This window comes from Janthinobacterium sp. GW821-FHT03C10, from assembly GCF_059420865.1.
In genome coordinates, this window is the sequence record NZ_JBWKUN010000002.1 from 528,414 (window position 1) to 586,084 (window position 57,671).

The 57,671-nt window shown below is 62.7% G+C and carries 53 protein-coding genes (2 of these 53 cut by a window edge); 7 read left to right on the forward strand and 46 right to left on the reverse strand.

Going from position 1 to position 57,671, the window contains the following annotated elements:
• Positions 1-474, forward strand: partial view of a glutathione S-transferase family protein gene (locus AC07VH_RS10265; RefSeq protein WP_494787396.1) — the 3' portion only. 186 nt of this gene lie to the left of the window's left edge; only the last 474 of its 660 coding nucleotides appear in the window; its start codon lies off the left edge, out of view; it ends in the stop codon at positions 472-474.
• Between the two features lie 6 nt (positions 475-480).
• On the opposite strand, the gene AC07VH_RS10270 is transcribed toward AC07VH_RS10265, so the two are convergent.
• The 19 genes from AC07VH_RS10270 to ndk all read right to left on the reverse strand — a co-directional run bounded on the left by AC07VH_RS10270 (position 481) and on the right by ndk (position 19,162).
• Positions 481-786 carry an NIPSNAP family protein gene (locus tag AC07VH_RS10270; RefSeq protein WP_034752016.1) on the reverse strand — a complete coding sequence of 102 codons (306 nt, stop codon included), beginning with the start codon at positions 784-786 and terminating at the stop codon, positions 481-483.
• Positions 783-1,709, reverse strand: coding sequence for a WD40 repeat domain-containing protein (locus AC07VH_RS10275; protein ID WP_494787397.1), 927 nt, complete (start codon positions 1,707-1,709; stop codon positions 783-785). The genes AC07VH_RS10270 and AC07VH_RS10275 overlap by 4 nt, the downstream gene beginning before the upstream one ends.
• Positions 1,706-2,215 carry a GNAT family N-acetyltransferase gene (locus AC07VH_RS10280; protein WP_475415460.1) on the reverse strand — a complete coding sequence of 170 codons (510 nt, stop codon included), beginning with the start codon at positions 2,213-2,215 and terminating at the stop codon, positions 1,706-1,708. The genes AC07VH_RS10275 and AC07VH_RS10280 overlap by 4 nt, the downstream gene beginning before the upstream one ends.
• 65 nt (positions 2,216-2,280) lie before the next feature.
• On the reverse strand, positions 2,281-2,826 hold the full coding sequence (locus tag AC07VH_RS10285; RefSeq protein WP_034752020.1) for a phosphoribosyltransferase: 546 nt from the start codon (positions 2,824-2,826) through the stop codon (positions 2,281-2,283).
• Between the two features lie 66 nt (positions 2,827-2,892).
• Positions 2,893-4,206, reverse strand: coding sequence for an adenylosuccinate synthase (locus AC07VH_RS10290; RefSeq protein WP_034752021.1), 1,314 nt, complete (start codon positions 4,204-4,206; stop codon positions 2,893-2,895).
• 3 nt (positions 4,207-4,209) lie between these two features.
• Entirely contained in the window at positions 4,210-5,382 is a 1,173-nt protein-coding gene (locus AC07VH_RS10295) for an ATP phosphoribosyltransferase regulatory subunit (protein ID WP_475415461.1), read from the reverse strand.
• Between the two features lie 271 nt (positions 5,383-5,653).
• Entirely contained in the window at positions 5,654-6,541 is an 888-nt protein-coding gene (gene hflC, locus AC07VH_RS10300; RefSeq protein ID WP_475415462.1) for a protease modulator HflC, read from the reverse strand.
• Entirely contained in the window at positions 6,541-7,836 is a 1,296-nt protein-coding gene (gene hflK, locus AC07VH_RS10305; protein ID WP_475415463.1) for an FtsH protease activity modulator HflK, read from the reverse strand. The genes hflC and hflK overlap by 1 nt, the downstream gene beginning before the upstream one ends.
• A gap of 2 nt (positions 7,837-7,838) precedes the next feature.
• A complete protein-coding gene (gene hflX, locus AC07VH_RS10310; protein ID WP_475415464.1) occupies positions 7,839-9,059 on the reverse strand; it encodes a GTPase HflX in 1,221 nt (406 codons plus the stop codon).
• Positions 9,060-9,173: 114 nt separating this feature from the next.
• Positions 9,174-9,410, reverse strand: coding sequence for an RNA chaperone Hfq (gene hfq / locus AC07VH_RS10315; RefSeq protein ID WP_008450615.1), 237 nt, complete (start codon positions 9,408-9,410; stop codon positions 9,174-9,176).
• Between the two features lie 223 nt (positions 9,411-9,633).
• Entirely contained in the window at positions 9,634-10,980 is a 1,347-nt protein-coding gene (gene der / locus AC07VH_RS10320; protein WP_070221915.1) for a ribosome biogenesis GTPase Der, read from the reverse strand.
• A gap of 4 nt (positions 10,981-10,984) precedes the next feature.
• A complete protein-coding gene (bamB, locus tag AC07VH_RS10325; RefSeq protein ID WP_494787398.1) occupies positions 10,985-12,130 on the reverse strand; it encodes an outer membrane protein assembly factor BamB in 1,146 nt (381 codons plus the stop codon).
• 85 nt (positions 12,131-12,215) lie between these two features.
• The gene (locus AC07VH_RS10330; RefSeq protein WP_326459252.1) at positions 12,216-12,884 is read right to left on the reverse strand and encodes a tetratricopeptide repeat protein; all 669 of its coding nucleotides are present in this window, start codon (positions 12,882-12,884) and stop codon (positions 12,216-12,218) included.
• A gap of 54 nt (positions 12,885-12,938) precedes the next feature.
• Positions 12,939-14,300, reverse strand: coding sequence for a histidine--tRNA ligase (gene hisS / locus AC07VH_RS10335; protein WP_489630260.1), 1,362 nt, complete (start codon positions 14,298-14,300; stop codon positions 12,939-12,941).
• 57 nt (positions 14,301-14,357) lie between these two features.
• Positions 14,358-15,620, reverse strand: a complete 1,263-nt coding sequence (gene ispG, locus AC07VH_RS10340; RefSeq protein WP_070221911.1) for a flavodoxin-dependent (E)-4-hydroxy-3-methylbut-2-enyl-diphosphate synthase — start codon at positions 15,618-15,620, stop codon at positions 14,358-14,360.
• A gap of 39 nt (positions 15,621-15,659) precedes the next feature.
• Complete coding sequence (locus AC07VH_RS10345) at positions 15,660-16,577, reverse strand: helix-turn-helix domain-containing protein (protein WP_494787399.1); 918 nt, start codon at positions 16,575-16,577, stop codon at positions 15,660-15,662.
• 67 nt (positions 16,578-16,644) lie between these two features.
• On the reverse strand, positions 16,645-17,433 hold the full coding sequence (gene pilW, locus AC07VH_RS10350; RefSeq protein WP_494787400.1) for a type IV pilus biogenesis/stability protein PilW: 789 nt from the start codon (positions 17,431-17,433) through the stop codon (positions 16,645-16,647).
• Positions 17,434-17,444: 11 nt separating this feature from the next.
• Entirely contained in the window at positions 17,445-18,620 is a 1,176-nt protein-coding gene (rlmN, locus tag AC07VH_RS10355; RefSeq protein WP_034752035.1) for a dual-specificity RNA methyltransferase RlmN, read from the reverse strand.
• 125 nt (positions 18,621-18,745) lie between these two features.
• Positions 18,746-19,162 carry a nucleoside-diphosphate kinase gene (ndk, locus tag AC07VH_RS10360; protein ID WP_070223377.1) on the reverse strand — a complete coding sequence of 139 codons (417 nt, stop codon included), beginning with the start codon at positions 19,160-19,162 and terminating at the stop codon, positions 18,746-18,748.
• Between the two features lie 221 nt (positions 19,163-19,383).
• Here ndk and AC07VH_RS10365 point away from each other — a divergent pair, with 221 nt between their 5' ends.
• On the forward strand, positions 19,384-20,070 hold the full coding sequence (locus AC07VH_RS10365; protein ID WP_034752039.1) for a Bax inhibitor-1/YccA family protein: 687 nt from the start codon (positions 19,384-19,386) through the stop codon (positions 20,068-20,070).
• A gap of 61 nt (positions 20,071-20,131) precedes the next feature.
• Here AC07VH_RS10365 and AC07VH_RS10370 read toward each other — a convergent pair whose 3' ends face one another.
• From AC07VH_RS10370 to AC07VH_RS10465, 20 genes are all read right to left on the reverse strand, one after another.
• Positions 20,132-20,977, reverse strand: a complete 846-nt coding sequence (locus AC07VH_RS10370) for a LysR family transcriptional regulator (RefSeq protein WP_475415470.1) — start codon at positions 20,975-20,977, stop codon at positions 20,132-20,134.
• A gap of 28 nt (positions 20,978-21,005) precedes the next feature.
• Positions 21,006-22,181, reverse strand: coding sequence for a cyclopropane fatty acyl phospholipid synthase (gene cfa / locus AC07VH_RS10375; RefSeq protein WP_494787401.1), 1,176 nt, complete (start codon positions 22,179-22,181; stop codon positions 21,006-21,008).
• 268 nt (positions 22,182-22,449) lie between these two features.
• Complete coding sequence (locus tag AC07VH_RS10380; protein ID WP_494787402.1) at positions 22,450-23,490, reverse strand: cupin-like domain-containing protein; 1,041 nt, start codon at positions 23,488-23,490, stop codon at positions 22,450-22,452.
• An 80-nt stretch (positions 23,491-23,570) separates the two neighbouring features.
• Positions 23,571-25,547: a glycosyl hydrolase family 18 protein gene (locus tag AC07VH_RS10385; RefSeq protein ID WP_494787403.1), complete on the reverse strand. Its 1,977-nt coding sequence runs from the start codon at positions 25,545-25,547 to the stop codon at positions 23,571-23,573.
• 397 nt (positions 25,548-25,944) lie between these two features.
• On the reverse strand, positions 25,945-27,288 hold the full coding sequence (rlmD, locus tag AC07VH_RS10390; protein ID WP_494787404.1) for a 23S rRNA (uracil(1939)-C(5))-methyltransferase RlmD: 1,344 nt from the start codon (positions 27,286-27,288) through the stop codon (positions 25,945-25,947).
• Positions 27,289-27,529: 241 nt separating this feature from the next.
• A complete protein-coding gene (rpoS, locus tag AC07VH_RS10395; protein ID WP_475415474.1) occupies positions 27,530-28,561 on the reverse strand; it encodes an RNA polymerase sigma factor RpoS in 1,032 nt (343 codons plus the stop codon).
• Between the two features lie 8 nt (positions 28,562-28,569).
• Positions 28,570-29,487, reverse strand: a complete 918-nt coding sequence (locus AC07VH_RS10400; RefSeq protein WP_475415475.1) for a peptidoglycan DD-metalloendopeptidase family protein — start codon at positions 29,485-29,487, stop codon at positions 28,570-28,572.
• Positions 29,488-29,545: 58 nt separating this feature from the next.
• On the reverse strand, positions 29,546-30,436 hold the full coding sequence (locus AC07VH_RS10405) for a protein-L-isoaspartate(D-aspartate) O-methyltransferase (RefSeq protein WP_494787405.1): 891 nt from the start codon (positions 30,434-30,436) through the stop codon (positions 29,546-29,548).
• Positions 30,437-30,445: 9 nt separating this feature from the next.
• Positions 30,446-31,183: a 5'/3'-nucleotidase SurE gene (surE, locus tag AC07VH_RS10410; RefSeq protein ID WP_070290596.1), complete on the reverse strand. Its 738-nt coding sequence runs from the start codon at positions 31,181-31,183 to the stop codon at positions 30,446-30,448.
• A 94-nt stretch (positions 31,184-31,277) separates the two neighbouring features.
• Positions 31,278-33,743, reverse strand: coding sequence for a tetratricopeptide repeat protein (locus tag AC07VH_RS10415; RefSeq protein ID WP_489630250.1), 2,466 nt, complete (start codon positions 33,741-33,743; stop codon positions 31,278-31,280).
• Positions 33,744-33,762: 19 nt separating this feature from the next.
• A complete protein-coding gene (locus tag AC07VH_RS10420) occupies positions 33,763-34,368 on the reverse strand; it encodes a toll/interleukin-1 receptor domain-containing protein (RefSeq protein WP_489630795.1) in 606 nt (201 codons plus the stop codon).
• A gap of 271 nt (positions 34,369-34,639) precedes the next feature.
• Positions 34,640-36,694: a DNA repair helicase YoaA gene (gene yoaA / locus AC07VH_RS10425; protein WP_494804024.1), complete on the reverse strand. Its 2,055-nt coding sequence runs from the start codon at positions 36,692-36,694 to the stop codon at positions 34,640-34,642.
• 43 nt (positions 36,695-36,737) lie between these two features.
• Complete coding sequence (locus AC07VH_RS10430; RefSeq protein WP_034752051.1) at positions 36,738-36,938, reverse strand: YdcH family protein; 201 nt, start codon at positions 36,936-36,938, stop codon at positions 36,738-36,740.
• A 137-nt stretch (positions 36,939-37,075) separates the two neighbouring features.
• Positions 37,076-37,795 (reverse strand): hypothetical protein, encoded by a 720-nt coding sequence (locus tag AC07VH_RS10435; RefSeq protein ID WP_475415480.1) that lies wholly within the window; start codon positions 37,793-37,795, stop codon positions 37,076-37,078.
• A 16-nt stretch (positions 37,796-37,811) separates the two neighbouring features.
• Positions 37,812-38,909 (reverse strand): cell division protein ZapE, encoded by a 1,098-nt coding sequence (zapE, locus tag AC07VH_RS10440; protein ID WP_494787407.1) that lies wholly within the window; start codon positions 38,907-38,909, stop codon positions 37,812-37,814.
• A gap of 70 nt (positions 38,910-38,979) precedes the next feature.
• Positions 38,980-40,410, reverse strand: a complete 1,431-nt coding sequence (lpdA, locus tag AC07VH_RS10445) for a dihydrolipoyl dehydrogenase (RefSeq protein WP_099400301.1) — start codon at positions 40,408-40,410, stop codon at positions 38,980-38,982.
• Positions 40,400-40,783: a PspC domain-containing protein gene (locus AC07VH_RS10450; protein ID WP_326458843.1), complete on the reverse strand. Its 384-nt coding sequence runs from the start codon at positions 40,781-40,783 to the stop codon at positions 40,400-40,402. Before AC07VH_RS10450 ends, lpdA begins: the two co-directional genes overlap by 11 nt.
• Before the next feature lie 94 nt (positions 40,784-40,877).
• Positions 40,878-42,134, reverse strand: coding sequence for a 2-oxoglutarate dehydrogenase complex dihydrolipoyllysine-residue succinyltransferase (gene odhB, locus AC07VH_RS10455; RefSeq protein ID WP_070310020.1), 1,257 nt, complete (start codon positions 42,132-42,134; stop codon positions 40,878-40,880).
• Between the two features lie 109 nt (positions 42,135-42,243).
• On the reverse strand, positions 42,244-45,096 hold the full coding sequence (locus AC07VH_RS10460) for a 2-oxoglutarate dehydrogenase E1 component (protein WP_494787408.1): 2,853 nt from the start codon (positions 45,094-45,096) through the stop codon (positions 42,244-42,246).
• A 256-nt stretch (positions 45,097-45,352) separates the two neighbouring features.
• Complete coding sequence (locus AC07VH_RS10465) at positions 45,353-46,327, reverse strand: LysR family transcriptional regulator (protein WP_489630247.1); 975 nt, start codon at positions 46,325-46,327, stop codon at positions 45,353-45,355.
• Positions 46,328-46,442: 115 nt separating this feature from the next.
• On the opposite strand from AC07VH_RS10465, the gene AC07VH_RS10470 reads away from it, so the two are divergent.
• Positions 46,443-46,898, forward strand: coding sequence for an MBL fold metallo-hydrolase (locus tag AC07VH_RS10470; protein ID WP_494787409.1), 456 nt, complete (start codon positions 46,443-46,445; stop codon positions 46,896-46,898).
• 72 nt (positions 46,899-46,970) lie between these two features.
• On the opposite strand, the gene gltA is transcribed toward AC07VH_RS10470, so the two are convergent.
• The 7 genes from gltA to AC07VH_RS10505 form a co-directional block, all read right to left on the reverse strand.
• A complete protein-coding gene (gltA, locus tag AC07VH_RS10475; RefSeq protein ID WP_034752071.1) occupies positions 46,971-48,272 on the reverse strand; it encodes a citrate synthase in 1,302 nt (433 codons plus the stop codon).
• A gap of 121 nt (positions 48,273-48,393) precedes the next feature.
• On the reverse strand, positions 48,394-48,675 hold the full coding sequence (locus AC07VH_RS10480; protein WP_034752073.1) for an FAD assembly factor SdhE: 282 nt from the start codon (positions 48,673-48,675) through the stop codon (positions 48,394-48,396).
• 117 nt (positions 48,676-48,792) lie between these two features.
• Positions 48,793-49,503 (reverse strand): succinate dehydrogenase iron-sulfur subunit, encoded by a 711-nt coding sequence (locus AC07VH_RS10485; protein WP_034752075.1) that lies wholly within the window; start codon positions 49,501-49,503, stop codon positions 48,793-48,795.
• 9 nt (positions 49,504-49,512) lie between these two features.
• Positions 49,513-51,294 carry a succinate dehydrogenase flavoprotein subunit gene (gene sdhA / locus AC07VH_RS10490; protein WP_099410104.1) on the reverse strand — a complete coding sequence of 594 codons (1,782 nt, stop codon included), beginning with the start codon at positions 51,292-51,294 and terminating at the stop codon, positions 49,513-49,515.
• A 2-nt stretch (positions 51,295-51,296) separates the two neighbouring features.
• Positions 51,297-51,662: a succinate dehydrogenase, hydrophobic membrane anchor protein gene (gene sdhD / locus AC07VH_RS10495; RefSeq protein WP_034752078.1), complete on the reverse strand. Its 366-nt coding sequence runs from the start codon at positions 51,660-51,662 to the stop codon at positions 51,297-51,299.
• A 2-nt stretch (positions 51,663-51,664) separates the two neighbouring features.
• Positions 51,665-52,087: a succinate dehydrogenase, cytochrome b556 subunit gene (gene sdhC / locus AC07VH_RS10500; RefSeq protein WP_034752080.1), complete on the reverse strand. Its 423-nt coding sequence runs from the start codon at positions 52,085-52,087 to the stop codon at positions 51,665-51,667.
• Positions 52,088-52,393: 306 nt separating this feature from the next.
• Positions 52,394-53,269, reverse strand: coding sequence for a GntR family transcriptional regulator (locus tag AC07VH_RS10505; RefSeq protein WP_494787410.1), 876 nt, complete (start codon positions 53,267-53,269; stop codon positions 52,394-52,396).
• A gap of 305 nt (positions 53,270-53,574) precedes the next feature.
• Between AC07VH_RS10505 and AC07VH_RS10510 the strand changes: the two genes are divergently transcribed.
• The 4 genes from AC07VH_RS10510 to acnA form a co-directional block, all read left to right on the forward strand.
• Positions 53,575-54,564, forward strand: a complete 990-nt coding sequence (locus AC07VH_RS10510; protein ID WP_070219190.1) for a malate dehydrogenase — start codon at positions 53,575-53,577, stop codon at positions 54,562-54,564.
• Between the two features lie 111 nt (positions 54,565-54,675).
• The gene (locus AC07VH_RS10515; protein WP_494787411.1) at positions 54,676-55,674 is read left to right on the forward strand and encodes an HpcH/HpaI aldolase/citrate lyase family protein; all 999 of its coding nucleotides are present in this window, start codon (positions 54,676-54,678) and stop codon (positions 55,672-55,674) included.
• Between the two features lie 13 nt (positions 55,675-55,687).
• Positions 55,688-56,239: a hypothetical protein gene (locus AC07VH_RS10520; protein ID WP_326458835.1), complete on the forward strand. Its 552-nt coding sequence runs from the start codon at positions 55,688-55,690 to the stop codon at positions 56,237-56,239.
• Between the two features lie 85 nt (positions 56,240-56,324).
• On the forward strand, positions 56,325-57,671 hold the 5' end (the start) of the coding sequence (acnA, locus tag AC07VH_RS10525) for an aconitate hydratase AcnA (protein WP_121670133.1). Its footprint extends 1,374 nt past the window's final position; the window shows 1,347 of its 2,721 coding nt (coding positions 1-1,347); it begins with the start codon at positions 56,325-56,327; its stop codon lies beyond the right edge, outside the window.

Below are 57,671 nucleotides of genomic sequence, written 5' to 3' on the forward strand. Positions count from 1 at the left end.
GTCGCCGAGACCAGCATCATCATCGAATACCTGCAACTGGCCCATTCCGGCCCGCAGCGCCTGCTGCCGGACGACGCCATACAGGCGCTGGACGTGCGCTTTCTCGACCGCTATTTCGACCTGCACGTCATGACACCCGTGCAGCATGCCGTCGGCGCCGCCCTGACTGGCGACCCGGCAAAGACCGAGGAAGGCCGCGCGTTTGCCGGCGACAAGCTGGACCTCGCCTACGCCTGGCTGGAAACCCACCTGGCCGGCAAGACGTGGGCGACGGGTGAAGACTTTACCCTGGCCGACTGCGCCGCCGCTCCCTCGCTGTTCTATGCGGATTGGACGCAGCCGATTCCCGCCACGCTGCCCCTGCTGCGCGCCTACCGCGCGCGCCTGCTGGCCCGTCCATCGTTCGCCCGCGCGGTGGAAGAGGCACGCCCGTACCGCCACCTCTTTCCCCTGGGGGCACCGCAACGCGACTGATCCCGTTCAGGCAAACACGGGGCGGAAAAAACTGCGCTCATAGCTGACGATGCAACGCGTCTCCTCGGCGTAGCGGAAGGCGGCCTGGCATTCGGCATCCTGCATCGAATCGCTGCGGTACTGCTCGTACAAGGCCAGGCTGGGGAACGAGAACATGGCCAGGGCCACGTTGCTGGCCCCTTCCGACGGCAAGAAGTAGCCGTGATGCTGGCCGCCGAAGCGCTCGACCAGCGGTATCCACAGCTTGCCGTAGGCTTCGAATTCCCGCAATTTATACGGGTCGATGATGTAGCGCAAATAACAGGTGATCATGCGGTTTCCTTGTGAACGTTCAACTCCATCAGCATGCCGGATTCCCAGGAGCCGATGGCGGCCAATGGCGAGTCAGGTAGAAAATCCAGCGCGCAGGGATACGTAAAAGCGTGTTGTGTCAGCACGCCGAGGCCCGGCCAGCCATACAACAGCAACTTGCCCTTGCCGATGCGTCCCAGCGCGCTGCCGTCGGGCAGCCAGCGCAAGGCGTCGCCCGTGCCGCCGCCCGCCTCCACCGGCACCGAGGCCAGCAGGCGGCCATCGGCCAGCGCATATACCGACAGGAACTCCTCGCCGCCCGCGTGATGCAGCACGGCCAGGGACGCCCCGTCCGGCGACGGCGCGCACGACTTCAGTCCTGGCAGCGACAGCGTCACGCGCCCGCCGCCCGCCCGCAGGGGCCAGTCCCACACGCTGCAGTAGTCGGGCGGCTGCACCTGCCCCTCGTCCACCGATTTGACCCCGTGCTGGAGCAGCAAACGCCGCCCGCCATCGATGGCGCAGAGCCCCCGCAGCATCTCGCCAGGGTACTCCTGGGTGAAGAGCACATCGCCCGTCTGTGCGTCGCGCATCCGCAGGCGGCCATCCCAGCCGCCGTCGGCAAGATACCGGCCGCACGGCGACCACGCGGGATCGCAGCCTTCGCCATCCTTCCTGTTCTGGAAGTTCAGCAGCAGTTGCCCCGATGCCGCCTCCACCACGGCCAGCTGGCCCGTCGTGCTCTTGATGGCCAGGCGGCCGCCGTCGGGCGAGAAGGCCATGCCCGACATGTGCGCGATGAATTTGCCACGCCACAGTTTCTGGCGTGCCGCCACGTCCCACAGGACCAGGTCGCGCCCCAGCACGGCCAGGCGCGTGCCATCGGGCGAAAACTGCACGGCGTAGCTGCAGCCCAGCTTCAGGGGCTTGCGCGTTGCCGTCATGGGCGCGCCAGGCGGTAGACCACGCTGTCGATATCGTAATGGCGTTCGATGCCGACGTACCGCATGCCCATGCGGGTCATGACCTTGATCGAGGCCGCGTTGTCGGGATGGGCCACGGCCGCCACTTCGGGCGCGCCGACGACGTTGAACGCATGCGCGACGATGGCGGCCGCCGCTTCGCTGGCATAGCCCTGGCCCCAGCCCGTGCGCGCCAACCGCCAGCCGATTTCATGCGGCTTGTCTTTGTCGCCATCAAGGTGCTGCAGGCAGGCCATGCCCACCATCTCGCCGTCATCGAGGCGGATCAGCGCCCACCACGAATAGCCCCATTCGATCCAGCGGCCCGTGATGCGCTTGACAGCCGCGCGTGTATTTTCTTCCGTCTCGGGCTGGCCCGCGTTCAGGTAGGTCATCACCTCGGGATCGGTGTTGAGCGTGCGCATGCGCTCGTAGTGGCTCTCGTTGATCGGTTCCAGGCGCAGGCGCGCCGTCGTCAGTATGGTCATGGCATTTCCTTGGACGAAAAAAAAGACGATACACGATCGTCTTTTTTTTGCAAGCGCGCACGCAATTACTTGCCTGCTTCACCCTTCTTGATCCACGCCGCCAGCTGGTGCGGACGCAGGCCGTCGTAGTCTTCGAACGGCTGATGGATCCACGGATTGTGCGGCAATTCGTCGAGGAAGTAGTCGGGACGCACGACGGAGCAGCCTTTGAGCCAGATCACGGCCGATTTGACTTCGGTCACGTCGGGGAAGTTTTCCTTCAGGTGACGCGTGACCTTGTCCAGGGTGACGCCCGAATCGGCCAGGTCGTCGACCAGCAGGATGCGGCCGGCCAGCGGGCCCTTGGTCATGGTCATGTACTTGGCGATATCGAGGTCGCCGCGCACCGTGCCCGCGTCTTCGCGGTAGGAGCTGGTCGACAGGATGGCCAACGGCAAATCAAAGATGCGCGAGAACACGTCGCCAGGACGCACGCCGCCGCGCGCCAGGCACAATACCTGGTCGAATTTCCAGCCCGATTCGTAGACCTTGAGCGCCAGGCGCTCGATCAGGCGGTGGTACTCTTCCCAGTTGACCCAGAGATGTTGATCGTTCGATTGTGGGGTAGTCATGATAGTGGAATCTTATTATTAGCGTGATTAAAAAAATCCGCCTTGCGGCGGATTGTGTCCAGCAGCTTACTCGAATGGGTGGCGCAGCACGATCGTTTCTTCACGATCCGGACCGGTCGAAACCATGTCCACCGGCACGCCGACCAGTTCTTCGATGCGCTTGATGTAGGCGCGCGCCGTTGCAGGCAAGGCCGCCAGCGATTTCGCGCCGACCGTGCTTTCCGTCCAGCCCGGCATCTCTTCGTACACGGGTACGCAACGGGCGGCTTCTTCAGCGCCCGATGGGAAGATGTCCGTGGCCACGCCGTCGATGGTGTAGCCGGTGCACAGTTTCAGCGTTTCGATACCGTCCAGCACATCCAGCTTGGTCAGGCACATGCCCGTCACGCCGTTGATCTGCACGGAGCGGCGCAGCAAGGCGGCATCGAACCAGCCGCAGCGGCGGGCACGGCCCGTCACGGTGCCGAATTCATGGCCGACTTGCGCCAGGTGGTGGCCGACGCCCGCATCCGTTGGCAGTTCCGAAGGGAACGGGCCGGAACCGACGCGCGTCGTGTAGGCCTTGGTGATGCCCATGATGTAGTGCAGCATGCCCGGGCCCACGCCCGAACCGGCGGCGGCATTGCCGGCCACGCAGTTCGACGAGGTGACGAACGGATAGGTGCCGTGGTCGACGTCGAGCAGGGAACCCTGCGCGCCTTCGAACAGCAGGTTGGCGCCGGCCTTGTGCGCCTTGTACAGCGCGCTCGACACGTCGGTGACCATCGGACGCAGACGCGGCACATAGGCCAGCGCGTCGTCGAGGGTCTTCTGATAGTCGACTTTCGGCGCCTTCAGGTAGTTTTCCAGCACGAAGTTGTGGTAATCGAGGTTTTCGGCCAGCTTTTCGGCAAAGCGCTTCTCGTTGAGCAGGTCGGCGATACGGATCGCGCGGCGCGCCACCTTGTCTTCGTAGGCCGGGCCGATGCCCTTGCCGGTGGTGCCGATCTTCGCATCGCCACGCTTGGCTTCGCGGGCCAGGTCGATCGCGGTGTGGTAAGGCAGGATCACGGGCGCAGCGTCCGATACTTTCAGGCGCGAGGCGACTTCGACGCCGACGGCTTCGAGCTTGTCGATTTCGCGCAGCACGTCCGGCACGGAAACGACTACGCCGTTACCGATGTAGCAGGCGACGCCTGGACGCATGATGCCCGACGGGATCAGCTGCAGTGCGGTTTTGACGCCGCCGATGACCAGCGTGTGGCCTGCATTGTGGCCGCCCTGGAAGCGCACCACGCCTTGGGCGTGATCGGTCAACCAATCGACGATCTTGCCTTTACCTTCATCGCCCCATTGGGTGCCGATGACAACAACGTTCTTTGCCATAATTTTCTTTGACATCACTCAACCTAAGTTTTTAAGAATCCAGCTACTACCATTATCGGCAAGTACCAGCACGCGATCGCACTCGAACTCGTCTTGTTCATTACTGTGACCCGGCATACTCTGGATCACGACCTCGCCCGCCTTGCGCAACTCGGCGATTTTTTCCTTCAATTCTGGCGCGCTGCCCCACGGCGCGCGGATCGAATGCTTCCGTTCCGCGGTCGGCAACAGGCGCGCCAGTTCGCGCAAATCGAGCGAGAAGCCGGTCGCGGGACGTGCCCGGCCGAACGCTTCGCCGACGTGGTCATAACGGCCGCCGCGCGCAACCGCGTTCGGCAAGCCAGGTACATACAGCGCAAACATCGCGCCGCTTTCATATTGGTAGCCGCGCAGGTCGGCCAGGTCGATCGCCACTTCGGCGCGGCCCAGGGCCTTAGTTTCCACAGTCGCGGCCAGCGCGGCCAGTTCGGCCAGCGCCTTGAGCACGCCCGGCAGCGGCGGCAGCACTTCGCGCGCACGCGCCAGCACGTCGATGTCGCCGTACAGGTTCGGCAAGGCCAGCAGCGCGTCGCGCGTCACGGCATCGTAGGATGCGGTCAGGGCGCGCAGGCCCGGTGCATCTTTCGCGCGCAGCAAGGTGTACAGCGCAGCTTCGTCGCGCCCGGCGGCGGCGTCTTGCGCAATGATAGCGCGCAACAGGCCCACGTGCGACAAATCCAGGCGGACCGCGTCGAACCCGGCCAGTGCCAGCGAGGCGAGCGCCAGTTCCTGGATCTCGGCATCGGCTTCCAGGCCAGCATGGCCATAGATTTCGGCGCCGATCTGCAGCGGTTCGCGGGTGGCGTGCAGGCCCGACGGACGGGTATGCAGCACGCTGCCGGCGTAGCACAGGCGGGTGACGGTGGCACGGTTGAGCAGGTGCGCGTCGATGCGCGCCACTTGCGTCGTCATGTCGGCGCGCAGGCCGAGCATGCGGCCCGACAGCTGGTCGACCAGTTTGAACGTGCGCAGGTCGGTATCCTTGCCAGCGCCGGTCATCAGCGATTCCAGATACTCGAGCAGCGGCGGCATCACCAGTTCATATCCGTACAGACGGAAATTATCCAGCATGAGGCGGCGCAGCTCTTCGATCTTGCGCGCTTCCGACGGCAGAACATCGGCAATATTTTCGGGCAAAAGCCAATTCGGCATGAGGGAGCGAGATACGGAAGAAAGTTGAAAAAATGCATCATGCGAGGCAGCGGCGGGCGCGCCAGGCAAGAGGCCGAACCTGATATTTTACGCGAAAACACGGGCCTTTAGGGATAAGTTCTCCGAATCGCTGCCGCACAGCCCTAAAAACACCGCATTTTACGCCTTCCCGCAACAACTAGACGGGCACAAAAAAACGGGGCCGGCATCGATGCCGGCCCCGCTGCTGCTGCCACCCGTCCTTGCGGCCGGGCGCAGTGTCGATGCTGTCTTACTTCTTGGACGGAGCGGCCGTGCCGTTACCCTTGAAGTACTTGAAGAATTCCGAACTCGGATCGACCACCATCACGTCGCCCTTGTCCTTGAAGGTGGCGCGGTAGGCTTCCAGGCTGCGGTAAAACTTGTAGAACTCCGGATTCTTGCCAAACGCTTCGGCATACACCTGCGACGCCTTGGCATCGCCCTCGCCGCGGATCTTCTCGGCTTCGCGGTACGCTTCGGCCAGGATCACCGTGCGCTGCTTGTCGGCGTCGGCGCGGATCTTCTCGGAATCGGCCGATCCGGTCGAACGCAGCTCGTTGGCCACGCGCACGCGCTCGGATTTCATGCGGTCGTACACGGAGTTGTTGATCTGCTCGACGTAGTCGACGCGTTTCAGCCGCACGTCGACGATGCCCACGCCGATGGACTTGGCTTCGGCCGAGACCTTCGCCAGGATCGCTTCCATCACCTTGCCGCGCTGGCCCGAGATCACTTCGCGCACGGTGCGCTTGGTGATTTCATCGTTCAGCGCCGCCTTGACGATTTGCGACATGCGGTTGCGGGCACGGCTTTCATCGCCGCCGAAACTGCGGAAATACAGTTTCGGATCGGAGATGCGCCATTTGACGAAAGCGTCGACGAGGATGTTCTTCTTCTCGGCCGTGATGAAGCGCTCCGGTTCCGGCGTGTCGATGGTCAGCACACGCTTGTCCAGGTACATCACGTTCTGGAACGGCGGCGGCAGCTTGAAGTACAAGCCAGGTTCGCTGATGACGTCCTTGACTTCACCAAGGGCGAAGACGATGGCGTATTTACGCTGATCGACGACGAACACGGTCGAGGACAAGAGCATGATCGCGATAAAGCCCGCGATCAGGGCGGCTACGATACGGTTCATTAGCGGCTCTCCCGTTCACGCGAAGAGCGGCTGTCGCGACGCGAATTGACTTCTACTGTCTGCATGGCTTCCTGTGGCATTACGGTGTTGGCTGCGGGTGCGGCCGCCGCAGCGCGCGCTGCCGCGGCCGAAGCGTCCGACGCCGCCTGCTGGGCGATCAACTTGTCGAGCGGCAGATACAGCAGATTGCTGCCCGTCTTGGCGTCGACCATGACCTTGCTGGCACTGCTGAACACCTGCTGCATCGTTTCCAGATACATGCGGTCGCGCGTGACGGCCGGTGCCTTCTGGTACTCGACCAGCACCTGCTTGAAGCGCGACGCATTACCTTCGGCATTCTCGGTCACCATGGAACGATAAGCCTCGGCTTCCTGGATCAGGCGGAATGCGGCACCACGGGCCTTAGGAATGACGTCATTGGCGTAAGCCTGGCCTTCATTCTTCTGGCGCTCGCGGTCCTGGCCGGCCTTGACGGCATCGTCGAAGGCGGCTTGCACCTGCTCCGGCGGCTGCACGGCCTGCATCGTCACGTTGTTGATGAAGACGCCGACCTTGTAGCGGTCGAGAATCTGCTGCATCAGCTGCTGCGTTTCAAAGGCGACCTTCTCGCGTCCTTCATACAGCACGAAATCCATCTTGCTGCGGCCGACCACTTCGCGGATCGCCGTTTCGGCGACCTGGCGCAGGGTGTCTTCCTGGTCGCGCACGTTGAACAGCCACTCGCCCGGGTCTTTCAAGGTGTACTGCACCGCGAACTGGATGTCGATGATGTTTTCATCGTCCGTCAGCATCAGCGACTCGCTGGCCTGCTTGTTGCGCAATGAAGTGCGGTAACCCACTTCCACGGTGCGCACCTGCGAGACGTTGACGGTTTCGTCGGTCTGGAACGGGTACGGCCAGCGCCAGTTGAAACCGGCCGGCGCGGTGCGCGTGAACTTGCCGAACGTCAGCACGACGCCGCTCTGGCCCTCCTGCACGATGAAGGCGCCGCTGGCGAGCCAGATGAAGACGGCGATCACGCCAACGACGCCGGCGGTGATGCCGGCGCCCTTCATGTCGGGGCGCGGGCCACCGCCGCCACCGTTGTTATTGCCGCCGTTGTCGGGACGGTTCTTCTGTCCGAAAAAGGCGTTCAGGCGCTGATTGAAATCGCGCCACAGCTGATCGAGGTCCGGCGGACCTTCGCCGGGCTTTTTGCCTTCTTGGGCTTTCTTGCCGTCGTCCTTGCGATTGCCCCAGCGGGGATCGTTCAGGGACAACTTCAAGCCTGTTTTTTTGAGTAGGGAGACAAGCATAACTATCGTGTTCCGACTTGGGAGTGGGTGGAAATCCTATCGTCCTCGCCAGGCTCTTCGTCCTGGTCCGGGGCGGCGCCATCGTGCTGGTCGTACTGACCGTCAAACTGATCTTCCTGTGCTTCATCGTTCTGGTACAGGTGGGCCGAACGGGGCGCCTTCCTGGCCATCTCGACGATCGCATCGCGCAGCAGGTCGAGCCCGCTACCCTTCTGCGCACTGACGAACACGCGACTGATCGTAGCATATTCGTCGCGCTCCACCGAAGGCTCCAGCCCGGCCGCATCGATCTTGTTCCACACGAGGATTTGCGGAATATGATCGGCGCCGATCTCTTTCAAGACCAGGTTGACCTGCTCGATCTGCTCCATGCGCACCGGTGACGCGGCGTCGACGACGTGCAGCAGCAGATCGGCATGGATGGTTTCTTCGAGCGTGGCGCGGAAAGCGGCCACCAGCTGGTGCGGCAGTTCGCGCACGAAGCCGACCGTGTCGGAGATCACCACATTGCCCACTTCCTGGCCCAGGTAAACCCGGCGCGAGGTGGTGTCCAGGGTGGCGAACAACTGATCGGCAACATACACGCCGGCCTTGGTCACGGCATTGAACAGGGTCGACTTGCCGGCATTGGTATAGCCGACGAGGGACACGGAGAATGTGTGATTGCGGCCGCGCGCGCGGCGCTGCGTTTCGCGCTGCTTGTGCAGCTTTTCCAGGCGCGCGCGCAAGGACTTGACGCGCTCGCCGATCAGCCGGCGGTCGGTCTCGAGCTGCGTCTCGCCGGGACCGCGCAAGCCGATACCGCCCTTTTGCCGTTCCAGGTGGGTCCAGCCGCGGATCAGGCGCGTGGCCAGATGTTGCAGCTGGGCCAGTTCGACTTGCAGCTTGCCCTCGTGGCTCTTGGCGCGCTGCGCGAAGATATCGAGGATCAGGCTGGTACGGTCGAGCACGCGCACATTCAGGCGCTTTTCCAGATTGCGCTGCTGGGCAGGTGACAGGGCGTGATTGAAGATGACGATTTCCAGGCCATCGTTGACGACGGCGTCGCCAATTTCATCGGCCTTGCCGCTGCCGACGAAATACGCGGAATCGGGACTGGAACGCTTGGCCGTGATGGTGGAAATCGGGTCCGCGCCAGCCGAACGCGACAACAGCATGAGTTCCTCCATGCTGGCGGCGAAGTCGCTGTGACCGAAGTCAACCCCGACTAGTGCCGCGCGCATGATGGCATCAGATGAGTTGCGGCGGACGCCGACGCCGATGCAAACGCATCAGCGCCGCTGGCGCGGACGGGGGCGATGGAGGGTGAAAGGCGCTGGGCCGTCAAGCTCAACGCTTTACTCCGCTTCAGATTCAATATTGAGATTGACGGCACGGGCCGGCACCACTGTCGAGATGGCATGCTTGTACACCATCTGCGTGACCGTATTGCGCAGCAATACGACATATTGATCGAACGATTCGATATGGCCCTGCAATTTAATGCCATTGACCAGGTAGATCGAGACAGGAACATGCTCTTTGCGTAATGCATTGAGGAATGGGTCTTGTAACAGTTGCCCTTTGTTGCTCATAACAGCTCCGTTGTTTATGTTGTTGTGTAAGAATTGGAGGCGACTCGCTTGATTTCAAGTGCTCTCACACCTTTCAAAGAAAGATGCGTCATAGCTACTGTAACCTGTTTTCGCGATCGCTGTCGCGCATGGCGCATTAACACTTTATTATTTCCGTGCAAAAGCCATTGAATTGGCTATCGGCGCCGCATTATCTCCGCGGCGCCTTAATATGCACTTAATTTTACTTGCTCGGCGTGCGTGCGAACGGATTTTTACCCGTGCGCAATTCAATGCGCAGCGGCGTGCCGACCAGGGCAAACGTATCGCGGAAATGTTTTTCCAGATAACGCTTGTACGGATCGCCAACGGCGTCGAGCGCATTGCCGTGAATAACGATCACAGGCGGGTTCATGCCGCCCTGGTGGGCATAGCGCAGCTTCGGACGGATCGAGCCCTTGCGGCGCGGCTCCTGCTTCTCCACGGCCTCGATGAGGGCGCGCGTCAGCTTCGGCGTCGACAGGTCGCACATGGCGGCTGCATACGCGGCGTTGAGCGACTTCATCAATGGACCGATGTTGGTACCCTTCAGCGCCGAAATGAAATGCATCTGCGCGAACGACAGGAAATCGAGCTTGCGGTCGATATCGATCTTGATCTCGTCACGCTGGTGCGATTGCAAGCCATCCCATTTATTCACGGCCACGACCAGCGCGCGGCCCGATTCCAGGATAAAGCCGGCGATATGCGCGTCCTGCTCGGAAATGTCCTGCTGCGCGTCGAGCATCAGCACGACCACGTTGGCTTCGGAAATCGACTGCAGGGTTTTTACCACCGAGAATTTCTCGATCGCTTCAAACACCTTGCCGCGGCGGCGGATACCGGCCGTGTCGATCAGGGTGTATTGCTGGCCATCGCGCTCGAACGGGATCTCGATCGAGTCGCGCGTCGTGCCCGGCATGTCGAAGGCGATCACGCGCTCTTCGCCCAGCAGGGTGTTGATCAAGGTCGACTTGCCCACGTTCGGACGGCCGACGAGGGCGATCTTGATGCCGCGGTCGGTCTTTTCCAGCTCTTCAGGCTCATCCGGACGCTGCGCGAACGCCAGGTCCAGCATCACTTCGACGAGGTCGTTGACGCCGTCGCCGTGCGCCGACGAGATCGCATACGGATCGCCCATGCCCAATTCATAGAATTCGGACACGACGGCCGTGTAGCGCATGCCTTCGCTTTTGTTGACCACCAGCAAGACCGGGCGGCCGCTCTTGCGCAGGAAGTCGACGATGGTCTTGTCATGCGGGGTCAGGCCTTGACGGCCGTCCACGATGAACACCACCACGTCGGCCTCGGCCACGGCCTGCTTGGTCTGCAGTGCCATCTGGTGCATGATGCCTTCCTTGGCGACGGGTTCGAAACCACCCGTATCGATGACCAGGAAGGGACGTTCGCCGACACGGCCTTCGCCATAGTGACGATCGCGCGTCAACCCAGGCAAATCCGCCACCAGCGCATCACGCGAGCGGGTCAGACGATTGAATAAAGTCGATTTCCCAACATTGGGTCGACCTACTAGTGCAATTACCGGCTTCATTGTATTACTCGACCGCGAGAGCGGTCACTGTCCCTGATTGGGTTTGAAAAATCAAATTCGAACCGGCAACAACGGGAGCCGAAACAATCGGGCTACCGTCGGTGCTGACACGACCTATTAATGCGCCATCTTCCCGTGACAGGAAGTGGATATAACCTTGATAGTCACCGACGGCGACGCTGCGGCCGTAGGAGGCCGGCGTCGACAGGCGGCGGCGCGCCAGCGCCTCATTCTTCCAGGCGCTCTGGCCGCCTTCGCGGCTGAACGCCACCACGCCGCCCTGATCATCGGCAACAAACACGAAACGCTGGTCGACGGCCACGCCCACATCGGACGAGACCGGCTTGGTCCAGCGCGGCACGCCCGTGACGGCATCGAAGCAGCCCGCCTTGCCCTGGTAGGTGACGGCGCACACTTCGCCTTCGAACACCACCGGCGTGCCGGCGATGTCGGAGACGCGCTCCAGTTCGGTGGCGCCGCGCGGTTCGCTGACGACGATCTCCCAGCGTACCACACCGGTCGCCGCCGTCAGTGCCAGCAGCTTGCCGCCCGGCTGGGCCACGTAGATATTCGCGCCGCCCAGCACCATGCCCGGCGCATTGCGCAAGGTCAATGCCGGCGTGGCGCGCTGCACCGTCCACTTGCGTTCGCCCGTCTTGGCGTCGAAGCCGACGATGCGGTTGTCCACGCTGCGCACCACGACCACGCCCTGCCCCACGACGGGCGCCGTCAATACTTCGCTGGACGCCTGCGCCTTCCACAGCTGCTTGCCATCGGCGTCAAACGCCAGCACGGCGCCCTTGGCGGCGCCCACGGCCACGACCGCGCCATCGCTGCCGGCGCCGGAGGTGATGTCGCTGCCGGCCTTGACGCGCCACGTTTCACGGCCGCTGGCCGCATCCAGGCGCGCCAGCGCGCCATCGGCGCTGACCACGTACAGGCTGTTGCCAGCCAGCGCAGGCGTCAACGCGTACACGCCGGCCTTGCCGATCGAATATTTCCAGGCGTCGCGCACGGCAATGCTCGATTTTAACTCGACCAGCTTGGCCGGCTCGACTTTCGGATCTTTCGAGGCGAACGGGTTCCAGGACGAGCAACCGGCCATCAGGGCCAACAGACTTGCAGCTACCAGCTTTTCAGTGACACGCATAAGTGTTATCCAACCTTTTTCTTGTACTTGTAAGGGCAAGGCAGGCGGCGCACAACGCCGCGCGGCCGCGCCATCAGTGTTCCTGTCAGGCGGCGGCCTTGTCGGCCTTGGCCTTGTCTTCCGGCACCGTACCGCCGATCGCTTCCAGCTTGACCTGGATCAGTTGACGGCCTGGATTGTTCTTGTCCGTCGCGGCTATCGCGGCCAGGTAGGCCGTGCGGGCATCGGCCAGCTTGTTTTGCGCCACCAGGATGTCGCCCTTGCGGTCGGCCACGGCACCGGCAAATTGCGCCACGGTGGCCGTCGCCAGCACCTTCAACGCTTCATCGTAGGCTTTTTCGTCCAGCAGGACACCGGCCAGGCGCAGCTTGGCGATGGCCTTGTACTCTTCCGTGCCATGCTCGGCCACCCATTGCAGCTGGGTCTTCGCCGTTTTCAGGTCGTTCGCGTCGAACGCCACCTTGGCCGCGGCCAGGGCGCTCATCTGTGCATATGCCGTGCCGCTGAAACGCGACTGCATGTCGCCGGCCGCGCGCATCACCTTGGCCGTGTCCTTGGCGGCGATGGCGTTCTGCAGTTCGTCGTACAGCTGGCCCGCTTGCGCGGCCTGCGTGCGCTGGTAGTACTGCCAGCCTGCCCAGCCGCTGTAACCGGCCAGCGCCACGATCAGGACCCAGGAGGTCAGATTGCCATTGCGCTGCCACCAGGCCTTGAGGGTTGCCAGTTGTTCTTGTTCTTCGTGATCGTATGCCATGGGTCGTCAGTTTGAATGAGTAGTTGATCGAGGGTAGTACGGTCTTGCTGCAAATTAATGGTGGTGATGCACGTGGCCGCCAGGACCGTGATCGTGGCCGCAATCGTGGTCGCCGATGATCTGGTCCACCACGTAATCGACGACATCGTCGAACGGCACCGTGCTCTGCTGCGCGCCCCCATTGGCTTCGCGCATGGCTTTCACCGTCGCGACATTGTTGGCGATTTCATCGTCGCCCAGGATCACGGCAAACGCCGCGCCGCTGGCATCGGCCTTTTTCATTTGCGTCTTGAAGCTGCCGCCGCCGTTGCTCGCTGCGCAATGTAGCACAACGTCCAGGCCCGCATCGCGAATCCGCTCGGCCAGCACGAAGGCTTGCAAGCCTGCCTGCTCGCCCTGGTGCACCAGGTAGACGTCGCACTGGGCCGGGGCTTCCGGCTCGGCCGCATCCTTCATCAGCAGCACCAGGCGTTCGACGCCCATGCCGAAACCGACGGCGGGCGTCGATTTGCCGCCGAACATTTCCACCATGCCATCATAGCGGCCGCCGGCGCAGACCGTGCCTTGCGCGCCCAGCTTGTCGCTGACCCACTCGAACACCGTGCGGTTGTAGTAATCGAGGCCGCGCACCAGGCGTGGGTTGATGGTGAACGGAATATTGTTGTGATTCAAGATCTTCTGCACACCGTGGAAGTGGGCCAGCGATTCTTCGCCCAGGTAGTCCAGCAGCTTCGGCGCACCATTGACCAGGTCCTGCATGGCAGGGTTCTTGGTATCGAGGATGCGCAGCGGATTGCTGTGCAGGCGGCGCTTGGCTTCTTCGTCGAGCAGCTCGCTGTGGCTTTCCAGGTAGGCGATCAGGTCGGCGCGGTGGCGCAGGCGCTCGGCCGCATCGCCGATCGAGTTCAGTTCCAGGCGGATGCCTTCCAGGCCTAGGTCGTCCCACAGGCGGCGCGACAGCATGATGATCTCGGCGTCGATATCCGGGCCCGTGAAACCGATGGCTTCCACGCCGAACTGGTGGAACTGGCGGTAGCGGCCCTTCTGCGGGCGCTCATGGCGGAACATCTGGCCCTTGTACCACAGGCGTTTCGGGCCTTCGTAGACCAGGTTGTGCTCGACCACGGCGCGCACCACGCCGGCCGTGCCTTCAGGACGCAGGGTCAGGTTGTCGCCGTTCATCGAATCGGTGAACGAATACATTTCCTTTTCCACGATATCGGTCACGGCGCCGATGGCGCGCGCGAACAATTTCGTTTCTTCCACGATCGGCGTGCGGATCTGCTGGAAGCCGTAGCTTTGCAGCACGGATTGGGCCGTATTTTCAAACAATTCCCACAGCGGGGCGTCGGCGGGCAGGATATCGTTCATGCCTTTGACGGCGGTGATCTTATCGAGTTTTTTATTTTCGGACATAGTGTTCTTCTTTGCTTTAACTTGATTGTCGGATTACGCGCGTAGCGCTAATCCGACCTACGCTGCTGCGCCGTAATGGCTTTTAACATAATTGAGGACGATGTCCTGGAATTCCTCGACGATGCGTTCGCCGCGCAGGGTGACGACTTTTTCGCCGTCGACAAACACGGGGGCGGCTGGCGACTCGCCCGTGCCGGGCAGGCTGATGCCGATGTTCGCATGCTTCGATTCGCCGGGACCGTTGACGATGCAGCCCATGACGGCCACGTTCATCGCTTCCACGCCCGGATACGACTTTTTCCACTCCGGCATCTGCTCGCGCAGATACGTCTGGATGTTGTCGGCCAGTTCCTGGAAGGTGGTCGACGTCGTGCGGCCGCAACCGGGACAGGCGATCACCATGGGCGCGAACTTGCGCAAGCCCATGGTTTGCAGGATTTCCTGGCCGACGATGACTTCGCGCGTGCGGTCGCCGCCCGGTTCCGGCGTGAGCGAGATGCGGATGGTGTCGCCGATGCCTTCCTGCAGCAGCACGGCCAGCGCCGCCGTCGAGGCGACGATGCCCTTGCTGCCCATGCCCGCTTCCGTCAGGCCCAGGTGCAGCGGATAGTCGCAGCGCTGCGCCAGCTCGCGGTACACGGCGATCAGATCCTGCACGCCAGAGACTTTACAGGACAGGATGATCTTGTCGCGGCCCAGGCCCAGCTCTTCGGCGCGCACGGCGTTTTCAATCGCCGACGTCACCAGCGCCTCGTACATGACGGCTTGCGCCGGCCATGGCTCGGCGCGGCCCGCGTTTTCATCCATGATGCGCGCCAGCAAAGCCTGGTCCAGGCTGCCCCAGTTCACGCCGATGCGCACCGGCTTGTCATACTTGCACGCCGCCTCGATCATCTGCGCAAATTGCGTGTCGCGCTTGGCACCCTTGCCCACGTTGCCCGGATTGATGCGGTACTTCGACAGCGCGCGCGCGCAATCGGGGTAATCGTTGAGCAGGGTATGGCCGTTATAGTGGAAATCGCCCACCAGCGGCACGTCGATGTCCATCTTGTCGAGCTGCTCGCGGATGTAGGGCACGGCCGCGGCCGCTTCCGGACGGTCCACCGTCAGGCGCACCAGCTCCGACCCGGCACGCGCCAGTTCCTTGATCTGGATCGCCGTGCCGATGGCGTCGGCCGTGTCCGTGTTCGTCATCGACTGCACCACCACGGGGGCGTCGCCGCCCACCCAGATCTGGCGCTGGCCGTGCGCGATCAGCACCTTGCGGCTGTCGCGGCGGCCGGAAGGGCCGGAGCCGATCGCTGTTTTCGAGGTAGCCATAAATATTATCTTCTGAGTTTGCTTGAACGATTACTGCAATTATTTGATGCTGACACGGGAAATCGTGCCACCGGCAACGGTCGGCAGCTCCAGCTTGGCGCCGCGCAAGGTTGCCTGCACAACACCCGGCTTGCCCACCACCAGGGTGGCCGGACCCGTGATATCGAACGTTTCCGTGCTGCCCGCCTTGACCATGCGCGAAATCAGCGGCGAAGCGCCGGGACGTCGGATCTCGACCCAGGAATCCTGCTCCACCTTCAGCACCAGCGCGTTCGCGCCCACGGCAGGGGCGGCAGCGGGCGGCGCGACGGCGGCCGTTGCTGTCACCGGGGCAGGCACGGCGGCTGGCGGCACGGCGGCGGCCGGCGCCGAAGCGACGGCGGAGGCAGGCGCGCCCGTCTGCGTATCGTTGCCCGGCGGCGGCGGCACGGAAATCAGGGGGACGGACGGCGACTGCACGGGCGTCAAATCCTGGCCCGGCTTGATCAGGGTCGTTTCCACAGGGCCCACTTCCGCATGCGCGGTTTCCTTCCCGGCCTGCGAGGACAGCAGGCTGGCCGGCACATAGCCGAGTTTATAGGCGCCAAAGGCGGCCGCCACGACGACGGCCACGGCGCCGGCGATCCAGATTGGCGTCTGGTTCGACGAACGCTGCGTCATCGACGGGAAGCGCGATTCCGAGAACGTGGCGGAAATCTCGCGCCGCACGGGCGCGGCCGGGTCCTGCGCCGGCGCCGGGTGGACTTCGATCATGGCCACCAGCGGCGCCGCGTCGAGACGCACCACCTTGGCGTAGGCGCGCACGAAACCGCGCACCACGGCCACGTTCGGCAAGGCCGCCATGTCGCCCTCTTCCAGCGCGATCACCTGGCGCGGCGCCAGCTTGAGCTGGTCGGCCACCTGTTCCACGGGCCAGCCCAGCGCTTCGCGCTGCGCCTTCAACTGTGCGCCTGCCAACGCAAGATTGCCCTGGGGCTGCTGCTGAGGCGTTTCTGCCCACTCTGAATTCATTGGTATCCCTGTCTCACTCATCAAACGCCCCATTTTGATAAGCAGCATATTCGGGGGAGCCGGAATGGTGGTTGCGCAAATGCGCCCCCAGGCCAGCTTCCGCACCCGCATCCCCGAGCTTATGCTGCACCTTGATCCCGAGCCACAGCACATCGGCCGTCTGGCTCTCCATTGTTGCTATCTTACCGAGCCGCTGCAAATAATATGCCGCCTGCCGGTAGTCTTGCTGTTGGTAATACACGCGCACCAGGCCGGCGTTCGTCGCTGCCACGTCCGGTGCGATGCGTGCGGCGCGCAGCAAATACGCGCCCGCACGCGGGTAATCGTTCAGGGCCAGGCTGCAAGCGCCCCCATTGTTGAGCGCTTTTTCCGGCGATACATACGCGGAGTCTGCCAATGCCGCATCGAAATACGCCAGCGATTGCGCGGCGCGTCCCGTCTGGCACAAAAACAGGCCGTAATTATTGCTCAACTCAGGATTGTGGGGCGCAAGGCGCAAAGCGTAAAGGAAATCTTTCTCGGCAGACGCAGTTTGCCGCTGGGCCGCCAGGATCAGGGCGCGCACGCCATAGGCTTGCGCATCGTCCGGCGCCAGCTGCACGGCTTGCTGCGCTTCCGCCAGGGCCACGTCGAGCTGGCCTTGCGCATAGTACGCGCTGGCCAGCTGCAGGCGCAGCGCAGCACGCTCCGGCGCACCCGCCTGGACGTCCCTGGCGACAGGATCCGGCACGGAAGAGGCACAGCCGACCAGCAGCACGGCCAGGCAAACAGCGGCCACAGCAAGCGAGCGTTGGTAAGCCATGCCTTCCCTCATCAGGAGCGGATCTCCACGATCTTGCCGAAATTGGCGCCAAATTTCTGTTGATACTCAGTCATCTTTTCCATGCGTTCCTGCACCCGGGTGCGGTCCTTGACCTCGCCGGCCAGCTGACCGCAGGCCGCATCGATATCGTCGCCGCGCGTCTTGCGCACGGTGGTGATGATGCCGCCATCCATGAGCACCTGGGCAAACGCCTTGATGCGCGGGTTTTTCGAGCGGAACAGGCCCGACTCGGGAAACGGGTTGAACGGGATCAGGTTGAACTTGCAGTTCACGCCGAACTCGCGGTCTTGCACCAGCGCCAGCAGTTCGCGCGCGTGCTCGTCGCTGTCGTTGACGCCGTCGAGCATGCAGTATTCGAAGGTGATGAAATCGCGCGGGGCGAATTCCAGGTAGCGCTTGCAGGCCGCCATCAATTCCTTCAGCGGGTATTTCTTGTTCAGTGGAATCAGCCCGTCGCGCAAGGCGTCGTTCGAGGCGTGCAGCGAGACGGCCAGGGCCACCGGCACTTCCTGCGACAGCTTGTCCATCATCGGCACGACGCCCGAGGTCGACAGGGTCACGCGGCGGCGCGACAGGCCGTAGGCGTTGTCGTCAAGCATCAATTTCAGGGCCGTTACGGTCGGTTCAAAGTTCAGCAGGGGCTCGCCCATGCCCATCATCACCACGTTGGTGATCTGGCGCTCGCCTTTCGGGCCCGGTTCGATGCCCTTGGTGCGGCGCAATTCGAATTCCGCCATCCACAGCTGGCCGATGATTTCGCCCACGCTCAGGTTGCGATTGAAGCCTTGCTTGCCCGTCGAGCAGAAACGGCAGTTCACGGCGCAGCCGGCCTGGGTCGAGATGCACAGGGTGCCGCGGTTTTCTTCCGGGATGAACACGGTTTCCACGGCATTGCCATTGCCGACGTCAACCAGCCATTTGCGCGTGCCGTCCGTCGACGTATGGTCGCTGATGATGGCCGGGGCGCGCACTTCGGCGCGCGTGGCCAGCTTGTCGCGCAGCGACTTGGCCAGGTCCGTCATCGCGTCGAAATCGGAAGCGCCGAACTGATGTATCCAACGTTGCAATTGTTTCGCACGAAACGGTTTCTCTCCCAACTCGGCGCAGTAGGCGATGAGTTGCGCGGGATCGAGGTCCAGCAAGTTGGTGAGGGTCGTCGTATTCATGATCATGTCTATTCTAAAAATCCGTCCCCGCGCGCATCCGGAGCGAAAACTCCACAGCGCAGCGGGAACAGGGGGTGATAAGTTATTTCACAGATAACGCCAGGAAATAACGTTATCTAAGGCAATTAAGCCTTCAGTTCTGGGAAGAAGTAAGCGATTTCCACTTTAGCAGCTTCGACAGCGTCGGAACCGTGTACGGCGTTGGCATCGATCGAATCGGCGAAATCGGCGCGGATCGTGCCTTTTTCTGCTTTCTTCGGATCGGTCGCGCCCATCAGGTCACGGTGGGCCAGAACGGCGTTTTCGCCTTCCAGGGCTTGGATCATGACTGGACCGGAAACCATGAAGTCGACCAGATCCTTGAAGAAGCCGCGCTCTTTGTGCGCTGCGTAGAAACCTTCAGCTTGTTCGCGCGACAGTTGGGTCATGCGTGCTGCAACGATTTTCAGGCCAGCGTTTTCAAAACGGGTGTAGATTTGACCGATTACATTTTTTGCAACTGCGTCTGGTTTGATGATCGACAGGGTGCGTTCGATTGCCATGTGTGAAAACTCCAATAAAAAGAAAGGTTTAAAACGGTAAATTGATAACTCAATCAACCTTTGATTTTACCATACTCCACCCCATATCACCCAGACAGGCAGGGGGCATCCTTCCCTGCCGCTAGAGTTTAATGAAATCTTAAGCTGCTTTTTTGGCAAATTCCGCCCCTCATGCTATCCTTGGGTAAAGCAGTAATTTGAATTGACAACACGGAGGCACTATGAATCAGAACATGCAACGCACCTTTGACCTGTCGGGGGGCATGCAGCAAGTCCGCCACCAGGTCTTGCGCAACACTTACTGGCTGCTGGCACTGTCCATGATACCGACCGTGCTGGGCGCCTTCATCGGCGTGCAGATGCACCTGCCGATGCTGACCGGCGGCATGGGCTTCATCATCTTCATGGCCGTCGCATTCGGCTTCATGTACGCGATCGAGAAAACCAAGAACTCGGGCCTCGGCGTCGCCGTCCTGCTGGGCTTTACCTTCTTCATGGGCCTGATGCTCACGCCTATCCTGACGCGCACGCTCGGCTACTCGAACGGCGGCATGCTGATCATGACGGCATTCGGCGGCACGGCCACCATCCTGGCCGTGATGGCAACGATCGCCACGGTGTCGAAGCGCGACTTCTCGGCCATGGGCAAATGGCTGTTCGCCGGCGTGATCGTGCTGATCCTGGCATCGGTGGCGAACATCTTCCTGGGCCTGTCGGCACTGTCGATCGTGATCTCCATGGTCGCCATCGCCATCTTCTCGGCTTACATCCTGTATGACGTGCAGCAAATCATCAACGGCGGCGAGACCAACTACATCTCGGCCACCCTGCGCATCTACCTGGACGTGTACAACATCTTCACCAGCCTGCTCTCCCTTCTGGGCTTCGCTGGCGGCAGCCGCGACTAAGCGCTGCGATTGACACAGCAAAAAGCCGACCCACGGGTCGGCTTTTTTACGTCTGTTTAAATTACGTGATCTTCTCCGCCACCTCGAGCAGGCAGGCGCGGGCGCGGTCCAAAGTCGGGTTGTCGCGCTGGGCCGCATACACGGCGTAGGCGGAATGCGAGAATTCGGGCGCGTCGCGCACGCGGTACAGCAAGCCCCCGTCCAGATAAGGTTGCGCGCTGCCGATGCGAAAGTAGCTGGCGCCGCCCACTTCCAGCAGGTAGACGAGGGCCAGCGGGCCCAGCGAAATCGACACGGGCGGACTGCTCAGCTCCGGATACGCCGCCTGGTGGTTCGCCGCGAAGCTGGGACCCCAGTCCACGTAGACATACGCGTCGGCGAGCATCTGCCCGTCCGCGCGCGTGGTCACCATCACCAGCTTTTCCTCGGCCAGCAATTCACTGACCAGGCCCGGGCGCTGCGGCGGGTTGTACAGCACGGCCAGGTCGAGCGAGCCGTCGTGCACGGCGTCGAGCAGGCGCGCAGGGCTGTCGACTTCCGCGCGCAAGGCGATCTCGGGGCAGTCGCGGCTCATGCGTATCAGCCAGTCCCCGAGCAGCGGCTGCCACAAACTCAGTTCGCAGCCGATGCTGACGGCGTCATCGCGCCCCGGCGGCAAGGCCACCTGGTGGCGCGCCCGCTCCCACACCTGCACCATGGTGGCCGCATGGCGCATGAAGCGTTCGCCGGCCGGCGTCAGGCGCGCGCCCGCCTTGTTGCGCACGAATAGCTGGCGCCCCAGTTGCTGCTCCAGCGTGCGGATGCGGGCGCTGACGGCCGTCTGCGTCACGTGCATGCGCTCGGCCGCCATGATGAAGCTGCCGCAGGACGCCACTTCGAGGAAGGTACGCGCTTGATTGATATCCATCAATCCATCATATCAGGTGCCGCACATCTCAACTGACACGCTCGTAGCCACCGAGCACGCCCTGCTTCGACAACACCCATTGCCACAGCTGCAGGTCGCGCGCGCGGAAGGCGCCCGCGCACGACAGCAGGTAATACGACCACATGCGGTGGAAGCGCTCGCCCAGCTGGGCGGCAAACTGCGGCCAGGCCTGCTCAAAGTTTTCATGCCAGGCCATCAGGGTCTTGTCGTAGTCGGCGCCGAAGTTGTGCAAGTCCTCGGCGACAAACAGATCGTCGATGGCGTCGCCGATCTGGCCGATGGATGGCAAGTCGCCATTCGGGAAGATGTATTTGTCGATCCACGGATCGCACGCGGAATCGCGCTTGTTCTTGCCGATCGTGTGCAGCAGGAACAGGCCGTCGTCTTCCAGGCAGCGGTGCGCCACTTGCATGAAGGTGCGGTGATTCTTGTGTCCCACGTGCTCGAACATGCCGATGCTGACGATGCGGTCGAATTTTTCATCCGTGTCGCGGTAATCCTGCAGGCGGAAGTCCAGGCTTTCGCCGCCCGGCATGCCGCGCGCATACGCGACCTGCTCTTGTGAAATCGTCACGCCCACGCACTGCACCCCGTATTTTTCCGCCGCATAGCGCATGAAACTGCCCCAGCCGCAGCCGATGTCGAGCACGCGCATGCCCGGCTCCAGGCGCAGCTTGCGGCAGATCAGATCGAGCTTGGCGTCCTGCGCCTCGGCCAGGTTGCCGGCGTCCTTCCAGTAACCGCACGTATAGGTCATGCGCGGGTCGAGCATGGCCGCATAGAAGGCGTTGCCCAAATCGTAGTGCTCCTTGCCCACCATCCACGCGCGGCGCTCCGTCTGCAGGTTGAACAGGCGCGCGTACAGGGCGTGGAAGGCCACGCGCATGGGACGCACGTCGTCGGCCACCCTGGCGCGCAGCAGATGGCAAAAGAATTCATCGAGCCGCTGCGCATCCCAGTCGCCATCCATGTAGGCTTCACCGAGGCCCAGGTTGCCGCTGGCGAAAGCCCGCTCGGGCACGCCCGGTTTGCGCAGCTGCATGTCCCAGGCGGCGCGGCCATTCAGGTGGATGTCGGCCCTGGCCAGCAATTGCGCCGCTTCGCGGGTGAGGCGCGTGTCGCGCTGGAGTTCAGTACTACTTGCCGGTGCTTGCTGTAACTGTGTCATTTGCTGCGTGTTCATGCCCTGCCGCCTCCAGATGGTTGTCGGTGCCGGCGCGCACCGGCAAGCCCGCTCAGAGGCCCGGCGGCACACCAGCCATCAAATTATCCGCCCGCCATGACCATCTGGATAATGAAACATCATGGCTATTCATATCAAAATAATTGCTTCAAAATGATTTGAATCAATTATTTTATGGAAATATCTTATACAAGAAGCGCACCGTAGCATGAAAAAAGCCGCCTGTTCGGCGGCAGTTCGAGGTAAGTTCGCGCCATGCACGCCACGATCAAAAGTCGTGATTCGGCGGATACTTGCTGTAAAAATCGTTATCCCATTTGAAATTGGTGAAGGCCACCGTCATCGACACGTCGAGCGCTTCGACGAAATGCCAGCAGCCGACGGGCAGGAACAGGATTTCGCCGGGCGCCAGCACGCATTCGCGCACCTGCACGTCGGCCATCAGCGGGTAGCGCCGCACGTCGATGTCGCGCCCGTCGACGGGCGTAAAACAGTGGCGCTGGTTGTACACGCGCGCCACTTCGCAGGCGGCCATGATGCGCAGGCGCTTGCGCCCTTTGACTTGCGCCATGAAATTGTTCGTCAGGTCGTGGTGGAACGGCGTCACCGTGCCGGCCGGGCCGAACCACAGGAAGCCCGTGGGGCCGCCGCTCTGCTCCAGGTACTCGGGCAGCTGGCCGATATCGTCCCACAGCTCGCGCAAGGCTTGGCGGTTCTGCGAATTGTTATTCGCCGTCATATAGAAATCGTTGGTCGCGCCGCTGCCCTCGACCAGGCTCGCGTACTCGCCGAAGGCCATCTTGCGCTTGTGCGCCACGCTGTTCATTTCGTACTGGGCATCCGCTTCGCGGCCGAACTGCACTTCCACTTCGCGCTGGCCGAAATGTTCGCGGAAATAGGCCGGGCTCCACTTGGCCATGGCGGGCCAGCCGTCCATCATGCCCGTGATGATGACGGGCTGGTTGGTGGAATAAAATTCGTCGAGGAATTCCTGCGCGGACAGCTTGTCGCGGCGGGGAATCTCGGGGGGACGCAGCTGGTTCAGCTTGCGCTGGATGTCGATCACCCAGTCGCGCTTGGCCAGGCGGTTCGACAGGCGCACGGCGCCGGCCAGGTAGGGACTCTGCAACGCCAGCTCCACTTCGCGGCGCGCCAGCGGCTCCGCGATGCCGGCCTGCTGCAGCACCGGCATCAGCGCCGACGGATGGCTGCCCAGCATGAGATTTTCCGCGATCCAGCTGCGCCACTCGCGGCTCAGCTCCTGTTCCTGCTCCTGCTGCTTGACTCCGAATGCCGATACCGCCGCCATCGCCCGTCTCCTCTTTTTTATGTGAACAAGCGGCCGGGCAGCAATGCCGCCCGGCCGCATCCTCCTACGCTAGCACACGGTTAGCGTACCTTCCACACCTCGGTCGCCAGCACGCCATTCGCGTCGCCATCGAGTTCCCACGAGAACGCGCCGCGCAAGCCCTGGTCCTTGACGTATTTCACCTTGGTGCCGATGACGGTCGGGTCGTCATAGCTCCACCACTGGCCGCCCGCGCCCGTGTACAGGTACAACTGCTTGGTCACGGGATGGTAGTAGCGCGTGCCGGCCTTGGCGACGAGGATTTTATAGTCCTCGATGCCCGACTCGTAGGTGCCCGGCGCCGTGCCCGTGGCAGCCTGGTACAGGCCATCGCCGTTCGGCCCCGGCGCCACGCCCGTCCAGCCGCGGCCATAGAACGGTATGCCCAGCAGCAGCTTGTCGCGCGGCACGCCGGCGGCAATCATGTACTGCACCGCCTTGTCGCCCACATATTCGCGCGCCATGCCCGTCGACGGATCGGCAGGGTCGGCATACAGCTGGGCGTTGAAGTTGGTGCTGTTTTCCCAGCCGCCGTGGAAGTCGTACGTCATCAGGTTGATCCAGTCCATGTACTGCGAGTACAGGGCCGGTTCCGTGTTGTCGATCTTGTCCTTGCCGGCACCGACGGCGGCCGTCAGCAGGTAGCGCTTGCCGTTCGCGGCGCCGAGCGCATCGAGCTGGCTGCGGAATTCCGCCATCAGCAAGGTGAAGTTGCGCTTGTCGTTGGGACTGACCGTGTTGTACGGCTGGCCGCCGCCGACCGGATATTCCCAGTCGATATCGATGCCGTCAAAGATGTTGGCCGCCGCACCCGCGCCGCCGCGCCCGCCCTGCACCGGCAGGTTGCCCTTGATGTAGATGTCGATACACGAGCGCACCATCTGCTTGCGCAGCGCATCGGTGGCCGAACCGACGGAGAAGTTCTTCGACCAGCTCCAGCCGCCCAGTGAGATGAACAACTTGAGGTTCGGGTGCGCCGCCTTCAGCTTTCTCAGCTGCAGGAAGTTGCCCGACAGGGGAGCGTCCCACGGAATGGCCTGACCATCGACGGTGCGCTTCGGCGTGCGGATGTAGTCGGCCTCGGCATCGCCGCCCGTGCCCGCATCCGGCGAATTCGGATTCGTCGCGCCCGGCTCCGTCTTGGTGATCATGGCGCATTCATAGCCGCCGTTTTTCGGATAGATATTGCCGAAAGCGTAGTTGATGAAGGTCAGCTTGTCGGCCACGCCGCTCGTATGCACGTTCGCCACTTCATAGTCGCGGCCATACACGCCCCACTGCGCGAAATAGGAACCGACTTCGCGGCCCGTTGGCGTTGGCGTTGGCGTTGGCGTCGGGGTAGGTGTCGGCGTCGGCGTCGGCGTCGGGGTAGGTGTCGGCGTCGGTGTCGGCGTCGGCGTCGGTGTCGGCGTCGGCGTCGGTGTCGGCGTCGGTGTCGGCGTCGGGGTTGGAGTCGGCGTCGGCGTGGTGCTGCAGATCTCCAGGCTGGTCCATGGCTTGCCCGTGCCGGCCGCGCCGCTGCTGGTCGACGGGTTGTCGCCTTGCGTCCAGTAGTTGGCGCGGTAATTCGTGCCCGCGTAGCTGACGGTGGCGCCCGCACTGTAAGCCGTGCCGGCCACCCATGCCAATGCGCAGGTGCCGCCGGTTGGCGTCGGCGTCGGCGTCGGGGTGGGTGTCGGGGTTGGATTCGGCGTCGGCGTCGGCGTCGGCGTCGGGGTTGGTGTGGGAGTCGGCGTCGGCGTGGTGCCGCCGTCGCAAGTGCCGCCCGCGCTCCACAGGCTAGGCGTGGAAACAGGGTTCCAGCCCGAGCCCACGTGGTCGGTCTGCGTCACCAGGGCCGTGTAGTTGGCGCCCAGGTAGGTGACCACCGTGCCGGCGTTGTACGTGCCGCCCTCCTGCCATGGCACGCAGGCGACCACCGTGCTGGCCGCCAGCAATTGCGAGCCGCCAGGCGCGCTGGCGTCGCCGCCACCGCCGCATGCCGCCAGCACGCCGCCGCTGGCCAGGCATACCATCATGTTCCTGATTGTTTTTTTGAGTATTAAATTTTCCACGTTGTCTCCTGTTCAGGTTTACGTAAATACCACTCTGCTTCGTAAATAACTACCCTGTGATTTTGTTTTTTTGCAGTTGCAAGAACAGCATGCTGCTGAAAAAATAGGCGGTCAAGTGGTTTTGAAGTGGCCTCAAAGTGGGCAATACCACTTCGCGCAGAAAACGTCATGACAGAGACAGACGGCGTGTTGTCCTACTGGACAATCAAAAAAACGGCAGAGGAAGGAGGAAAAAAGACGCCGGATCGGGAAAAGACAGACCAGTTTTATAACACGCTGTAAGTGGTATGGGGCTAGCTTGCTGCGCCGCTGAACGCGGCAGCGGCGGGTGCCTGCCTGGCCACCCGCCGCGCTGCACTACTTATTGAGGCAAATCAAAGACCGCCATCGATTCGACGTGCGAAGTATGCGGGAACATGTTCACCACGCCCGCCTTGCTCAGCACATAGCCCGCCTCCAGCGCCAGGATGCCGGCGTCGCGCGCCAGCGTGGACGGGCTGCACGACACGTACACGATGCGCTTGGGCAGCAGGTCCGGACGCACTTGCGACAGGCCGACCAGCGCCTGGCACAGGGCCATGGCGCCATCGCGGGGCGGGTCAACGAGGATGCGATCAAAACGGCCCAAGGCGATCAGATCGTCCGTCGTCACTTCGAACAGGTTGCGCGTCGAGAACGAGGTTTTTTCCGCCAGGCCATTGGCCAGCGCGTTTTCCAGCGCCCGCTCCGTCAGGGTGGTGCTGCCTTCGATACCCACCACTGCGCTGCCTTGCGTGGCCAGCGGCAAGGTGAAATTGCCGAGGCCGCAGAACAGGTCGGCCACGCGGTCCGTCGGCTGCACTTCCAGCAGGCGCAGGGCTTTCGATACCAGCACGCGGTTGATGTGATGGTTCACCTGCGTAAAATCGACGGGCTTGAACGGCATCTTGACGCCGAATTCCGGCAGCAGGTAGTGCAGTTGCTTGTCCAGCGGATAGAACGGCACGGCCGTTTCCGGGCCTTTCACCTGCAGCCACCATTGCACGCCGTATTCGTCGGCAAAGGCCTTCAATTTCGTTTCATCGTCCGCCGTCAACGGCGCCATGATGCGCAAGACCATGGCCGTGACGTCTTCGCCCACGGCCAGCTCGATCTGCGGCATCTGGTCGAAGATGGACAGCGATGCGACCAGCGCGCGCAGCGGCAGCAGCATGGCGGAGATATGCGGCGGCAGGATTTCACAGCTATCCATGTCGGCGACAAACGCCGATTTCTTTTCATGGAAGCCCACCAGCACGGCATCCTTCTTCTTGACGTGGCGCACGGACAGGCGCGCGCGGTAGCGGTAGCCCCACGTCGGGCCATACATGGGGCGCATGATGCTTTGCGGACGCACCTTGCCGATATGCCACAGATTGTCTTCCAGCACGCGCTGCTTGATCGCCACCTGCGCCGACGGCTCCAGATGCTGCATCGAGCAGCCGCCGCAGTTGTCGAAATGCTTGCATTTGGGCGTCACGCGCATGGCCGATTCGCGGTGCAGCGCCGTCATGCGGGCCATTTCCCAGTTCTTCTTTTTCTTGAACGTCACGAAGCTGACGCGCTCGCCCGGCAACGCGCCTTCGACAAACACGACCTTGCCCGGCGAGCCGTCTTCGTTCTCGATATGGCCAACGCCACGGGCATCCATGTCGAGCGATTTGATTTCGATGATATTTTCTTGCATAGCGATCAATAGGTAAGAGTGGGCCAGGACGCAGGGCCGCGCTGGAACTTGAAAGAATGGGGGAAAGTCAGGCGCCGCGAGCGGGGCGTATGATAGCAGATGCCGACTAGCTTAAGTCCGCAGCACAGTTGCGCCGATTTAGCGTGCCTGAGAAAATGTACAGGGCAAGGCGCATTGCCGAAGACAGTACGCTAGTACGGCGAGGCATTGCAACGCCGCCATGTGCGTTTTATCGGGCACGCTACAGCAGGGAGTCGCGCACGACGCCGCGTGCCGCCATGGCGCGCTTCAGTTTAATCAGCGCTTCCTGCTGGATCTGGCGCACGCGCTCGCGCGTCACGCCCATTTCCTCGGCCAGGGTTTCCAGGGTGGCCGGATCGTCGTTGTCGAGGCCGAAACGGCGCATGATGACGACGCGCTGCTTGTCGGGCAGCTTGGTCAGCCAGTCGCGCACCAGCACCGTCATTTCATGGTGTTCCGCGCGCGCGTCGGGGCTGTCTTCGCTGGCGCCCGGCAGCATGTCCATCAGCGACGACTGCGGGTCGTTGTCGAGCGGCGCATCGAGCGAGGTGGCGTGCTCGGACAGGGCCAGGATATCCTGCACTTCTTCCACGGGGCGGCCCACCAGGTGGGCGATGTCTTCCGCGGTGGCATCCTTGCCGTCGTGGTGCTGGGCTTCCAGGTGGTATTTTCCGCGCAGGATCTGGTTCAGTTCGCGCACCATGTGCACGGGCAGGCGCACCGTGCGCGCCTGGTTCATGATGGCGCGCTCGATGCTCTGGCGTATCCACCAGGTGGCGTAGGTGGAGAAACGGAAACCGCGCTCGGGCTCGAACTTGTCGATGGCCCGCATCAGGCCGATGTTGCCCTCTTCGATCATGTCGAGCAGGACCACGCCGCGGTTGATGTAATGCTTGGCGATCGACACGACCAGGCGCAGGTTGTGCTCGATCATGGTTTGCCGGGCTTCGAAATTGCCCTGCTTGGCCAGGGTGGCGTAATGCACCTCTTGCGCGGCCGTCAGCAATGGCCGCGTGCCGATCTGGTTCAGGTAATGCTGCGTAGTATCGGTCGACAGTTCGGCCGCCAGCACTTTCTTCAATTCATCGACACTTTCGACCAGCACGCTGACGCTGGCCACTTCGCCGCCCTCGCCCGCCTCGACGGCGTCAATGCCGTCGAGTTCGCCGGCATCGTCCGTCACGACTTCGTCTGCCCCGTCTTCCGGCAGTTCCGGGTCATCGTCCAGCTGGTCGTGCGGCGCGTGTGTCATTGCTTTACCTAACGGTTAGGCAGGAATTTCGAAGGGTCGACAGGCTTGCCCTGCTGGCGGATTTCAAAGTGCAGCTTCACTCGGTCGGCATCGGAATCGCCCATTTCGGCGATGGCCTGGCCTTTGTTGACGTTCTGCCCTTCCTTCACCAGGATGCTGCGGTTATGCGCATATGCCGACAATAAACTATTACTGTGCTTCACGATGACAAGATTACCATAACCACGGATTCCGCTCCCGGCATACATGACTTTTCCCGCGCCGGCGGCCACCACCTGCTGGCCCGCCTTGCCGGCGATATCGACGCCCTTGTTCTTGCCTTCGTCGAAAGTGCCGATGACCTTGCCTTCGGAAGGCCACATCCAGCTGATCTTGTCGTCGCCAGGCGCCGATGCCGCAGGGGATGCCGCCGCGGCGGCCGGTGCGGCGGCGACGGCGGCTGCCGGCGCTGGCGCGGGTTTCGCGTCGCTGCTGCCGCCATCGGCGCGCAGCTCGGCCAGGGTGGCGTCGGAATACGCGCGCTTCTCGCCGCGCGGGCCCGTTTTCTTCGGCACGACAGGCGCGGCCGGCTTGACTTCCGTCACCGGCGGCATGACGATGGCCGACGTCTGCGCGCCGCCCGCGTCGCCAGTCGGCGGCAGCACGCGCAATACCTGGTCGACCTTGATGTCGTTCGGGTTGCTCAAGTCGTTCCAGGCCACCAGGTCGCGGTAATTCTGGCCGTGCTCCAGGGCGATGCGCAACAGGGTGTCGCCGCGCTTGACCGTGTAATAGGCCGGATCGCGGTCGCGCGGATCGCTGGCGGCGGCGCTGCTGCTCGATGGATGGCGCTCGACGACGGGCGCCTGGACGCCCGTGGTGCCGCAACCGCTCAACAGGGCGGCCAGCGCAAGGCTGCAGAGGAGTACATTGTTTTTCTTAATCATTCGTTTTCTTCATCATTCGCATGTATATTCAGGTCCTGCCTGCTAGCTGATCCGGGGATCATATGGTGCCCGGGCGCAAAGGCACGAAATGGCAATCTTCCAGGGTCTGGCTGGTCCATTCCATCTTCCCTACCCGGGTAATGAGTTGCAAGTGTTGCAATTTAGCCCCCACCGGCGCAACCAGACGCCCGCCGGGCGCCAGCTGTTCCAGCAAGGCTTGCGGGACTTCCAGGCCGGCTGCGGCAAGGATGATCCCGTCGAAGGGCGCCGCCTGCGGCAGGCCAAGCATACCATCTCCGTACTGCAAGCGCAGATTCGACACGCGCAGCGGACGCAGATTGGCCTTCGCCAGCTCGTGCAGGGGCCGGATGCGCTCGATCGAATACACTTCCTTCGCCACCAGCGCCAGCACCGCCGCCTGGTAGCCGCAACCCGTGCCGATTTCCAGCACGCGCTGCAAGCTGCCGCCCTGGCGCATCACTTCGATCATGCGCGCGACGATATACGGCTGCGAGATGGTCTGGTGGTGGCCGATCGGCAAGGAGGCATCGATGTAGGCCTGCGACGCCAGCGCCTCGTCCATGAACATGTGGCGCGGCACGGCTTGCATGGCGTCGAGCACCACCTGGTCCTTGACGCCCTGTTTCGCCACACGCGCCACCATGGCCCGGCGCACGGCTTCCGAGACGAGCGGGTTTTGCCGCGGCGGCGACACCACGGCCGGCTGCGCCCGCTCATTGGCGATGGCCTGGGCGCGCGACGGCGCGATGGCCGCGTGCGCGCCATATGGCTGCGCCACGCCGCGCGCCGCGTTTTGCGCCGCATTCTGCGTGGCCGTCTGCGGCGTGGCGATCCGGGACTGGGCCAGCGACTGCCCCCCGCCCTGCCTGGCGGGCTTGCCGGCCAGCGAATCGAGGGAAAGGGGGAAGGTACGCGGCTTGTCAGTCATAGTGAGCGGTCATGCCAGGCCTTTTGCCAGTGCATCGAGTTGGGTGGTATGGGTCAGGTCGATCTGCAACGGCGTGATCGATACTTGTCCATGTTCAACGGCATGGAAATCCGTGCCCGGGCCGCCTTCCTTGGCGGCGCCGGCCGGGCCGATCCAGAAGATTTCGCGGCCACGCGGGTCGAGCGCGCGGATCACGGGCTCGGCCGAATGGCGCTTGCCCAGGCGCGTGGCCGCCATGCCTTGCAATTGTTCATAAGGAATGGCGGGGATATTCACGTTCAGCAGATACGGTTTCTGCAGGGCGTCGAACTGGCGCTCGACGATTTCCCGCGCCACGCGGGCGGCCGCGTCCAGGTTGGCCCAGCCGAACTGCGACTGGGAAAAGGCGATGGCGGGAATGCCGAACAGATAGCCTTCCGTGGCGGCGGCCACGGTGCCCGAATACAGGGTGTCGTCACCCATGTTGGGACCGTTGTTGATGCCGGAGACCACCAGGTCGGGGCGCTCGATGAGCATGCCCGTCAGCGCCACGTGCACGCAGTCGGTGGGCGTGCCGTTGACAAAATAAAAGCCGTTGGCGGCCTTGTGCACGGACAAGGGCCGGTCCAGCGACAGCGAATTGGACGCGCCCGAACGGTTGCTGTCGGGCGCCACCACCACGATGTCGGCAATGGGCGCGAGCGCGTCGGCCAGGGCCGCCAGGCCAGGCGCCAGGTAACCGTCGTCGTTACTGATAAGGATTCTCATAACGAGATTTTACCTGAAGCATTGCCAACACTGCGCGTGCCGCACGCCGACAGGCAGCATTTTTTGTGCCGCCGCGCTGACATGGCACGCAAGCTCAGCGCTGCTCGATGCGCGCTTCCGACAACGCCCCTTCCAGCGCCTGCACTTCATCCTCCTGCAGGGCCAGCAAGGCATTCAGGTCGCCTTGCAACTTGTACATTCTTTTCAGCTGCGCCATGCCGCGCCTGCGCAGCTTGCCCGGCACGCCCGGGCGCAGCAGGCAAGACTTCAGATGTTCGGCCAGTTCGCCCGCCTGCGGATACTGTTCCCGCTCGATCATGCCTTGCAGCATAGAGATCATGCTGGCCAGGATGTCCGGCTCGGCCGCATCCTGTTCATTGGCGCGGCCGGCCAGGATGGTTTCCTGCAAATGCCGCGCGCCGTCGAGCACGCTGTCCGCATGCCCCGTGACGGGCGCATTCAACAGCCGGTCGCTGCCGCTGAGCACGGCATCTTCCAGCAGGCGCGCCGCCTCGCTGTCGCCCTGCTGCTGCAGGGTGCCGGCCAGTTGCTTCTTGCTGTGCAAGGTATCGAGGTGGTCTTCGCCCAGCAGGCGCGCATGCACTTCCAGCACCTGCTCCTGCACGCTGCGCGCCGCATCGAGCTCGCCGCGCCGCAGCAGCGCCTCGGCCAGCTTGCGCTGGCTCATCAGGGTTTCCGGATGGTCGAGCCCCTGCGTGCGCTCGCGCGCCGCCACCTGGTCTTCATGCAGCTGGCGCGCGCCGGCCCAGTCGCCCTGCCCGGCCACGATGTCGGCCAGCAAATCGCGCGTGGACAGGGTGGCCGCATGGTCGACGCCCAGGCGCCGCTCCTGCACCTGCAGCACGGCGGAAAGCAGGCGCCGCGCACCCTCCAGGTCGCCTTCGCGGCCCAGCGCCTGTGCCAGGGCCAGCTTGCTGCGCAAGGTATCGCCATGCTCGGCGCCAAACAGGCGCTCGCGCGCCGCCACCACCGTGCCCAGCAATTGCCGCGCCTGCGCCAGCCTGCCCATGCGCAGCAAGGTGGCGGCACGGCCATCCATCGCTTCCAGGGTCAGCGGATGCTCGCCGCCCAGCTGGCGCGCGTAGCTTGCCAGCACCGTATCCTGCAGCAGCAGCGCCGCCGCCAGCTCGCCCTGCAGCAACAGGGTTTTCGCCAGGCAGGCGCGGGCAGACAGGGTGTCGGGATGCTCGCTGCCCAGCACGCGCTCGCGCACGTCGAGCACGTCTTCTTCCAGGAAGCGGGCTTCATCGAGCTTGCCCAGCTGGCGCAGCAGGCGCGCCATGCCGCTCTTGCACGCCAGGCTGTCCGGATGCTCCTCGCCCAGCAGACGCACGCGGATCTCGACGCTCTGGCGGAAGGCGTCGAGCGCCTGCGCGCTGCGCCCGTCCTTGCGGTACAGCTCGCCCAGGCGGGCCAGGTCGCGCGCCAGCGGCAGGGCCACGGCGCGGCCAGGTTCCAGCTGCAAGGCCTGGCGCGCTTCGCTGATGGCGCCGAGCAAGGCGATTTCACGGCTCGACTGCCAGGGAAAGTAGCCGCCCGTCAACCAGTGCAAAAAGGCTTCGAAGGTGCGCGTGAGGGAAAAGCGGTCGCCGCCCTGGTCGATGCGCACGGCCAGCTGCTCGCCATAGGCAAAGGTTTTCGTCTGCTGCAGCTGGACTTCGTCGAAATAGCTGTCGAGGGCGATCTGCGGCAAGCCGTAGGACGTGCGCAGCAGGCGCTCGAACATGGGCTGGAAGCCGGCGATGCCCTTGTGCGCGTCGCCGCGGCGCCACTCGGCGCGCTGCGCCCCGTCGCCCATTTCTATGCGCGAAGGCAAGGGGTACACGAGCAGCGGGCGCTGTTCGTCTTCATGGCTGCGGCGGTACTCGATGGCCCGCGTGACGAGCGCGTCGACGCCTTCCAGGCTTTGCCGGTTCGGCGTGAAGACCACCACCAGCTTTTTCGGCAGCAAGGTGGTGCAGATGCCGGCGCTGTCCGTGCGCCCCGTGCGCGAATCGACCAGCACGTAGCGGAAATGCTGGGCCAGGGTATCGGCGAAGCAGCGGAACAGGGCCGGGCAGCTGTCGAACAGCTGATCCCAGCGCATCTGCGCCAGGCGCTCGCTGTAGCTGGCGTCGAAGCGCCCCGCGCGCATCAGGTACAGGGGACTGCCCTGGTCGACGCGCACCACGTACTGCTGCCAGTCGATGGCGTCGAGCACGCGCTGGGCCAGCGCCGCATCCTCGCGGCCGGCGCCCTGCCCGCTGGCGCGCGCGCCCGCCGTTTCCAGGCTGATGCGTTCGATCTGCTGGCGGCAGGCCTCGAAGAATTCGAGCACGCCGGGCCGCTCCTCGTGCTGTTCGAAATAATGGTGCAGGCCCGGCGCCTCCATGTCCCAGTCCAGCATCAGCACGGGCACGCTGGCGTTTTCACGGCGCGCCAGCAGTACGGCGATGTTCGACAAGGCCATGGTGCGGCCGGTACCGCCCTTGTAGGAATAGAAGGTGACGACTTCGCCAGGGGCGCTCAAAGGTGGCAGGGAGAGGCGTTGGCATTCCATGACGGGACCTTTTACGTGATTAACGTGGAAAGTGGGGAGGCGGAATGGCGCGCCATTCCGGTGGAATATCGGGCAACACGAAACGGCTGCAATCGTGACCGGCCGGTGTTGACCGCTTGAGCAAGTGGTAATGCGTGGCGATGCGCTGCACGATGCGTTCGATGTCGGGCAGGTATTGCGGATTCGACTTCAGGTCGCCGCTGGCCAGCGTGTAGCCGGAAAAATCGACGTACAGCCCCGACTCCGTAATTTGCGGCGGCAAGCCGTCCGGATGGCGCGTCATGATGATGGGGATGATCAGGTGGCTGGGCAGTTCATACCAGGCGCGCCGCTCCTGCTCGATCAGCTGCATGGCGGCAAATTCGCGCCGCGTATAGCCGTGCGCTTCATATTTGGGCGTGTACAGCACGATCATGCAGACGCTCTGGCACATGGCGCGCGCCACGCGCAGGTCGATATCGTCGCCGCCGCCCAATTGCTCGCTGTCGATGAACAGCACTTCCTCGCGGTCCAGGTGCGGCTCCAGATAGCACGCCAGCGCCTCGATGAGGTCATTCTTGAACTTGTTCATGAACGCATATTGGCCGTGCGCGTAGCTCAAGAAACAGCCGTAGCGGATCTCCATGGCATCCCCCTGTTCCCCGTGCGGCCCTGCCATCGCCGCGCCTTCATCCTGCAAGGCATGAGTTCACTGTAGACCGCCAGGCAACAGCCCTGTTTGCGCTGGCGCAAAGATGTGTCTGGCGTCCTGGACATGGGAGAAAAAACCAGAAACTAGCATGATCGTGCCGCTTTCCGGCATGCCGGGCGCGCAGGCCCGCGGCGCGTAGAAAACGCCATGAGCTTGATAACAAAGGGAAATATGCCGGCGCGCAACTGGCGCCGGCGAGCAAGACTTAAGCGTCCTTGGCGGGCAGGTTGCGGAAGAACTCCACCACTTCGGCGGTATCGCGCGTGCGCTTGAACGGCGGCAGGCTTTGCCAGATGCGCTTGCCGTATGGCTTGGAAATGAGGCGCGGATCGCAGATCATCAGCACGCCCCGGTCGCCCTCGTCGCGGATCAGCCGTCCCGCACCCTGCTTCAGGTTGATGATGGCTTCCGGCAGCGAGTGGTGCATGAAGCCGTTCTTGCCCTGCTTTTCCATCACTTCGATGCGCGCGGCCAGCACGGGGTCGTCCGGCGGCGCGAACGGCAGCTTGTCGATGATGACCAGGGACAGCGCATCGCCGCGCACGTCGACGCCTTCCCAAAAGCTCTGGCTGCCGATCAGCACGCCATTACCGGCGGCGCGGAACTGGTCGAGCAATTCCGTGCGGCCCTTTTCTCCCTGCACAAACAGGGGGAAGTTCAGGCCGCGCTGCCTGAATTCGTCGGCCAGGCGCTCGGCCGCCCGCTTCACGGCGCGCAAGGTGGTGCACAGGAAGAAGGTGCGCCCGCCCGCCGCCTCGATGATGGGCAGGGCGCAGTCGATGACGGCGTCCGTGTAGCCCAGCGCGTTCGGCTGCGGCAGGTTTTGCGGCACGAACAGCAAGCCCTGCTGGCCATAGTCGAACGGGCTCGGCCACGTATGCGACGGTTCGCCCGTCAAGCCCATCTGTTCGGAAAAATGCTTGAAATCGTTCTTCACGGCCAGGGTGGCCGACGTGAATATCCAGCTGCGCGGCGTGCCTTCGCGCTGGTTGTTGAAGATCGGCGCGATCGACAATGGTGTTTTATGTAACTGCAAAGAGCTGGAAAACGCTTCCACCCAGAACACGGCTTCTTCGCCGGCCGCCACTTTCGCCTTCGGGTCGAACTTCCAGCCGCTCAGCTGCTGCGCCAGCTCGACGCCGCGCACCCTGCACTGCTCCAGCGTCTCCGCCCGTTCCGCCTGGGTTTCCAGCACGGCCACCATGCCGTCAAGCTCATCCTTGAGGGTGTCGAGCGCGGGAAAGAAATCGCTGGACGGGGCGATCTGCGGCAAGGACAGGCGCACGATATCCTGCGGGAACGTCAACCGCAGGTCGCGCGCCGCCTTTTCCACCACCGTGACGGTCTTCGCCCAGTCGATGCCGCGCGCATGCGCGAGGCCCTCGGCCAGCACGTCGCGGCACAGTTCCAGGATTTGCGAGGTCGACACCGTGTTACCGAAGAATAAGGTCGCCGTGTCGGGCAGCTGGTGCGCCTCGTCGAAGATGATGGTATTGGCCGAAGGCAGCAATTCCGCCACGCCCGTGTCTTTCAGGGCCACGTCGGCGAAGAACAAATGGTGATTGACCACCACCACGTCGGCCTGCTGGGCTTCCTTGCGCGCCTTCATGACGAAGCAATCCTGGTAATACTGGCACTCGGCGCCCATGCAGGTGTCGCGCGTGGACGTCACCAGGTTCCAGATCATGGCATTTTCCGGCACCTTGGCCAGTTCCGCCTTGTCGCCCGAGCTGGTCATCTTGATGAAGCGCGAGATTTCGCGCAGATGGCCCACGTCGTCGCGCGACGTCATGCGCCCGTTCTGCAGGGTGCGTTCCAAGTGATAGTGGCAGACGTAGTTCGAGCGGCCCTTCAGCAAGGCGACGGAGACGGGCGCCTGCAGCGCGGCGCGCACCGTGGGGATATCGCGCAGGAACAGTTGATCCTGCAAGTTCTTCGTGCCGGTGGAAACAATAGTCTTGCCGCCCCACATCAGGGCCGGCACCAGGTAGGCGAAGGTCTTGCCGGTGCCCGTGCCCGCCTCGGCGATCAGGGTCGTCTGGCTGTCGATGGCGCTGGCGATGGCCTTGGCCATGTCCGTTTGCGAACGGCGCGGCTTGTAGCTGCCCACGGCCGGACCGAGCGGGCCGCCGGCGCCAAACAGGCGCTCGATGTCGGCATCGTGCTTGCCAGGCGCCGCCTGCGGTTCGGCTGGCAGACTGGCTTGCGGATCGGCAGGCTGCCCATCCGGGTTAACTGGCAATAAATTGTGATCGGTCAAAATATACTTAAGTGAAGGCTGGACTGGACGCTACTGGCGCCCCTCAGGCGGGAACATCGGGCACCAACTGCATTTTCAGCAAGGTGATGTGATCCTTCAATTGCAATTTGCGCTTTTTCAGGCGGCGCAGCTGCAGCTCGTCATGGTGGCCATCGAGTATCAGCAACTCGATGACGGCATCGAGGTCACGGTGTTCCACGTTGAGTTCAATCAGGCGCCGCTCTATTTGCTGTGCATCGCTCATGTGTTGCGTTCCAGGCAGTGTTGGTAACAATGTTGCTAAACCGGCGCGCGCAGCGTACGCAGGCAGCCATAGTGCATAGTTTAACCTGCCGCGCGCGTTAGGGCACGCCATTTCCGGCATGCCCTAACGCGGCGGGCTTATTTGACCGGCGGCACCGGCACGGCAGCAGCCGGCGTGCCGGCAGCGGCGGCCGCCTTGGCGGCCTTGGCCTGCGCTTCGGCCTGGCGCTCGGCCAGGCGTTGCGCCACGCGTTTCTGGCGCGCCACTGCGTCAGCCTGTTTTTTCGCATAGGCTGCTTCGCGGGCCGCGCGGCGCGGCGCCTCGGCCGCATCGTCGGCGGCTTGTTTCGCCACCTTCGCCGCTTGCTCAGCCTCGCGCTCGGCAACGCTCTTGCCTTGCGGCTTGGGCGGAGCAGGATCGGGCGTGACCACTTTCACGGGCTTGGGCACGGCCGCGGCCCGCTGCTCGGCGTCGAGGCGCGCGCTTTCCTGCGTCCTGGCCAGGTCGATATCGCGCAGGCGCACGGACTCGGCGCGCTTGAAATAATTCGCTTCCGCGTCGATGGCGCGCAGGCGCACGAGGATCAGGCGGCGCTTTTCCTTGGCCTTGTCGAGGCAATTATTCACGAAAAACTTGTTGTAGCACTCGACTTCGCGCGCGGCAAACTCGTTTTCCGCCGCTTCGCGCTCGCTGGCCGACTGCTTCAGCTTGGCGTCCGCCTCTTCCACGGACAAGGTGGCGGGCACCTGCGGTGCGCCGACCTCATCCAACGCCGCGGCCCCCTGGTGCGCGCAGGCGGACAACGCCAGGACCAGGCCCAGCGCCGCACCCAGCTTGTATAGTGTATTTGCCATCATGTTCCTTATCCCTGCCTCAAACGATCGCGTCGGCCGCGCCGCGCTGTTCTTTTTCCATGTATTCGCGCGATTGCATCTCGATGATACGCGAAACGGTACGGTGAAACTCGTTGGCCAGCATGCCGTTCGTGTACAGCTGGTCCGGCGCCACTTCGGCCGACATGATCAGCTTCACCTTCTGGTCGTAAAACACGTCGATCAGCCACGTAAAGCGGCGCGCCTCGGACGACTGCGCCGCCGACATGGCCGGTATGCCGGACAATATCACCGTATGGAAGCGGCTGGCGATTTCCAGGTAATCATTTTGCGAGCGGGGGCCGCCGCACAGGGTGGCGAAATCGAACCAGATGATGCCGCCGGCTCGGCGCAGGCAGTGGATTTCGCGGCTCTCGATGCGGATGCGCCCGTCTTCGTCGGCCGTCTCGGCGATGCGCGTGTAGGCGTCGCGCAGGGCCCGGTCCGTGTCCGCGCCCAGCGGGGTATAGTAGCTTTCCACCTGTTCCAGCGCGCGGCCGCGGTAATCGACGCCCGCGTCGACGTTCATCACGTCGAGCTTGTCCTTCAGCAGCGCGATGGTCGGCAGCATGCGGTCGCGGTGCAGGCCGTCCGGATACAGCAGGTCGGGGTCGTAATTCGAGGTCATGATGAAGGACACGCCATTGGCGAACAGGGCCGACAGCAGGTTGTACAGGATCATCGCGTCGGCGATGTCGGAGACGTGGAATTCATCGAAACAGATGAGGCGGTATTTCTTGGCGATGCGCTTGGCCACCTCGTCGAGCGGGTCGGCCACGCCCTTCAATTCGTCGAGCTGCTGGTGCACGCCGCGCATGAATTCGTGGAAGTGCAATCGCGTCTTGCGCACCAGGGGCACGACCGAGTAAAAACTATCCATCAGGAACGATTTGCCGCGCCCCACCCCACCCCACATGTACACGCCTTTCGGCACGGCGGGACGGTTCAGCAGGCGCTTGAAGGTACTCGAGCGCTGGCCCTTGTAGGCCACCCACTCGTCATAGCACAGCTGCAGGCGGTCGACCGCGCGCCGCTGGGCGGCATCGGCCTTGAAATCACGCTTCTGCAACGCGTGCTGGTAGAACTCTTCTACGTTCATGGGATTCGCTTTAACGCACAAGGGCGCCGGCGGAAAAAATCCGCGAGCGCCCCTGCTGGACTAACTACAATTAAAAGTTCAAGGTACGCTTGTCAACCGCCAGTGCCGCTTCCTTGGTCGCTTCGGACAGCGATGGGTGAGCGTGGCAGATGCGCGCGATGTCTTCGGCCGAGGCCTTGAATTCCATCGCCACGACGGCTTCGGAAATCAGTTCGGACGCCATCGGGCCGACGATGTGCACGCCGAGGATTTCATCGGTCGTCGCATCGGCCAGGAATTTCACCATGCCCGAGGTGTCGCCCAGCGCGCGCGCACGGCCGTTGGCCATGAACGGGAAGGTGCCGGCCTTGTAGGCGATGCCTTCGGCCTTCAGGGTTTGCTCGGTCTTGCCGACCCACGCGATTTCCGGCGAGGTGTAGATCACCCAAGGAATCGTGTTGAAGTTGGTGTGGCCATGCTGGCCGGCGATACGCTCGGCCACGGCAACGCCTTCTTCTTCGGCCTTGTGCGCCAGCATCGGGCCGCGCACGACGTCGCCCACTGCCCAGACGTTCGGCAGGTTGGTCTTGCAGTCGCCGTCGACGGCGATGAAGCCGCGCTCGTCCAGCTGCAGGCCGACCTTGTCGGCACCCAGGCCGTTCGTGTTCGGCGTGCGGCCGATCGAGATGATCAGCTTGTCGAACACGGCTTTTTGCGCTTCGCCCTTGGCGTCCACGAATTCCACGGTGACGTCTTTCTTGCCCGGCGTGATCGCACCGATCTTGCAGCCGAGGTTGATCTTCAAGCCTTGCTTGGTGAACAGCTTGGACGCTTCCTTGGCGATCTGCTCGTCGACGGCGCCCAGGAAGACCGGCAGGCCTTCCAGCACGGTGACGTCGGAACCCAGGCGGCGCCAGACGCTGCCCATTTCCAGGCCGATCACGCCGGCACCGATGACGCCCAGCTTGGCGGGTACGGCGTCGATGGCCAGTGCGCCCGTGTTCGACAGGATCAGTTTCTCGTCGAATGGTGCGCCCGGCAGTTCGCGCGCGTTCGAGCCCGTGGCGATGACCACGTGCTTGGCGCTCAGGGTTTCGTTGGCTTCGCCCGTCACGCTGATCTCGTACGTGCCAGCGGCGGCGGCAGCGAAAGCGGCGCGGCCGTGGAAGAAGGCGATCTTGTTCTTCTTGAACAGATACAGGATGCCGTCGTTGTTTTGCTTGACGACGGTGTCCTTGCGCTTGAGCATCTGGCCCAGGTTCAGCTTCAGGCCGGCGACGTCGATGCCGTGCTCGGCGAAGCTGTGGCCCGCGTGTTCGAAATGCTCGGACGATTGCAGCAGCGCTTTCGACGGGATGCAGCCGACGTTGGTGCAGGTACCGCCAGGCGCGGCGCCGCCCTTGGCGTTCGACCACTCGTCGACGCAAGCGACGGAAAAGCCCAGCTGCGCTGCGCGGATGGCGGCGATGTAGCCGCCAGGGCCCGCACCGATGACAACTACGTCAAATTGTTTAGTACTCATGTTTTGTTATTCCAATCTCTTCGTCTGGTACGAAAATCCACAATAGAAGGTAAATCACCACGCCGAAGCCGAAGGTCAATGTAAACAGGACGAAGACGAGGCGCCAGATCCACGCTTCCATGCCGGAAGCGCGGCCCAGGCCGCCGCAGACGCCGCCCAGCCAGCGGTCGTTGCGCGAGCGGCGCAGGCGGTTGAATTCCTGCACCAGGTCGTTCGACGGGCCGGAGGCGGCGCCAGCGCCGGACGTGCTGTCCGGCTTGTCCAGGTTGATATTGCTCAGGAGCTTGGCTTTCGCTTGCGCGAATTCCGCGTCGCTCAGGGCGCCCGCCAGGTGCAACTCGTGCAGACGCTTGATTTCTTCAGAGACGTTCATGGGAATCCTCTTTCATTGAGATCAGCCAGCTGCGTCTTCTGGCAAGGGGTATCAGCTACATTGCCCCGGCGGCTAAGCCGGGGGACTACAGTGCTTACAGGTCCAGCAGCAGGCGTGCAGGATCTTCCAGCGCTTCTTTCATCGCCACCAGGCCCAGGACGGCTTCGCGGCCGTCGATGATGCGGTGGTCGTAGGACATGGCCAGGTAGTTCATCGGACGCACCACGATCTGGCCGTTTTCGACAACGGCACGGTCCTTGGTCGCATGCACGCCCAGGATGGCCGATTGCGGCGGGTTGATGATCGGGGTCGACAGCATGGAGCCGAAGGTGCCGCCGTTCGAGATCGAGAACGTGCCGCCCGTCAGGTCGTCCAGGGTCAGCTTGCCTTCCTTGGCTTTCGCGCCGAATTCGCCGATTTTCTTCTCGATGTCGGCGATCGACAGCTGGTCCGCGTTGCGGATGATCGGCACGACCAGGCCGCGCGGCGAACCGACGGCGATGCCGATGTCGAAGTAGCCGTGGTAGACGATGTCGTTGCCGTCAACGGAGGCATTGATGATCGGGTACTTTTTCAGGGCGGCGACGGCGGCCTTGACGAAGAAGGACATGAAGCCCAGCTTGACGCCGTGCTCTTTCTCGAACTTGTCCTTGTACTTGTTGCGCAGGTCGATGACCGGCTGCATGTTCACTTCGTTGAACGTGGTCAGGATGGCGTTCGTCGATTGCGATTGCAGCAGGCGCTCGGCGATACGCGCGCGCAGGCGGCTCATCGGCACGCGCTCTTCCGGGCGGTCGCCCAGGCTGGCGGCCGACGGCGTGGCAACTTGCTGCAGCGCTGGCTTGGCAGCGGCTGGCGCCAGCGGCGCGACAGCTGGCTTGGCGGAAGCGGCCAGGGCGTCGCCCTTGGTCACGCGGCCGTCCTTGCCCGAACCGGCGACGTCGCCGGCGGACAGGCCTTTTTCGGACAGTATCTTGGCGGCGGCAGGCATGGCGACATCGCCTTTGGTCGCAGCAGCTGGCGCCGAAGCGCTGGCGGTGTCTTGCGCGGCGGCAGCCAGGGCTGGCGCAGGCACGGCCGACACTTCCATCGGGCTGACCTTGGCCGAACCGTCGGTATCGATGATGGCGATGACTTCGCCGGCAACGACGGTGGCGCCGTTATCCTTGATGATCTGCACGATCACGCCGGCGGCCGGCGCCGGCAGTTCCAGCACCACTTTATCGGTTTCGATGTCGATCATGTTTTCGTCGCGCGCGACTGCTTCGCCGACTTTCTTGTGCCATGCCAGCAGGGTCGCTTCCGCAACCGATTCCGACAACTGGGGAACTTTGACTTCGATTTGTGCCATGTAAAACTCCGTTTATTTTGTTATTGCGGCGCCGCCCCTGCGTAGCAAGGGCGGCGCTCCGTCATCATCTTGATCAGGCGCAATGCGCATCGCACGGCGCCCGTTATCCTTACTTGGTCAGGATAAAACCTTTCAGCTTCGAGAATGCCGTTTCCAGCAGATCTTTTTGCTGGGCGTAGTGCTTGTCATAGTAACCGACAGCAGGCGACGCCGAGGCAGGGCGGCCGGCGTAGGCCAGACGCTGACCCGATTCCAGGCCTTCGAAGATGTTGTGCTGGATCTGGAACCAGGCGCCCTGGTTTTGCGGCTCGTCCTGCGCCCAGACGACTTCGACCAGGTTCGGGAACTTCTTCAGTTCGGCAGCGAACGACTTGTGCGGGAACGGATACAGCTGTTCCAGGCGCACGATGGCCGTGTCGGTCTGGCCGCGGGTCTTGCGTGCGTTGACCAGGTCGTAGTAGACCTTGCCCGAGCAGGCGACCACGCGCTTGACTTTCTTGGCGTCGATTTTGTCGTCGACTTCGCCGATGACGGTCTGGAAACCGCCCTTGGCCAGATCGGTCAGCGGCGAACCGGCATCCTTGTTGCGCAACAGCGACTTCGGCGTCAGGATGACCAGCGGCTTGCGGAACTGGCGCACCATCTGGCGGCGCAGCAAATGGAAGATCTGCGAAGCCGTCGTCGGCTGCACCACTTGCATGTTGTTGTCTGCGCACAGCTGCAGGAAACGCTCTGGACGCGCGGACGAGTGCTCAGGACCCTGGCCTTCGTAACCGTGCGGCAGCATCATCACCAGGCCCGAAGCGCGGCCCCACTTCACTTCGCCGGAGCTGATGAATTGGTCGATCACCACTTGCGCGCCGTTGGCGAAGTCGCCGAACTGGGCTTCCCAGATCGTCAGGGTGTTCGGTTCAGCGGTCGAGTAGCCGTATTCGAAGGCCAGTACGGCTTCTTCGGACAGCACCGAGTCGATGACGGTGAACGGTGCCTGGTTGTCCGACACGTTTTGCAGCGGAATGTAGGTACCCGCATCCCAACGCTCGCGGTTCTGGTCATGCAGCACGGCGTGGCGGTGCACGAAGGTGCCGCGGCCCGCATCCTGGCCCGTCAGGCGGATGGCGTAGCCGGACGATACCAGCGATGCGTAGGCCAGGTGTTCGCCCATGCCCCAGTCCAGGTTCATTTCGCCACGGCCCATGGTGGCGCGGTCGCCCAGGACTTTTTCCACCAGCGAGTGGACCTTGAACTGTTCCGGCACGGTGGTGATGCGCGCGGCCAGGCGCTTCAGTTCCGTCATCGGCACGGCCGTGTCGGCCGAATCGGTCCATTTCTTGTTCAGGAACGGCAGCCAGTCGACGGCGTACTTGTTCTTGAAGTTCGAGATGACCGGATCGACGGTGTGCTTGCCGGCGTCCATGGCGTCGCGGAACGCGGCCACCATCTTGTCGCCGCCATCGGCAGGGATCACGCCTTGCGCCACCAGCTTGTCCGCGTACAGCTTGCGGGTGCCTGGGTGCTGGCCGATGCGCTTGTACATCAGCGGCTGCGTCAGTGCTGGCGTATCCTGCTCGTTGTGGCCCAGCTTGCGGTAGCAGATGATGTCGAGGACGATGTCCTTCTTGAATTCCATGCGGTAGTCGAGCGCGATCTGCGTCGCCAGGACCACGGCTTCCGGATCATCGGCGTTGATGTGCAGGACCGGTGCTTCGATCATCTTGACGACGTCCGAGCAGTACAGGGTCGAGCGCGAGTCGCGCGGATCCGAGGTGGTGAAACCGATCTGGTTGTTGATCACGATATGCACCGTGCCGCCCGTGCCGTAGCCGCGGGTCTGCGCCAGATTCAGCGTTTCCATGACCACGCCCTGGCCGGCGAAAGCGGCATCGCCGTGCACCAGGATAGGCAGCACTTGCGCGCCGTGCACGTCGCCGCGGCGATCCATGCGGGCCTTGACGGAACCTTCGACCACAGGGTTGACGATTTCCAGGTGCGACGGGTTGAACGCCAGCGACAGGTGGACCGGGCCGCCCGCGGTGGAGATGTCCGACGAGAAGCCTTGATGGTATTTCACGTCGCCGGCAGGCAGGTCGTCGCCATGCTTGCCTTCGAATTCTTCGAACAGCTCCTGCGGCGCCTTGCCCAGGGTGTTCACCAGCACGTTCAGGCGGCCGCGGTGGGCCATGCCGATGACGATTTCCTGCACGCCTTTTTCGCCGGCGCGCTGGATGGTTTCATCCATCGAGGCGATGAAGGTTTCGCCGCCTTCCAGGGAGAAGCGCTTCTGGCCCACGTAGCGGGTGTGCAGATAGCGTTCCAGGCCTTCCGCCGCGGTGAGGCGGTCGAGGATGTGGATTTTTTTCTCTGGGGTGAAATTCGGGGTGGAGCGGATCGATTCCAGTTTCTCCTGCAGCCAGCGCTTTTCGGCCGGATCGGAGATGTACATGAATTCGGCGCCGATCGAACGCGTGTAGGTATCGCGCAGATAGTTCAGCAGATCGCGCAGGGTGGCGGTCTCGGGGCCAAAATAGGTATTGCTGATGTTGAACACGGTGTCCATGTCCGCGTCGGTGAAACCGTAGAAGCTCGGCTCCAGTTCCGGGATCATCGGACGTTCCTGGCGTTGCAGCGGATCCAGGTTGGCCCAGTGCGAACCGAGGTAGCGGTAAGCGGCGATCAGCTGCGTGGCGGCGACGCGCTTGCGGCCCATTTCAGCATCGAAGGAAGCAGTCACCGTGCGGATCGGACCTGCTTTTGCGCGCTCGGCGAACGAGGCGACGACGGAGGCATGCGCCACGTCAGGCTTGTTGGTGCCGTCGACGGCAGGCACGTGCTGCATGGCGTCGAAGTAGGAACGCCAGTTATCGGGGACCGAGCCTGGATTGTTCAGATACGCCTCGTACAGGTCTTCCACGTACGGAGCATTCCCACCGAACAGGTAGGAGTTGGTCGTTAATTGCTGCATATATTGCTCACCTTTCTTCGCGCTTCGCGAGGAATTAGCGGGTTAATCTAACCTTCCGCGACACGGCCTGACCGGTTAGCGGATTGCACATCAAGTTGTGGGGAAGGGCTTTTTTATTGCACCAGCATTCTGCATACCGTCATTTAGAATAGCACGCGGTATTGTAACGCAACAACTGCATGTTGATTTTATTTGGCAAGCAAATGTAAGCTGTGTTGTTGGTTTTCCCGGGCTTGCCGGCCTTTTACTGTTGCGCTTACGGTACTTCCCTGTCCCGGCCGGCGTGCCGCCTGCGCCCGACTGGTCTACCCGGCACCGGCGCTGCCGCGATGGCGGCCAGCCAATCGGCATCGCCGGCAAACCACTCCACCAGGAAGTCGAGCATGGTGCGCAGCAGCGGCGACATGTGCTGGCGCGAAGTGTAGACACCATAGATGCCCATGTCCTGCGGCTGGTAGGCGGGCAGCAGTTCCACCAGTTGCCCGCTGGCGATCAGCGGCGCGGCCGAATAGCGCGGCTGCATGGCGATGCCCGCCCCCGCCACCGTGGCCACCAGCAGGACCAGCGACTCATTCGCCGACAAACGGCCGCTGACGGGGACAGTGAGCGCTTCCCCGTCATGCGTAAATTGCCACAGGCTCTTGCCGAAATACGTATAGGTCAGGCAATTGTGCAGGGCCAGATCTTGCGCCCGGCGCGGCGTGCCGTGCGCCGCCAGGTACGATGGTGCGGCGCACACCACCGAGGCGCAGCTGGCCAGCTGGCGCGCGATCAGGTTCGGTTCGAGCGCGTTCGTGATGCGGATCGCCAGGTCGATGCGCTGTTCCACCAGGTTGACGGCGCGGTTCTCCATCTGCAGGTCGACGGCGGCGCGCGGGTAGCGCCGCAGGTAAGCGGTCACTGCGCCAGCGAGCGCCGTCTGCGCCAAGGATTGCGAACAGGTGATGCGCAGCAAGCCATGCGGCGTGTCGAGGCCTTCGGGCGAGGTGACAGCCATGGCGCCGGCCACGTCCAGCATCTGCCGGCAGCGCGCCAGGGTGGCCTCGCCCGCATCCGTCAGGCTCAAACGGCGCGTGGTGCGATGCAGCAGACGCGCCCCCGCCCACTGCTCCATCTCGGCCAGGTAGCGCGTCACCATGGCACGCGACATGTCGAGCGCCTCGCTGGCGGCCACCATGCTGCCACGCTCGGCGATGGCGACGAATACTTGTGCGGCGGTGATGCGGTCCATGCGTACTCCCTTGATTCATCCGATCCATGCAACTAAGTATTGCAATCTACCCTATTTGTCGCGCCTGGTCGAAAGGATAATATGCGACATGAGCATCTAATGCAGAAAGAATAATATGTTTGCACGCGCCGCCCGCCCCGCACGCACGCTGGAAACCTTCCAACTGGATGTGCTGGGCCGCGCGCCGTCCACTTCGCTGCTGCTGAGCGGCGTGGCCGACGCCATCCTCGTCAATGCCCAGTTCCTGCGCGACGATGCGGCGCAGTTAGCGCACACCATCGCCGCCAGCGGCAAGCGCCTGACCACCATCTATATCAGCGCGGCCGAACCGCAAGCGTACTTCGGCCTGGGCGTGCTGCGGCAAGCCTTTCCGCAAGCCCTCATCCTGGCCAGCGGCGCGACGGTCGAGGCGATCCGCCGCCAGGCCGGCGCCAGGGTCGCCCACTGGGGCGGCATCCTCAAGCACAATGCGCCGCGCTGCATCGTCATGCCGCACATTCACGAAGGCGCCAGCCTGCAACTCGAAGGCGGCAGCGTTTGCCTGCGGTCGCTGCTGGCGGCGCTCGACTGAGTCATGCTTCTTCCGCGCGCATAAAAAAACGGGCCGAAGCCCGTTTTTTTGTTTGCTCGATACCGCTCTGGATTAACGCTTGTCCAGTGGCAGCACTTCACGCGTGGTCGAACCGACGAACAGCTGGCGCGGACGGCCGATCTTTTGCTCTGGGTCGGCGATCATTTCGTTCCACTGGGCGATCCAGCCGATCGTACGGGCCATAGCGAAGATACCGGTGAACAGCGACACAGGAATGCCCAGCGCCGATTGCACGATGCCCGAGTAGAAGTCGACGTTCGGGTACAGTTTGCGCGACACGAAGTATTCGTCGTTCAGTGCAATCTTTTCCAGCTCCATCGCCAGCTTGAACAGCGGATCGTCTTGCAGACCCAGTTCTTGCAGCACTTCGTAGCAGGTTTCACGCATCAGCTTGGCGCGTGGATCGAAGTTCTTGTACACGCGGTGGCCAAAGCCCATCAGCTTGACGCCCGAGTTCTTGTCCTTGACTTGCGCGATGAAGGCAGGGATGTTCTCGACGGTGCCGATTTCTTTCAGCATGTTCAGTGCCGCTTCGTTGGCGCCGCCGTGGGCAGGGCCCCACAGGCAGGCGATACCGGCAGCGATACAGGCGAACGGGTTGGCGCCCGACGAACCGGCCAGACGGACGGTCGACGTCGATGCGTTCTGCTCGTGGTCCGCGTGCAGGATCAGGATGCGGTCCAGGGCGCGTACCAGCACGTCGTTGACCTTGTACTCTTCGCACGGGTTGGCGAACATCATGTGCATGAAGTTGGCGCTGTACGACAGGTCGTTGCGTGGGTACACGAACGGCTGGCCGACCGAGTACTTGTAGGTCATGGCGACCAGGGTCGGCATCTTGGCGATCAGGCGGATGGCCGACACTTCGCGGTGACGCGGGTCGTTGATGTCCAGCGAGTCATGGTAGAACGATGCCAGCGCGCCGACGGTGCCCACCAGGACCGACATCGGATGCGCGTCGCGGCGGAAGCCGCGGAAGAAGAATTGCATCTGTTCGTGCACCATCGTGTGCTTGGTGACGGTGTCGACGAACTTGGCTTTCTGCGCCGCGTTCGGCAGTTCGCCGTTCAGCAGCAGGTAGCACGATTCCATGAAGTCGGCGTTGACGGCCAACTGTTCGATCGGGTAACCACGGTACAGCAGTTCGCCCTTGTCGCCGTCGATGTAGGTGATCGACGAGTTGCAGGCGGCCGTCGACATAAAGCCTGGGTCGTAGGTGAACTTGCCGCTACCGGCGTACAGTTTGCGGATGTCGATGACGTCCGGGCCAACCGTGCCTTTGTAGATTGGAAATTCAAGCGATGGGCTGCCATCGGAGAACGACAGGGTAGCTTTTGTGTCAGAGATATTCATGGGCTCTTCCTTCTCGGGAGTGAGTCGAAATTAAAATCAAAAATTCTGGCTGCAATTCGCACCGCATTCGGCAGTGCTACAGCGCGCCACTCGCACCGTTTGCAATATATCGCCCAGGCGTCTAGGCAATGCGCAGTCGTTGCAGCAGTGCGCGCACATGCGGCAGATCGACTTCGCCTTCCGGCTCTTTACGGGCCAGTACCAGATCCATTAACGCATTGTCCGACAAATCCAGCAAACGCGTCAGCGCGTCAACTTCTTCATCGGTCAATTCGGTTTCATACGCATCGAGAAAACGGGTCAGGATAATGTCGTTTTCCAGCAGGCCACGGCGTGAACGCCAGCGCAGGCGGGCGCGGTTGGCCGGGTCGGCCTGATGCGAGGACAAAATTGATTCTGTCATTTGGTTTACCACTTTACGTGTGCCTTGCGGCACGGTGCTGCTTTGCAGGCGCCGCCTGCAGGCAAGAGAGGATACCCTCTTCCGGCAAACGGCGCCCGGCGGACGCGATCAGGAGGATCAGATCGCGCGGCGGACCATCAATTCCTTGATCTTGCCGATCGCCTTGTTCGGGTTCAAGCCTTTCGGGCAGACGTCGACGCAGTTCATGATCGAATGGCAGCGGAACAGGCGGTACGGGTCTTCCAGGTTGTCCAGACGCGCACCGGTGGCTTCGTCGCGCGAATCGGCGATGAAGCGGTAGGCTTGCAGCAGGCCGGCCGGGCCGACGAACTTGTCCGGATTCCACCAGAACGACGGGCAGGACGTGGAGCAGCATGCGCACAGGATGCACTCGTACAGGCCATCGAGTTCTTCGCGCTGTTCCGGCGACTGCAGGCGTTCTTTTTCAGGCGGGATCGAATCGTTGATCAGGAACGGCTTGATCGAATCGTACTGCTTGAAGAATTGCGTCATGTCGACGATCAGGTCGCGGATGACCGGCAAGCCTGGCAACGGACGCAGCACGATAGGCTCCGACAGTTCGTTCAGGTTGGTGGTGCATGCCAGGCCGTTCTTGCCGTTGATGTTCATCGCGTCCGAACCGCACACGCCTTCGCGGCACGAGCGGCGCAGGGCCAGCGAGTCATCGACGTCCGCCTTGATGCGCTGCAGTGCGTCGAGCAGCATCTTGTCGGTGTCTTTCAGTTCGACCGTCAGGTCTTGCATGTACGGCTTGGCATCCTGGTCAGGATCGTAGCGGTAGATTTTGAATTTGAGAGTGCGTGCCATGGTATAGCCTTAGAAAGTACGTGGTTTCGGTTTGAAGGTATCAACCGTCAGCGGCTTGGTCACGACCGGCTTGTATTCCAGTCGGTTGCCTTCCGAATACCACAGAGTGTGCTTCATCCAGTTCTCGTCGTCGCGTTGCGGATGGTCGTCCTGGGCGTGCGCGCCGCGCGATTCCTTGCGGGCCGCCGCCGAAACGATGGTCGCTTTCGCCGTCTCGATCAGGTTGTCCAGCTCCAGCGCTTCCACGCGGGCCGTGTTGAAGACCATCGATTTATCCTTGAAGGAGACGTGCTTGCGGCGCTCGTCGAGCTTCATGATTTCTTCGACGCCCTTGTTCAGCATCTCGTCGGTACGGAACACGCCGCAGTACTTCTGCATCGTTGCGCGGATGTCGTTCGCCACGCCCTGCACGGTTTCCGTGCCGGTCGAGTTTTCCAGGCGCTGCAGACGGCCCATGGCGAAATCGGCAGCATCGGCTGGCAAAGGCTTGTTTTCCTTGGCTTTCAGGCCGCTGTTGACGATGTGGTTGCCGGCCGCGCGGCCGAAGACCACCAGGTCGAGCAGCGAGTTCGTGCCCAGGCGGTTGGCGCCGTGCACGGAAACGCAGGCGCATTCGCCGATCGCGTACAGGCCGTTGACGACCTTGGCCGAATTATCCGGACCGGTCGGCGTGACGACCTGGCCGTGGATGTTCGTCGGGATGCCACCCATCTGGTAGTGAATCGTCGGCACGACAGGAATCGGTTCCTTGGTGGCGTCGACGTTGGCGAACTTGTGGCCGATTTCCAGGATCGACGGCAGGCGCTTGGCGATGGTGTCGGCGCCGATATGGCGCAGGTCCAGCATCACGTGGTCCTTGTTAGGACCGCAGCCGCGGCCTTCCTTGATTTCCTGGTCCATCGAACGCGAGACGAAGTCGCGCGGCGCCAGATCCTTCAGGGTCGGCGCATAGCGCTCCATGAAGCGTTCGCCTTCGCTATTGATCAGGATGCCGCCTTCGCCGCGCACGCCTTCGGTGATCAGTACGCCCGCGCCGGCCACGCCGGTCGGGTGGAACTGCCAGAATTCCATGTCCTGCAGCGGCAGGCCGGCGCGTGCCGCCATGCCCATGCCGTCGCCCGTGTTGATGAAGGCGTTGGTCGACGCAGCAAAGATGCGGCCTGCGCCGCCCGTTGCCATGACCGTCGTCTTTGCTTCCAGGATCATGCATTCGCCGGTTTCCATTTCCAGCGCAACAACACCGATCACGTCGCCTTCGGCGTCACGGATCAGGTCGAGTGCCATCCATTCGACGAAGAAGTGCGTACGGGCGCGCACGTTGCGCTGGTACAGGGTGTGCAACAGGGCGTGACCGGTACGGTCGGCTGCCGCGCAGGCGCGCTGCACCGGCTTTTCGCCGAAGTGGGCCGTGTGGCCGCCGAACGGACGCTGATAGATGGTGCCGTCAGGGTTGCGGTCGAACGGCATGCCGAAGTGTTCCAGTTCGTACACGACCTTCGGTGCTTCGCGGCACATGAATTCGATGGCATCCTGGTCGCCCAGATAGTCGCCGCCCTTGACGGTGTCGAACATGTGCCAGAACCAGTTGTCTTCAGCCATGTTGCCGAGCGACGCGCCGATGCCGCCCTGCGCTGCCACGGTGTGCGAGCGGGTCGGGAAGACTTTCGACAGAACTGCGACGTTCAGGCCGGCTTCAGCCAGCTGCAACGACGCACGCATGCCGGAACCGCCGGCGCCAACGATGACCGCATCAAAGCGGCGGGTAGGGATTGCAGATTTATATGCTGCCACGATTACACACTCCAGAGTATCTGTACCGTCCAGCCGGCACAAGCGATCAACCACAGCATGGTGGCAATTTGCAGGGTCAGACGGAGGCCAGCGCTTTTCACGTAGTCCATCCAGATGTCGCGTACGCCGACCCATGCGTGGTAGAACAGGGCGACGAAGGTCACCAGGCTGAACAATTTAAACCACTGCTGTGCGAACAGACCGGCCCAGCCTTCATAGCTGAAGTTGCTGCCGGTCAGGAAAGAAATAAGCAGGATGGCCACATAAGCCACCATGACGATGGCGGTGACGCGTTGCGCCAGCCAGTCGCGCAAGCCGTAATGGGCACCGACGACGAGGCGTTTCGGTCCGATATTATTGTCTGCCATGTTTAAAATACTCCAAACAGTTTCAAAGCGACCAAGGCCGTCAACACCAGGCTCACGACCAGCACGGACGACGCGGTCTTGCGTGCCGAATCTTTTTCGATGGCAACGTGCACATCCATGAACAGGTGGCGGATACCGGCGCAGAAGTGGTGCAGGAAGGCCCAGACCAGACCCAGGGTGATCAGCTTGACGAACCAGTGCGAGGCGATGCCCTGGAAGTAGGCGTAGGACATTTCGGAACGCAGGCTCAGTTCCAGCATGTACAAGATGCATGGCAGCAAGGCGAAAATGATGAAACCGCTGATACGATGCAGGATCGAGACGATGGCGCCGACAGCCATGCGGTAGTTCGACAATTCGGTAACATGAATGTTACGGAATTGCGGCCGTTCTTTTTTTGGTACTTCTCTTACGGCTTCAGACATAACAAAAACCTCCCCTTTGAATTTCAACTAAATATTGAAGCCGCGATTTTCGCCGATTTTCGCAACCCATACCAATATCTATTGTCACATATAACCAAAATGGTTTTTTACTACAAAATACCGCGCTACTTTCCGTAGTTCACGTAATTTAATTACAGAATCGCCGGCAAAACACGGCCCGCCGGGGCGGGCCATGCTGTCGCTGCGCTTTCCGTTGTCTCCGTTGCCCGCCTTGCGGCAGGCATCTTGCAAGCGATGCACTTCAGCCTTGCCGCTTGTCCGGGCGCCCACGGGCACCCCGCCGCTTCAGCTGAGTTCATTCTGATAATGATGGCGACTGGTCAGGTATAAGCCCCGGCGCAGTTCGACGGGCTTGTCGCCGTAGGTAAACGACACGCGCTCGGAACTGAGCAAGGGCGTGCCGAGATCGATATTCAACAGTTGCGCGGCGCCCGCGTCGGCGCACACGGCGCGGATCTGCTCGGACGCGCGGATCATGCGCGTGCCGAACTCCGTCTCGAACAGGCCGTACATGGGGCCCTTGTATTCCACCAGGCGCTCGGCCGTCAGGCCCTTGAAGATCAGGCCGGGCAGCCACAGCTCCTCGACGATGGTCGGCACGCCGTCGAAATACTGCACGCGCTTGATGAAGATGACGGCGTCGCCGGACTTCAGATCCATCAGGCGCGCCACGTCGGCCGGCGCGCGCACGCGCTTGACTTCGATGAATTTGCTTTCGGGGTAATGCGGCACGCCTTCGTCCGGCACCAGGCGCAGGAAGCGGAAATGCGCGCGCGCCTCATGATGGGTGGACACGAAGGTGCCCTTGCCCTGGCGGCGCATGACGAGGTTCTCGGCAGCCAGCTCATCGATGGCCTTGCGCACCGTGCCCTGGCTGACCTTGAAGCGCCCCGCCAGCTCGACTTCGCTGGGAATCAGCTCGCCCGGCTTCCATTCGCCCGATTGCAGGCTCTGCGTGATGAGCGCCTTGATCTGCTGATACAGGGGACTGAAGGTGGGCGAAGCATTCGCGGCAGGCGCGGCAGTGGTATTCACGCTGGCGACGGGGGCGGCGGTGCTGGCCGCGGCGGCAACGGGCGTGGCCGGGGTGCCCGCGGTCGGACTGACCGCCCCGCTTGCAGCAGTGGCATTGTTGGTCAGATTGGACGAGGCGGAATTCATAGTCCGACATTTCAACACAAATCACCGCCCGCGTCCAGTAAAACACACGCAGTTATCTGTCTTATATAAGACATAAGATATGATTGACAGATAGGGATCGGAGGCCTACACTGCCTTCGATAAAACTTGTGAGCCAGCGTTTTATGTTGTCGGCCAGCCACTCTGGCCTCGTGCAGCACAAGCGTGACGGCGGCGTACACCAGCAATTCGGTGGCGCGGGCCGGTTTTGGTATCATTATAGTTTTTCCGGATAAGCGTAAGCCCAGCTTCAAGCCCGTTTTCTTTCCCATTTTTGGAGATTCATCATGGCTAAAACCCCAATGCGTGTTGCAGTGACCGGCGCCGCCGGCCAGATCGGCTACGCCCTGTTGTTCCGCATCGCCAATGGCGACATGCTCGGCAAAGACCAGCCTGTCATCTTGCAACTGCTTGAAATCCCGGACGAAAAAGCCCAGAAGGCGCTCAAGGGCGTGATGATGGAAATCGACGACTGCGCCTTCCCGCTGCTGACGGAAATGACCGCCCACTCCGACCCGCTGACCGCATTCAAGGATGTCGACGTGGCCGTCCTGGTTGGCGCGCGTCCACGCGGCCCAGGCATGGAACGCAAGGACCTGCTGGAAGCGAACGCCCAGATCTTCACGGTGCAAGGCAAGGCGCTCGACGCCGTCGCTTCGCGCAACGTCAAAGTGCTGGTGGTCGGCAACCCTGCCAACACCAACGCCTACATCGCCATGAAATCGGCGCCATCGCTGCCGGCGAAAAACTTCACCGCCATGCTGCGCCTGGACCACAACCGCGCGCTGTCGCAAGTCGCTGCCAAGACCGGCACCGCCGTAAAAGACATCGAGAAGCTGACCGTCTGGGGCAACCACTCGCCAACCATGTACGCCGACTACCGCTTCGCCACCGTCAACGGCAAGGCTGTGAAAGACCTGATCAACGACCAGGAATGGAACGCCAACGTGTTCCTGCCGACCGTCGGCAAGCGCGGCGCGGCCATCATCGAAGCGCGCGGCCTGTCGTCGGCAGCGTCGGCAGCGAACGCCGCCATCGACCACATCCATGACTGGATGCTGGGCACGAACGGCAAGTGGACCACCATGGGCGTGCCTTCCGATGGCTCGTACGGCATCCCTGAAGGCACCGTGTTCGGCTTCCCGGTCACCACCGACAACGGTGAGTACACCATCGTTCAAGGTCTGGAAATCGATGCATTCTCGCAAGAGCGCATCAACCTGACCCTGAAGGAACTGACCGAAGAGCGCGAAGGCGTGAAACACCTGCTGGCCTAAGTCCAGTTTTGGCGGCGCGGCAATGCGCCGCCCGCCAAAGAAGGCCGCTCCGCGAGATTCGCGGCGCGGCTGTTTTCTCAAGTAGTTTTTACCTGCAGAAATGCCTTAAGCATGCACCCTTCCGAGGTTTTATTCCAAGGCAAACGCCAGCCGCTGTTGCTCGCCGCTTGCGACCACTACGCCGGCTCCGAAAAGCTGATGCGTAAATCGATTGCTTTGCAACAAGAGCTTGGCCCCCTGTTCGACATCACGTTCGACTGCGAAGACGGCGCCAGCGCCGGCAATGAAGAATCCCACGCCCTGATGATCGCCGGCCTGCTGGCCAGCGACGACAACCAGTTCAACCGCATCGGCGTGCGCGTGCACGACGTCGACAGCCCGTTTTTCGCGCGCGACGTGGAAATCATCTGCACCGCCGCATCGCGCCTGGCCTATATCGCCGTGCCCAAGGTGGGCGGCGTGCAGGACGCCATGCTGGCCATCGACCTGATCAACCTGCACGCGCGCCGCGCCGGCCGCGACAACCTGCCCGTGCATATCCTGATCGAAACGCACGGCGCGCTGCGCGACGCCTATGCGATCGCCGCCCTGCCCCAGGTCGAATGCCTGTCCTTCGGCATCATGGATTTCGTCTCGGCCCACTACGGCGCCATTCCCGCCGCCGCCATGCGCACGCCGGGCCAGTTCACGCACCCGCTGGTGGTGCGCGCCAAGCTCGAAGTGGCCGCCGCCTGCCATGCGCACGGCAAGGTGCCGTCGCATAACGTGACGACCGATGTGCGCGATTCGGCCGTGGTGGCGAACGACGCCCAGCGCGCTACGGCCGAGTTCGGCTACACGCGCATGTGGAGCATCCACCCGGACCAGATCAAGCCCATCATCAAGGCCTTCACGCCGCGTCTGTCCGAAGTCAACGAGGCCAGCAACATCCTGAATGAAGCGCTGCGCGCCAACTGGGGACCGATTGCGCAAAATGGCCGCTTGCACGACCGCGCCAGCTACCGATATTATTGGACCGTTTTGCAACGCGCCAAACTGGCGGGCCTCGGCCTGCCCGAGGCGGCCGCTGCATTACTCAACGCCCCCTCTTCCAGCACCACTGAAAACTGACAGGAATTACACGATGTCCCTCTCCAAATTAGCCATTGCCTGCAGCGTCGCGCTGGGCGCCATGACCCTCACGCTGGCGCCGGCCAGCTTCGCTGCCACGGCAGAGGCAAATCCCAAGGCAGTCAAGGCCAAGCCAAAGGCCAAGGCCAAGACCACCAAGGCCAAACCCGCCGCCAAGGAAGCGCATCCGCTGGCCATGTCGGTCGCCGACAAGGAAGAGTCCGATGAGCCGGACACCGCCGGCTCGGCCTCCACCGATTTCAATTGTGAACTTGGTAATAAAATTACCATCTACACCAATGCTACTGACGACAAACACATCGCCCTGCGCTGGAAGAAGCGCCTGCACCGCCTGAGCCGCGTTGGCACCACCACCGGCGCCAACCGCTTCGAGAACCGCTTGTATGGTCTCGTCTGGATCGGCATCCCGGCCAAAGGCATGCTGCTCGATTCCAAGCAGGGCCGCCAGCTGGCCAATGAATGCAAGGATGCGGAGCAAGCCAAGCCGGCGGCCGTGGTGGAAGCCGCGCCATCGCTGGGCGTGCTGCCGGCGACCGGCGGCTGATGTGCGTAGCAAGGGCCTCTTCGGGGGCTCAGTCATGTTTTGTAATTTGAATAATCAATAAGACGATACCCAACAAGGAGAGGTCATGTCCCGCAACACTCTGAACACGCTCAAGGACTTTAATATTTCGGATAGCAAGAAGGGCAAGCTGTACTCCCTGCCTGCGCTGGAAAAAAGCCTGGGCATCAATGTCTCCCGCCTGCCGGTGTCGATTCGTATCGTGCTCGAATCGGTATTGCGCAACTGCGACGGCAAAAAAGTCACCGAAGAACACGTCAAGCAATTGGCGAGCTGGGGCCCGACCGCCGAGCGCACCGACGAGATCCCGTTCGTAGTGGCGCGCGTCGTGCTGCAAGACTTCACCGGCGTACCTTTGCTGGCCGACCTGGCCGCCATGCGCAACGTGGCCGCCAAGATGGGCATCAACGCCAAGAAGATCGAACCGCTGGTGCCGGTCGACCTGGTGGTCGACCACTCGGTCACCATCGACCACTACCGCGAAAAGAAGGCGCTGGACCTGAACATGAAGCTGGAATTCTCGCGTAACAACGAGCGTTACCAGTTCATGAAATGGGGCATGCAGGCATTCGACACCTTCGGCGTCGTGCCACCAGGCTTCGGCATCGTCCACCAGGTCAACCTGGAATACCTGGCGCGCGGCGTGCACCACGCAGGCAAGAAAGCCGGCGACGTGTACTACCCTGACACCCTGGTCGGCACCGACTCGCACACCACCATGATCAACGGCATCGGCGTGGTCGGCTGGGGCGTGGGCGGCATCGAGGCGGAAGCCGGCATGCTGGGCCAGCCGGTCTACTTCCTGACGCCGGACGTCATCGGCGTCAACCTGTCCGGCGCGCTGCGCGAAGGCTGCACTGCCACCGACCTGGTCCTGACCATCACCGAATTGCTGCGCAAAGAAAAAGTCGTCGGCAAGTTCGTCGAATTCTTCGGCGAAGGCACCGAATCGCTGACCCTGACGGACCGCGCGACGATCGCCAACATGGCACCGGAATACGGCGCGACCATGGGCTTCTTCCCGGTCGACGAAGCGACCATCGACTACTTCAAGGGCACCGGCCGCAGCAAGGCTGAAATCGCCGCGTTCGAAGGCTACTTCAAGGCGCAGAACCTGTTCGGCGTGCCGAAAGCGGGCGACATCGACTACACCCGCGTGGTGGAACTGGACCTGGCATCGGTTGCGCCATCGCTGGCCGGCCCGAAACGCCCGCAAGACCGTATCGAAATCGGCAACGTCAAGGCCAACTTCGCCGAGCTGTTCGCCAAGCCAACGACCGAAAACGGCTTCAACAAGAACCCGGCCGACCTGGCTGCCGTGTACGAAACGACGAACGGCGTGAAAGTGTCGAACGGCGACGTGCTGATCGCCGCGATCACCTCGTGCACCAACACCTCGAACCCGAGCGTGATG

Bases quoted from the DNA above. Each gene is read 5' to 3' on its own strand.
- AC07VH_RS10270 (WP_034752016.1), bottom strand. From the start codon at position 786: ATGATCACCTGTTATTTGCGCTACATCATCGACCCGTATAAATTGCGG.
- AC07VH_RS10275 (WP_494787397.1), bottom strand. From the start codon at position 1,709: ATGACGGCAACGCGCAAGCCCCTGAAGCTGGGCTGCAGCTACGCCGTG.
- AC07VH_RS10280 (WP_475415460.1), bottom strand. From the start codon at position 2,215: ATGACCATACTGACGACGGCGCGCCTGCGCCTGGAACCGATCAACGAG.
- AC07VH_RS10285 (WP_034752020.1), bottom strand. From the start codon at position 2,826: ATGACTACCCCACAATCGAACGATCAACATCTCTGGGTCAACTGGGAA.
- AC07VH_RS10290 (WP_034752021.1), bottom strand. From the start codon at position 4,206: ATGTCAAAGAAAATTATGGCAAAGAACGTTGTTGTCATCGGCACCCAA.
- AC07VH_RS10295 (WP_475415461.1), bottom strand. From the start codon at position 5,382: ATGCCGAATTGGCTTTTGCCCGAAAATATTGCCGATGTTCTGCCGTCG.
- hflC (WP_475415462.1), bottom strand. From the start codon at position 6,541: ATGAACCGTATCGTAGCCGCCCTGATCGCGGGCTTTATCGCGATCATG.
- hflK (WP_475415463.1), bottom strand. From the start codon at position 7,836: ATGCTTGTCTCCCTACTCAAAAAAACAGGCTTGAAGTTGTCCCTGAAC.
- hflX (WP_475415464.1), bottom strand. From the start codon at position 9,059: ATGCGCGCGGCACTAGTCGGGGTTGACTTCGGTCACAGCGACTTCGCC.
- hfq (WP_008450615.1), bottom strand. From the start codon at position 9,410: ATGAGCAACAAAGGGCAACTGTTACAAGACCCATTCCTCAATGCATTA.
- der (WP_070221915.1), bottom strand. From the start codon at position 10,980: ATGAAGCCGGTAATTGCACTAGTAGGTCGACCCAATGTTGGGAAATCG.
- bamB (WP_494787398.1), bottom strand. From the start codon at position 12,130: ATGCGTGTCACTGAAAAGCTGGTAGCTGCAAGTCTGTTGGCCCTGATG.
- AC07VH_RS10330 (WP_326459252.1), bottom strand. From the start codon at position 12,884: ATGGCATACGATCACGAAGAACAAGAACAACTGGCAACCCTCAAGGCC.
- hisS (WP_489630260.1), bottom strand. From the start codon at position 14,300: ATGTCCGAAAATAAAAAACTCGATAAGATCACCGCCGTCAAAGGCATG.
- ispG (WP_070221911.1), bottom strand. From the start codon at position 15,620: ATGGCTACCTCGAAAACAGCGATCGGCTCCGGCCCTTCCGGCCGCCGC.
- pilW (WP_494787400.1), bottom strand. From the start codon at position 17,433: ATGGCTTACCAACGCTCGCTTGCTGTGGCCGCTGTTTGCCTGGCCGTG.
- rlmN (WP_034752035.1), bottom strand. From the start codon at position 18,620: ATGAATACGACGACCCTCACCAACTTGCTGGACCTCGATCCCGCGCAA.
- ndk (WP_070223377.1), bottom strand. From the start codon at position 19,162: ATGGCAATCGAACGCACCCTGTCGATCATCAAACCAGACGCAGTTGCA.
- AC07VH_RS10365 (WP_034752039.1), top strand. From the start codon at position 19,384: ATGAATCAGAACATGCAACGCACCTTTGACCTGTCGGGGGGCATGCAG.
- AC07VH_RS10370 (WP_475415470.1), bottom strand. From the start codon at position 20,977: ATGGATATCAATCAAGCGCGTACCTTCCTCGAAGTGGCGTCCTGCGGC.
- cfa (WP_494787401.1), bottom strand. From the start codon at position 22,181: ATGAACACGCAGCAAATGACACAGTTACAGCAAGCACCGGCAAGTAGT.
- AC07VH_RS10380 (WP_494787402.1), bottom strand. From the start codon at position 23,490: ATGGCGGCGGTATCGGCATTCGGAGTCAAGCAGCAGGAGCAGGAACAG.
- AC07VH_RS10385 (WP_494787403.1), bottom strand. From the start codon at position 25,547: ATGATGGTATGCCTGGCCAGCGGCGGCGTGCTGGCGGCATGCGGCGGT.
- rlmD (WP_494787404.1), bottom strand. From the start codon at position 27,288: ATGCAAGAAAATATCATCGAAATCAAATCGCTCGACATGGATGCCCGT.
- rpoS (WP_475415474.1), bottom strand. From the start codon at position 28,561: ATGACACACGCGCCGCACGACCAGCTGGACGATGACCCGGAACTGCCG.
- AC07VH_RS10400 (WP_475415475.1), bottom strand. From the start codon at position 29,487: ATGATTAAGAAAAACAATGTACTCCTCTGCAGCCTTGCGCTGGCCGCC.
- AC07VH_RS10405 (WP_494787405.1), bottom strand. From the start codon at position 30,436: ATGACTGACAAGCCGCGTACCTTCCCCCTTTCCCTCGATTCGCTGGCC.
- surE (WP_070290596.1), bottom strand. From the start codon at position 31,183: ATGAGAATCCTTATCAGTAACGACGACGGTTACCTGGCGCCTGGCCTG.
- AC07VH_RS10415 (WP_489630250.1), bottom strand. From the start codon at position 33,743: ATGGAATGCCAACGCCTCTCCCTGCCACCTTTGAGCGCCCCTGGCGAA.
- AC07VH_RS10420 (WP_489630795.1), bottom strand. From the start codon at position 34,368: ATGGAGATCCGCTACGGCTGTTTCTTGAGCTACGCGCACGGCCAATAT.
- AC07VH_RS10430 (WP_034752051.1), bottom strand. From the start codon at position 36,938: ATGAGCGATGCACAGCAAATAGAGCGGCGCCTGATTGAACTCAACGTG.
- AC07VH_RS10435 (WP_475415480.1), bottom strand. From the start codon at position 37,795: ATGATGGCAAATACACTATACAAGCTGGGTGCGGCGCTGGGCCTGGTC.
- zapE (WP_494787407.1), bottom strand. From the start codon at position 38,909: ATGAACGTAGAAGAGTTCTACCAGCACGCGTTGCAGAAGCGTGATTTC.
- lpdA (WP_099400301.1), bottom strand. From the start codon at position 40,410: ATGAGTACTAAACAATTTGACGTAGTTGTCATCGGTGCGGGCCCTGGC.
- AC07VH_RS10450 (WP_326458843.1), bottom strand. From the start codon at position 40,783: ATGAACGTCTCTGAAGAAATCAAGCGTCTGCACGAGTTGCACCTGGCG.
- odhB (WP_070310020.1), bottom strand. From the start codon at position 42,134: ATGGCACAAATCGAAGTCAAAGTTCCCCAGTTGTCGGAATCGGTTGCG.
- AC07VH_RS10460 (WP_494787408.1), bottom strand. From the start codon at position 45,096: ATGCAGCAATTAACGACCAACTCCTACCTGTTCGGTGGGAATGCTCCG.
- AC07VH_RS10465 (WP_489630247.1), bottom strand. From the start codon at position 46,327: ATGGACCGCATCACCGCCGCACAAGTATTCGTCGCCATCGCCGAGCGT.
- AC07VH_RS10470 (WP_494787409.1), top strand. From the start codon at position 46,443: ATGTTTGCACGCGCCGCCCGCCCCGCACGCACGCTGGAAACCTTCCAA.
- gltA (WP_034752071.1), bottom strand. From the start codon at position 48,272: ATGAATATCTCTGACACAAAAGCTACCCTGTCGTTCTCCGATGGCAGC.
- AC07VH_RS10480 (WP_034752073.1), bottom strand. From the start codon at position 48,675: ATGACAGAATCAATTTTGTCCTCGCATCAGGCCGACCCGGCCAACCGC.
- AC07VH_RS10485 (WP_034752075.1), bottom strand. From the start codon at position 49,503: ATGGCACGCACTCTCAAATTCAAAATCTACCGCTACGATCCTGACCAG.
- sdhD (WP_034752078.1), bottom strand. From the start codon at position 51,662: ATGGCAGACAATAATATCGGACCGAAACGCCTCGTCGTCGGTGCCCAT.
- sdhC (WP_034752080.1), bottom strand. From the start codon at position 52,087: ATGTCTGAAGCCGTAAGAGAAGTACCAAAAAAAGAACGGCCGCAATTC.
- AC07VH_RS10505 (WP_494787410.1), bottom strand. From the start codon at position 53,269: ATGAATTCCGCCTCGTCCAATCTGACCAACAATGCCACTGCTGCAAGC.
- AC07VH_RS10510 (WP_070219190.1), top strand. From the start codon at position 53,575: ATGGCTAAAACCCCAATGCGTGTTGCAGTGACCGGCGCCGCCGGCCAG.
- AC07VH_RS10515 (WP_494787411.1), top strand. From the start codon at position 54,676: ATGCACCCTTCCGAGGTTTTATTCCAAGGCAAACGCCAGCCGCTGTTG.
- AC07VH_RS10520 (WP_326458835.1), top strand. From the start codon at position 55,688: ATGTCCCTCTCCAAATTAGCCATTGCCTGCAGCGTCGCGCTGGGCGCC.